This window comes from Gammaproteobacteria bacterium (genome assembly GCA_009845905.1).
Lineage (GTDB): Bacteria > Pseudomonadota > Gammaproteobacteria > Steroidobacterales > Foliamicaceae > Foliamicus.
Genome location: VXYS01000009.1, coordinates 286643 through 344313 on the forward strand (window position 1 = coordinate 286643; position 57671 = coordinate 344313).

The 57671-nt window shown below is 66.2% G+C and carries 46 protein-coding genes and 1 pseudogene (2 of these 47 running past the window's edge); 19 read left to right on the forward strand and 28 right to left on the reverse strand.

Annotated elements, in window-relative coordinates:
* Both F4036_08830 and pyrE read left to right on the forward strand, forming a co-directional pair.
* Positions 1–714, forward strand: the 3' portion of a protein-coding gene (locus F4036_08830; protein MYK37841.1) for an enoyl-CoA hydratase family protein. The gene continues 87 nt to the left of window position 1, outside the view; only the last 714 of its 801 coding nucleotides appear in the window; the start codon falls outside the window, past its left edge; the stop codon is at positions 712–714.
* Between the two features lie 36 nt (positions 715–750).
* A complete protein-coding gene (pyrE, locus tag F4036_08835) occupies positions 751–1374 on the forward strand; it encodes an orotate phosphoribosyltransferase (GenBank protein MYK37842.1) in 624 nt (207 codons plus the stop codon).
* Between the two features lie 6 nt (positions 1375–1380).
* Here the strand turns inward: pyrE and F4036_08840 are convergent, their stop codons facing one another.
* Together F4036_08840 and coaBC are read right to left on the reverse strand one after the other, a co-directional pair.
* Complete coding sequence (locus F4036_08840) at positions 1381–1857, reverse strand: dUTP diphosphatase (protein ID MYK37843.1); 477 nt, start codon at positions 1855–1857, stop codon at positions 1381–1383.
* A complete protein-coding gene (gene coaBC / locus F4036_08845; protein ID MYK37844.1) occupies positions 1854–3089 on the reverse strand; it encodes a bifunctional phosphopantothenoylcysteine decarboxylase/phosphopantothenate--cysteine ligase CoaBC in 1236 nt (411 codons plus the stop codon). The genes F4036_08840 and coaBC overlap by 4 nt, the downstream gene beginning before the upstream one ends.
* Positions 3090–3195: 106 nt before the next feature.
* On the opposite strand from coaBC, the gene F4036_08850 reads away from it, so the two are divergent.
* Positions 3196–3879, forward strand: a complete 684-nt coding sequence (locus tag F4036_08850) for a JAB domain-containing protein (GenBank protein ID MYK37845.1) — start codon at positions 3196–3198, stop codon at positions 3877–3879.
* 4 nt (positions 3880–3883) lie between these two features.
* Here the strand turns inward: F4036_08850 and F4036_08855 are convergent, their stop codons facing one another.
* The 5 genes from F4036_08855 to F4036_08875 form a co-directional block, all read right to left on the reverse strand.
* Complete coding sequence (locus F4036_08855; protein MYK37846.1) at positions 3884–4219, reverse strand: STAS domain-containing protein; 336 nt, start codon at positions 4217–4219, stop codon at positions 3884–3886.
* Between the two features lie 97 nt (positions 4220–4316).
* Positions 4317–4472: a 50S ribosomal protein L33 gene (gene rpmG / locus F4036_08860; protein ID MYK37847.1), complete on the reverse strand. Its 156-nt coding sequence runs from the start codon at positions 4470–4472 to the stop codon at positions 4317–4319.
* A 23-nt stretch (positions 4473–4495) separates the two neighbouring features.
* Positions 4496–4732 carry a 50S ribosomal protein L28 gene (gene rpmB / locus F4036_08865; GenBank protein MYK37848.1) on the reverse strand — a complete coding sequence of 79 codons (237 nt, stop codon included), beginning with the start codon at positions 4730–4732 and terminating at the stop codon, positions 4496–4498.
* A gap of 206 nt (positions 4733–4938) precedes the next feature.
* Positions 4939–6336 (reverse strand): sodium/proline symporter, encoded by a 1398-nt coding sequence (locus tag F4036_08870; GenBank protein MYK37849.1) that lies wholly within the window; start codon positions 6334–6336, stop codon positions 4939–4941.
* Positions 6329–7777: a sodium/proline symporter gene (locus F4036_08875; protein ID MYK37850.1), complete on the reverse strand. Its 1449-nt coding sequence runs from the start codon at positions 7775–7777 to the stop codon at positions 6329–6331. The genes F4036_08870 and F4036_08875 overlap by 8 nt, the downstream gene beginning before the upstream one ends.
* On the opposite strand from F4036_08875, the gene F4036_08880 reads away from it, so the two are divergent.
* The 11 genes and pseudogenes from F4036_08880 to F4036_08930 all read left to right on the forward strand — a co-directional run bounded on the left by F4036_08880 (position 7776) and on the right by F4036_08930 (position 23241).
* Entirely contained in the window at positions 7776–11420 is a 3645-nt protein-coding gene (locus tag F4036_08880) for a 5-oxoprolinase (protein MYK37851.1), read from the forward strand. The genes F4036_08875 and F4036_08880 overlap by 2 nt on opposite strands.
* Positions 11413–13767: an SLC13 family permease gene (locus F4036_08885; protein ID MYK37852.1), complete on the forward strand. Its 2355-nt coding sequence runs from the start codon at positions 11413–11415 to the stop codon at positions 13765–13767. Before F4036_08880 ends, F4036_08885 begins: the two co-directional genes overlap by 8 nt.
* On the forward strand, positions 13767–14987 hold the full coding sequence (locus tag F4036_08890; GenBank protein ID MYK37853.1) for a pyridine nucleotide-disulfide oxidoreductase: 1221 nt from the start codon (positions 13767–13769) through the stop codon (positions 14985–14987). Before F4036_08885 ends, F4036_08890 begins: the two co-directional genes overlap by 1 nt.
* Positions 14988–15076: 89 nt before the next feature.
* A complete protein-coding gene (locus F4036_08895) occupies positions 15077–16405 on the forward strand; it encodes a hypothetical protein (GenBank protein ID MYK37854.1) in 1329 nt (442 codons plus the stop codon).
* A gap of 67 nt (positions 16406–16472) precedes the next feature.
* Positions 16473–18278, forward strand: a complete 1806-nt coding sequence (locus tag F4036_08900; GenBank protein MYK37855.1) for an SLC13 family permease — start codon at positions 16473–16475, stop codon at positions 18276–18278.
* Positions 18279–18298: 20 nt separating this feature from the next.
* A complete protein-coding gene (gene trpD, locus F4036_08905; protein MYK37856.1) occupies positions 18299–19333 on the forward strand; it encodes an anthranilate phosphoribosyltransferase in 1035 nt (344 codons plus the stop codon).
* On the forward strand, positions 19330–20157 hold the full coding sequence (locus F4036_08910) for an indole-3-glycerol-phosphate synthase (protein ID MYK37857.1): 828 nt from the start codon (positions 19330–19332) through the stop codon (positions 20155–20157). Before trpD ends, F4036_08910 begins: the two co-directional genes overlap by 4 nt.
* A complete protein-coding gene (locus tag F4036_08915; protein ID MYK37858.1) occupies positions 19917–20759 on the forward strand; it encodes a phosphoribosylanthranilate isomerase in 843 nt (280 codons plus the stop codon). The genes F4036_08910 and F4036_08915 overlap by 241 nt, the downstream gene beginning before the upstream one ends.
* On the forward strand, positions 20759–21991 hold the full coding sequence (gene trpB / locus F4036_08920; protein MYK37859.1) for a tryptophan synthase subunit beta: 1233 nt from the start codon (positions 20759–20761) through the stop codon (positions 21989–21991). Before F4036_08915 ends, trpB begins: the two co-directional genes overlap by 1 nt.
* A 47-nt stretch (positions 21992–22038) precedes the next feature.
* Positions 22039–22215 (forward strand): annotated as a pseudogene (locus F4036_08925) (beta-Ig-H3/fasciclin).
* A 60-nt stretch (positions 22216–22275) separates the two neighbouring features.
* A complete protein-coding gene (locus F4036_08930; GenBank protein MYK37860.1) occupies positions 22276–23241 on the forward strand; it encodes a tryptophan synthase subunit alpha in 966 nt (321 codons plus the stop codon).
* A 295-nt stretch (positions 23242–23536) separates the two neighbouring features.
* Here the strand turns inward: F4036_08930 and ubiB are convergent, their stop codons facing one another.
* Genes ubiB through dapF form a run of 9 tightly spaced genes read right to left on the reverse strand, consistent with a single transcriptional unit; the run spans position 23537 to position 31204 of the window.
* Positions 23537–25129: a 2-polyprenylphenol 6-hydroxylase gene (gene ubiB / locus F4036_08935; protein MYK37861.1), complete on the reverse strand. Its 1593-nt coding sequence runs from the start codon at positions 25127–25129 to the stop codon at positions 23537–23539.
* A gap of 29 nt (positions 25130–25158) precedes the next feature.
* Positions 25159–25752: a hypothetical protein gene (locus F4036_08940; GenBank protein ID MYK37862.1), complete on the reverse strand. Its 594-nt coding sequence runs from the start codon at positions 25750–25752 to the stop codon at positions 25159–25161.
* An 11-nt stretch (positions 25753–25763) separates the two neighbouring features.
* A complete protein-coding gene (ubiE, locus tag F4036_08945) occupies positions 25764–26519 on the reverse strand; it encodes a bifunctional demethylmenaquinone methyltransferase/2-methoxy-6-polyprenyl-1,4-benzoquinol methylase UbiE (GenBank protein ID MYK37863.1) in 756 nt (251 codons plus the stop codon).
* Entirely contained in the window at positions 26506–26865 is a 360-nt protein-coding gene (locus tag F4036_08950; protein MYK37864.1) for a DUF971 domain-containing protein, read from the reverse strand. The genes ubiE and F4036_08950 overlap by 14 nt, the downstream gene beginning before the upstream one ends.
* A 2-nt stretch (positions 26866–26867) precedes the next feature.
* Positions 26868–28193 carry an ATP-dependent protease ATPase subunit HslU gene (gene hslU, locus F4036_08955; GenBank protein ID MYK37865.1) on the reverse strand — a complete coding sequence of 442 codons (1326 nt, stop codon included), beginning with the start codon at positions 28191–28193 and terminating at the stop codon, positions 26868–26870.
* A complete protein-coding gene (gene hslV, locus F4036_08960; protein ID MYK37866.1) occupies positions 28190–28768 on the reverse strand; it encodes an ATP-dependent protease subunit HslV in 579 nt (192 codons plus the stop codon). The genes hslU and hslV overlap by 4 nt, the downstream gene beginning before the upstream one ends.
* On the reverse strand, positions 28765–29679 hold the full coding sequence (gene xerC, locus F4036_08965; GenBank protein ID MYK37867.1) for a tyrosine recombinase XerC: 915 nt from the start codon (positions 29677–29679) through the stop codon (positions 28765–28767). The genes hslV and xerC overlap by 4 nt, the downstream gene beginning before the upstream one ends.
* Positions 29679–30383 carry a DUF484 family protein gene (locus F4036_08970; GenBank protein MYK37868.1) on the reverse strand — a complete coding sequence of 235 codons (705 nt, stop codon included), beginning with the start codon at positions 30381–30383 and terminating at the stop codon, positions 29679–29681. Before F4036_08970 ends, xerC begins: the two co-directional genes overlap by 1 nt.
* Entirely contained in the window at positions 30380–31204 is an 825-nt protein-coding gene (dapF, locus tag F4036_08975) for a diaminopimelate epimerase (protein ID MYK37869.1), read from the reverse strand. Before dapF ends, F4036_08970 begins: the two co-directional genes overlap by 4 nt.
* Positions 31205–31351: 147 nt before the next feature.
* On the opposite strand from dapF, the gene F4036_08980 reads away from it, so the two are divergent.
* Positions 31352–31813, forward strand: coding sequence for a RidA family protein (locus tag F4036_08980; protein MYK37870.1), 462 nt, complete (start codon positions 31352–31354; stop codon positions 31811–31813).
* Here F4036_08980 and F4036_08985 read toward each other — a convergent pair.
* The gene (locus F4036_08985) at positions 31803–33776 is read right to left on the reverse strand and encodes a S9 family peptidase (protein ID MYK37871.1); all 1974 of its coding nucleotides are present in this window, start codon (positions 33774–33776) and stop codon (positions 31803–31805) included. The genes F4036_08980 and F4036_08985 overlap by 11 nt on opposite strands.
* A gap of 10 nt (positions 33777–33786) precedes the next feature.
* Positions 33787–36942 carry a TonB-dependent receptor gene (locus F4036_08990; GenBank protein MYK37872.1) on the reverse strand — a complete coding sequence of 1052 codons (3156 nt, stop codon included), beginning with the start codon at positions 36940–36942 and terminating at the stop codon, positions 33787–33789.
* A gap of 463 nt (positions 36943–37405) precedes the next feature.
* Between F4036_08990 and F4036_08995 the strand changes: the two genes are divergently transcribed.
* The 4 genes from F4036_08995 (at position 37406) to F4036_09010 (ending at position 45432) form a co-directional block, all read left to right on the forward strand.
* Positions 37406–40171, forward strand: coding sequence for a TonB-dependent receptor (locus F4036_08995; protein ID MYK37873.1), 2766 nt, complete (start codon positions 37406–37408; stop codon positions 40169–40171).
* Positions 40172–40405: 234 nt separating this feature from the next.
* The gene (locus tag F4036_09000; protein ID MYK37874.1) at positions 40406–42412 is read left to right on the forward strand and encodes a S9 family peptidase; all 2007 of its coding nucleotides are present in this window, start codon (positions 40406–40408) and stop codon (positions 42410–42412) included.
* Between the two features lie 63 nt (positions 42413–42475).
* Positions 42476–43504, forward strand: coding sequence for an agmatinase (gene speB, locus F4036_09005; protein ID MYK37875.1), 1029 nt, complete (start codon positions 42476–42478; stop codon positions 43502–43504).
* Positions 43504–45432, forward strand: a complete 1929-nt coding sequence (locus F4036_09010; GenBank protein MYK37876.1) for a thiamine pyrophosphate-binding protein — start codon at positions 43504–43506, stop codon at positions 45430–45432. The genes speB and F4036_09010 overlap by 1 nt, the downstream gene beginning before the upstream one ends.
* Before the next feature lie 133 nt (positions 45433–45565).
* On the opposite strand, the gene F4036_09015 is transcribed toward F4036_09010, so the two are convergent.
* The 10 genes from F4036_09015 to yidC all read right to left on the reverse strand — a co-directional run.
* A complete protein-coding gene (locus F4036_09015) occupies positions 45566–46423 on the reverse strand; it encodes a ParB/RepB/Spo0J family partition protein (GenBank protein MYK37877.1) in 858 nt (285 codons plus the stop codon).
* Positions 46423–47196, reverse strand: coding sequence for a ParA family protein (locus F4036_09020; GenBank protein MYK37878.1), 774 nt, complete (start codon positions 47194–47196; stop codon positions 46423–46425). The genes F4036_09015 and F4036_09020 overlap by 1 nt, the downstream gene beginning before the upstream one ends.
* Positions 47193–47876, reverse strand: coding sequence for a 16S rRNA (guanine(527)-N(7))-methyltransferase RsmG (rsmG, locus tag F4036_09025; GenBank protein ID MYK37879.1), 684 nt, complete (start codon positions 47874–47876; stop codon positions 47193–47195). The genes F4036_09020 and rsmG overlap by 4 nt, the downstream gene beginning before the upstream one ends.
* Positions 47877–47882: 6 nt before the next feature.
* The gene (locus tag F4036_09030) at positions 47883–49691 is read right to left on the reverse strand and encodes an ABC transporter ATP-binding protein (GenBank protein ID MYK37880.1); all 1809 of its coding nucleotides are present in this window, start codon (positions 49689–49691) and stop codon (positions 47883–47885) included.
* A 1-nt stretch (position 49692) separates the two neighbouring features.
* Positions 49693–50490 carry an ABC transporter permease subunit gene (locus F4036_09035; protein ID MYK37881.1) on the reverse strand — a complete coding sequence of 266 codons (798 nt, stop codon included), beginning with the start codon at positions 50488–50490 and terminating at the stop codon, positions 49693–49695.
* A 125-nt stretch (positions 50491–50615) separates the two neighbouring features.
* The gene (gene oppB / locus F4036_09040; protein MYK37882.1) at positions 50616–51554 is read right to left on the reverse strand and encodes an oligopeptide ABC transporter permease OppB; all 939 of its coding nucleotides are present in this window, start codon (positions 51552–51554) and stop codon (positions 50616–50618) included.
* A gap of 36 nt (positions 51555–51590) precedes the next feature.
* A complete protein-coding gene (locus F4036_09045; protein ID MYK37883.1) occupies positions 51591–53210 on the reverse strand; it encodes a peptide ABC transporter substrate-binding protein in 1620 nt (539 codons plus the stop codon).
* 8 nt (positions 53211–53218) lie between these two features.
* Positions 53219–55090 (reverse strand): tRNA uridine-5-carboxymethylaminomethyl(34) synthesis enzyme MnmG, encoded by a 1872-nt coding sequence (gene mnmG, locus F4036_09050; protein MYK37884.1) that lies wholly within the window; start codon positions 55088–55090, stop codon positions 53219–53221.
* Positions 55091–55159: 69 nt separating this feature from the next.
* On the reverse strand, positions 55160–56503 hold the full coding sequence (gene mnmE, locus F4036_09055; protein MYK37885.1) for a tRNA uridine-5-carboxymethylaminomethyl(34) synthesis GTPase MnmE: 1344 nt from the start codon (positions 56501–56503) through the stop codon (positions 55160–55162).
* Positions 56449–57671 carry the 3' portion of a membrane protein insertase YidC gene (gene yidC, locus F4036_09060; GenBank protein ID MYK37886.1) on the reverse strand. The gene runs 457 nt beyond the window's last position, so 1223 of the gene's 1680 nt are visible here — the last part of the coding sequence; its start codon lies beyond the right edge, outside the window — the gene reads right to left on this strand; its stop codon occupies positions 56449–56451. The genes mnmE and yidC overlap by 55 nt, the downstream gene beginning before the upstream one ends.

The window sequence follows — 57671 nt, forward strand, 5'->3', positions numbered from 1 at the left end:
CTGACGTTCGACTCCTATGCGGAACTAAGGGACACCTTCAGGGCGCTGGACCGCAAGGCGGAGCCTCGCGCAGTCGTGATTCATGGCGCGGGCGGCAATTTCTGCTCCGGCGGAGACGTGCACGAAATCATCGGCCCGCTGCTGGAGATGGACGGGACGGATCTGCTGAACTTCACCCGCATGACCGGGGACTTGGTGAAAGCCATGCGTTCCTGTCCACTTCCCGTCATCGCCGCCATCGACGGCATTTGCGCGGGGGCCGGGGCGGCGATCGCAATGGCCGCCGACCTCAGGGTCGGTACGGCCCGCAGCCGGACGGCTTTCCTTTTCACCCGCGTTGGACTGGCGGGCTGCGACATGGGGGCCTGCGCGCTGCTGCCCCGCATCATCGGGCAGGGGCGGGCAACGGAATTGTTGCTGACCGGACGTTCGATGAGCGGCGACGAGGCGCGGGAAACCGGTTTTTTCAATCGCCTCGCGGAACCGGAACGGCTTCTGGACGAAAGCCTCGAGTGGGCCGGTCAACTGGCGTCAGGTCCCAACTTCGCGCATGCCATGACCAAGAACCAGCTCAACCTGGAGTGGGACATGCCGCTGGATCTGGCGATCGAGTCGGAGGCGCAGGCGCAGGCCATCTGCATGCAGACCAATGATTTCCGGCGCGCCTACGAGGCATTCGTGAAGCGCGAGCGACCGGATTTCAGGGGAGACTGACCGGAAGTGAGCGTGCTGCGTCCCAGCCAGGCCGATCTGCTGCGCCTTGCGCTCGACACCGGCGCCTTGCTGTTCGGCGAATTCACGACCAAGGGCGGGCGGGCAAGCCCTTACTTCTTCAACTCCTCGAAGCTGTGCACCGGGCGCGGCTCGCTGGTGGCCGGACAGGCCCTGGCGGAGGCGGCCATCGCGTCGGGGCTGCGTTTCGACATGCTGTTCGGCGCAGCCTACAAGGGCATACCCCTGGCCGCCATTACGTCGCTGGCCCTGGTCCAGGGCTACGGCCTGGACATCCCGTATGCGTACAACCGAAAGGAGCGCAAGGACCACGGCGAAGGCGGAGCCGTGGTGGGGGCGGAACTGGCCGGCCGCGTACTGATCGTCGATGACGTCCTGACCGCCGGCACCTCCGCCCGCGAGGCGATCGGCATGGTGCAGGAAGCCGGCGCCGAGCCCGTGGGCCTGCTGTTGCTGCTGGACCGGCAGGAACGCGGTTCCGGCAAGCTCAGCGCGGCCGGGGAACTGGCTGACGTATTCGGTATCGGCGTCTGCTCCGTATTCGGACTGGACAGCCTGCTCGGTGCGATGCGCGCGACCGGATTGGACCCCGAAGCCCAGGAGCGGATCGCGGCCTACCGAAAGAAATACGGCGCGCCCTGATCCTCCTCAGGTGCGGCCGGTGTGGCCGAAGCCGCCCTCGCCCCGCTCGGACGCCGTGAATTCCTCGACCACGTCGAAGCCCGCCCGCGCTACCGGCAACAGCACCAGCTGCGCCACCCGCATTCCGTCTTCCAGCACGAAAGGTTTGTCGCCGCGGTTCCAGCACGACATCATGATCTCGCCCTGGTAATCGGAGTCGATCAGTCCCACCAGGTTGCCGAGCACTATACCGTGCTTGTGGCCAAGTCCGGAGCGCGGAAGAATGACCGCGGCCAGTTCGGGATCGGCGATATGCAGGGCGATGCCGGTGTGCACCAGGCGAGTCTCGCCCGGCTTGAGCGTCAGCGGCTCATCCAGGCAGGCGCGAAGGTCCATGCCGGCCGATCCCCGCGTTTCGTAACGGGGCAGCCGGGCCTTCCTGTTGAGAATCCGTAGCTGAATCGCGCAACCCGGCTGATTCGCGGGCCGCGCCGGTGGGCTCACTGCGCCGAACTCCGGGTCCGCAGCAGCGTGACTTTCTCCAGGCCGCAGCGTTCGGCGATCAGGCCGATTAACTGCCGCGCCATCTCCGGCTTGGCGCACTTCCCGATCCGCCGACCGCCGCCTTCCCACACGACCCTCGCCGACGTCTCCACGTCACCGAACCCGCGATCCTTGCCGACACGGTTGCCGACCACCATGTCCACGCCTTTGGACTCAAGCTTGGCGCGGGCGTTCTCTTCCACCTGCTGTGTCTCGGCGGCAAAGCCGACCAGGAAAGGCCGTTCCGGCAGTCGGGCCACACCGGCCAGAATGTCGGGCGACGGTTTCAGTTCGAGCGCCTCCGCGGAATCCCGGCGTTTCAGCTTCTTCTGGCTGTAGTGCGCCGGAGCGTAGTCCGACACGGCAGCGCAGGCGATGAAAATGTGGCAGCCGTTCGCCCGCTCCATCACCGCATTGAGCATTTCCTCGGCAGTAACCACATCCAGGCGCTCGACTCCCGGCGGCGTCGCCCGCGCCGTGGGTCCGGTCACCAACTGAACGTCGGCGCCGGCCCGCGCCGCCGCTTCGGCGAGTTCGAATCCCATCGTCCCGGTGCTCCGGTTGGACAGGAAGCGCACCGGATCGATCGGTTCCCGCGTGGGTCCGGCCGTAATCAGCACCCGCTGTCCGGCCAGTTGGTCCGACAGGCCGACGCTCCGCTCCACCGCCTCGATGATGTCCGGAACCGCGCTCATGCGGCCCTCGCCGACATCGCCGCAGGCCTGCTGTCCGTGATCGGGGCCCACCAGCACGCATCCGCGTTCGCGCAGCGCAGCGCAGTTTTCCTGCGTGGCCCGGTTGCTCCACATATTGCGATTCATGGCGGGCGCAACCAGCACCGGGGCATTGCTCGCCAGGCATAGCGTGCCGAGCAGGTCGGAGGCTTCGCCGCGGGCCAGGCGCGCGATCGTGTTGGCTGTAGCGGGGGCGATGACGATGCAGTCCGCCCACCTCGCCAGTTCGATATGGCTCATCGCCGCCTCCGCGGCCTCGTCCCAGAGCGAGCAGCGGGCCGGTGCGCCCGTAACGGCCTGCATCAGAAGCGGGGAAATCAGCTTCGCGCCGCCTTCGGTCAGGACCGCGCGAACCTCGGCGCCATGCTCGGCCAGCCGGCGGGCCAGTTCCGGGGCACGGTACGCGGCGACGCTGCCGCTCACGCCCAGCAGGATCTTCTTGTTCGTGAGAATGTGCATGGTTACCGCCCATTATCCCAGCAAACGCCGGTGTCGCGTCATTTCTTTGTAAACGCGCCGCCATTCGCCCTTTGCGGAACGCCTTCCAGTCTGCAGACTGCACGGCATGGCCGGTTCAAGGATTAGCCAGTGGCCGAGTTCCACCCGACCCCGGGAACGGTTCCTGAACGAGGGAGTCGATCGCGTGTCGGACGCCGAACTGCTGTGCCTTCTTCTGGGATCGGGCGCCGCCGGCATGTCGGCGCTGGAACTTGCGCAGGAGTTGCTGGTGCGCTTCGGCGGCATGCGCGGGGTATTCGCGGCCACGCCCCGCGAACTCTCCGGAGTGCGCGGAATCGGCGCGGCCAAGGCCACCGTGATCGCGGCGGCCCGCGAGAGCTACGCCCGGTCGCTGAAGGAAAAGATCACGACAGGCCGCCGGCTGAGCAATTCGGCCGACAGCGAGCGCTTTCTGCTGGCCCGGCTGCGGGACCGCCGCTACGAGACCTTTTGCTGCATGTTTCTCGATTGCCGGAACCGGGTGCTGGCCTTTGAAGAGATCTTTCACGGCACCCTCGACAGCGCCATGGTCTATCCGCGGGAAATCGTGCGGCGCGCGATGGAACGCAATGCGGCGGCGGTCATCCTTGCCCACAACCACCCGTCCGGCGTGGCCGAACCCAGTCAGGCGGACCACCTGATTACAGAGCGCATCCGCAAGGCGCTGGAACTGATCGACGTGCGGGTGCTGGACCACTTCATCGTCGGACACGACGGATGCGCCTCGCTCGCGCGCCTGGGGGCGCTATAGAAAGTCAGTCGCGGAGCGAGTCCAGCGCCCCTTCGCGGGTCGCATGTACCGGGATGATCTTGTCGAACCCGGTCATCTCGAAAACGATCCTGACGCGCGGCGCCATGGAGCAAAGCGCGAATTTCACGCCATTCTCCTCCAATTCCCTGGCGATCATGAGGAAAGCGCTCAGTCCCGCACTGCTGACTTCAGTCACTTCATGGCAATCGACGACGACCGTGTTTTCGTCGCCCAGTACTGCCTGCATGGAACGCTTGAAGCGTACAGCGCTCGTTCCGTCGATACGGCCCGCCGCGTAGGCGATCAGCGTTCCGTCTAGAGTCTCGGTGCGAATCTGCATCGGACCAGTGGCTCCCCCCGCCCCCTACAAAAGCCAACGCTACTCGCATTCTAGCACCCGCGGCCACCCGCGGCGGGGTGCGCGATGCGCGCTGAAACTACTTGATCTTGGCTTCCTTGTAGGTAACGTGCTTGCGCGCGCGCGGGTCGTATTTCTTGACTTCCATCTTCTCCGGGTGCGTCCTGCGGTTCTTGGTAGTCGTATAGAAGTGACCGGTCCCGGCCGTGGAAACCAACCTGATTTTTTCCCGCATCGCGATAACTCCCGGTCTGCGCCTTAAACGCGCTCGCCTGCCGCGCGCAGATTCGCCAGCACCGTCTCGATGCCGTCGCGGTCGATGATCTTCATTCCCTTGCGCGAAACACGCAGCTTTACATAGCGCTTTTCGCTTTCCACCCAGAAGCGGTGCGTGTGGAGGTTGGGCAGGAAACGGCGCCGACGCTTGTTATGCGCGTGCGAAACGGTGTTCCCCGACATGGGCCGTTTCCCCGTGACCTGGCATACGCGTGACATGGTATTTCCCCGGCGAGCGCCGACTGAGGGCGGCATTGTATAGCAATCACGCGGCTGCAGTCTTTCTCCGCCCCTCTTCTTCCGGGGTGGATTCATGCAATCCACCATGAATCCATGCATGGAGCTTGGTTCCGCTGTTCGCGCCGGGGCATCGGCGCTCACTGGCTCACACACTCCCGGAAGAAGAGGGGCGGAGAAAGACTGAATCAGCGGCGAGATCCGAAGTATGCGATGGCCATGGTCAGGATCAGCGGAAGCAGGCGTTCGGCCCAGTCGCCCGGCGTGTTTTCCTGCCAGTTCAGCAGCACCGTGAACACGAAGCCGCAGCAAAGCACGGCCAGCGCATAGGCGGGCCGCACGGGGCGGCGCAGCACCGTCATCACCACCAGCGGGGCGAACGACGCGCCCAGGGCGTGCCAGGCGAACAGCACCCGGGTGAAGATCGCCTCGGGCGCGAACAGCGCAATCATCGTGGCGCCGGCCGTAATCAGGGTCACCACGACGTACGTGGACCTGAGGCCCTTGCGCTCGCGCACGCGCTCCAGCCGCCAATCGCGCGAGGCGGCGGCAGCGCCGGCCAAAAGCTGGCTGTCGGCGGTGGACATGATGGCGCTCAAGACCGCCGCGATCACCAGGCCCGACAATACCGGGGGCAAGAGCGTCGCGGCGGTCTCGAACAGAACCGTCTCCGGGTTTCCGAGGTCGGTGAACAGCACTCTTCCGGCCAGGCCCAGCGCGGTCATGCCGGAGAGGACCAGCACCACCCATGAAAGGGCGATGATCCGGCCCTGGCGAATGGCCTTGTCGTCCCGCGCCGCCATGTAGCGATTGACCACATGCGGTTGTCCGGGCTGGGCAAGACCCACGGAAAGACAGCCGATCACGAATCCCAGGGCGGCAATACCCGCGTTGGCGGGCGTCAGCCGCAGCGCCCCATCGTCGGCAAGCGCAGCCTGCACCGGCCCGTGCAGGTCCGCGAGGGCGAACAGGGCCACTGCCGGCAGGGCGACTGCCACGAAAACCATCAGCAGGCCCTGCAGCGTGTCGGTCACGCTCACGGCCAGAAACCCGCCGAGCAGAGTGTAGGCCAGGATGATGGCCGCTCCCAGCATGATGCTGGTGTTGCCGGGCAGACCCAGCGCCTGGCTGAAGGCGTCGCCGGCGGCCTGAAACTGAGCGGCGACGTAGAACACGAACGATACCAGGATGATCAGCGAGGCGACCTTGCGCGAGGCGCGCCGGACCGCGTCGTCGCCGTCGCCCAGGAGCAGCTCGGTAAGCGTGAGAGCGCCGGTCCGGCTCGCAATGACGCGCAGCCGCGGCCCGACCCAGAACCAGTTGATGATGTATCCCAGGATCACGCCGCCGCAAAGCCATACGGCAGGCAGGCCCTGCGTCAGCGCAAAGCCGCTCACGCCGAGCAGGGTCCAGGCCGACGCCGCGCTGGCCGACGAACTGATGGACGTGACCCAGGCGCCGATGCTGCGGCCGCCCAGGAAGAACTCGCTCTGGTTCTGCGAACGGCGCCAGGCCCAGAGGCCGATGCCGAGCAGGACCAGCTTGTAGCAGATCAGCGTCGTGATGACGGTCGCGTTGCTACTCATTTTTTGCGGCAATACGGCGCGAACCGGCTATCGCGATGCACATCGTGACGATGAACGGAACCAGGCGCTCCAGCCAGTCGCCCGGCGTATCCGGCTGCTGGTGCAGCACAACGGTGAAGGTAAACCCGCAGATCAGCACCGCCAGCGCATAGCCGGAACGGACCTGTCTTCCCAGCACGGCCATGTAGACCAGCGGCGCCAGCGAAGCGCCCAGCGCATGCCAGGCGAAAAGGACCCGCAGGAATATCGATTGAGGCGCGAACAGGGCCAGAAGCGTGGCCCCGATGGTTATCGCGGTGACGGCGGCATAGGTGAACTTCAGCCCGACCGCCCGGCGCGCCCGCTTGAGGTTCCAGTCGCGTGAAATGGCGGCCGCCCCGGTCAGGAGCTGGCTGTCGGCGGTGGACATGATGGCGCTCAGGACCGCCGCGATCACGATGCCGGCCAGGATCGGGGGCAGCAAGCGCTGGGTCACGACGAAGAACATGTCCTCGGGATTGCCGATGTCCGAGTAGAGCACCCGTCCCGCGAGGCCGAGTACGGTCATGCCTGTAAACACGAACGCCACCCACACCAGCGCGATGATCCGTCCGCGGCGCACCGCCTGGTAGTCGCGCGCAGCCATGAAGCGGTTCACGACATGCGGCTGACCGGGCTGGCCCAGGGCCGGGCTCAGCGAACCGATGACGAAGCCGAGCGCCGCGAGGCCGGCCTGCGGAGGCGCAATGCTGAAGGCCTCTCCGCGGACGCTGAATATGTAATCGCTGCCCCCGAGCGCGACCACGAAGAACACCGTGACCACCGGCAACAGTATCGAGACCAGCAGCATCAGCGCGCCCTGCACGCTGTCGGTGAGGCTTACCGCCAGGAAGCCGCCCAGCAGCGTGTAGGCCAGTATCACCGCCGCGCCCACGACGATGCCGGATTCGACCGATAGACCGAGGGATTCGTTGAAGGCGTTGGCGGCCGCCTGGAACTGGGCCGCCACGTAGAACATGAAGCACACCAGGATGATCACCGACGCGACCCGGCGGGCCAGGCGCGCGCAGGCATCGTCGCCGCCCAGCAGCAGTTCTGTCAGGGTCAGCGCGCCGGTTTGCCCGGCCGCCCGGTTGATGCGCGGCGCCACCCAGCACCAGTTGATCACGAACCCGCCGACGATGCCCAGCGTCAACCAGATGGCCGGCGGCCCGACGGCAAAGGCGAACCCGCTCACGCCCAGCAGAGTCCAGGCCGACGTGGTGCTGGCGCAGGCGCTGAGCGACGTCACCCAGGCGCCGATGCGCCTTCCCCCCAGCAGGAACTCGCCCTGATCCTGGTTGCGCCGATGGGCCCACAAGCCGATCGAAAGCAGGACCAGCTTGTACAGGACGAGGGTGACGATTACCGTGGCGGTGCTGTTCATCCGGGCAACTATAGCGGCGACATACAATTTCCGCATGTCCGATTGGCGGTTCTGGATTGATCGCGGCGGCACGTTCACGGACGTAGTGGCACGCACCCCCGATGGGAGGCTGAAAGTCCACAAGCTGCTGTCGGAGGATCCTTCCCGCTACACCGACGCCGCGGTGCACGCCATCGGCGTCCTGATGGCCGAGGCCGACGCCCCCGGCGCCGTCCGGGACCTGAAAATGGGCACCACGGTGGCCACCAACGCGCTACTGGAACGGCGTGGAGAGCCCACGCTTTTGTTGGTGAACCGCGGCTACGCGGACGCGTTGCTGATCGGCTACCAGAACCGGCCGGATCTCTTCGCTTTGGAGATTCAGCGCCCTCCCGCCCTGTACGCGGACGTGCTCGAGGCGGAAGGGCGCATCGACGCGGACGGGCGGGAACTGGCTCCGCTCGACGCCGGCGCGCTTCTTGAAGGGCTCAAGGCGGCCCAAGGGCGGGGGCTGAAGTCGGTGGCGGTCTGCTTCATGCATGCCTGGCGCAACCCGGAACACGAACGGCAGGCCGGCCGGCTGGCGGAGCAGGCCGGTTTCGAACAGGTGTCGCTTTCGCATGAGGTGTCGCCCCTGATCAAGCTGGTAAGCCGCGGCGACACCACCCTGGTCGATGCCTATCTCTCGCCGGTACTGCGACGCTATATCGCGGGATTGAGCGCCGGGCTGAAGAACAAGGGGATCGCGCCGCGCAACCTGGCCTTCATGCAAAGCAACGGCGGGCTGGTCGAAGCGGGCCGGTTCCGGGGCAAGGACGCGATCCTGTCCGGGCCGGCGGCCGGCGTGGTGGGCGCCGTGCGAACCGCGCGGCCGGCGGGCCATGAAAAGCTGATCTGCTTCGACATGGGCGGAACCTCCACCGACGTCGCGCTGTACGCCGGCGGCTACGAGTACGTGACCCACAACGAAATCGCGGGCGTGCGCTTGCGCGCGCCGATGCTCAAGGTCCACACCGTGGCCGCGGGTGGCGGTTCCGTCCTGCGCTATAAGTCCGGCAGGTTCCTTTCCGGTCCCCTGTCCGCGGGCGCCAATCCCGGGCCGGCCTGCTATCGCAACGGCGGTCCGCTGACCGTGACCGATGCGAACCTGGTGCTGGGGCGCATTCAGCCGCGCATGTTTCCCAGTGTGTTCGGCAAGGATGGAAGGCAGCCGCTGGATGAGGAGGCGTCGCGGGAGGGATTCGCGAAGCTGGCCGGGGAGGTGTTCGAAGACAGCGGCAGGCGGATGAGCGTCGAAGAAGCAGCCGAAGGCTTCCTCCGGGTCACCATCAACCAGATGGCCTCCGCGATCGAGAAGATATCCGTGCAGAGGGGCGAGAACCCGGCCGAGTTCGCGCTGTGTTCTTTCGGCGGGGCGGGCGGGCAGCACGCCTGCGCCATCGCCGAGGAACTGGGCATGGACACCGTGCTGCTTCACCCCCTGGCGGGTGTGCTGTCGGCCCTGGGTCTGGGACTGGCGCCATTGCGCGCGTACCGGCAGGAGGCGCTGGAAGCGTCACTGGATGCGGAAACGGTCGAGCTGATGAAGGCCGCGTTTACCCGGCTTGCAGACGAGTGCCGGCGGGAACTGGTGGAAGCGGACATTGAGCCGGGGAACCTGTCGTTCGAATACGTGGTCGAAATCCGCGTGAGGGATTCGGACAACACGCTTCCCATTTCCGTTGAGCCCGACACGTTCTCCTCACCGATCGGACTTGAGGATCTGCGACGGCGGTTTTCCGAAGCGCACCGGGCCCGCTTCGGAATCGAGCCGCCCGGGGCGGCGCTGGTCGTCGAAGCGATTCGCGTGCAGGCCAGCGGCGATACCGGCGAGGAATACCGGTGGGAGCCCGGCAACGATCCCGATCCGACTCAACAGCCAAGGCCCGCATTTACGGCGAATACAGTGTTCGGGGGCTCCGGGCATGACACACCCGCGTACCGGCGGCGGGACCTGGGTCCCGGACATTCCATCACGGGCCCGGCCATCATTTCCGAGGACCACGCCACCACGGTCGTTCCGCCTGGCTGGCGGGCATCGGCGCGGCCCGGGGGTCACCTGGTCCTTGCCCGCCTCGCGCGCCGGGACCGGATCGAGACCACCGGCGACGTTCCCGATCCGGTGCTGCTGGAAGTGTTCAACAACCGCTTCATGCACATTGCCGAACAGATGGGGGCAGTGCTGGAAAACACCGCGCACTCGGTCAACATCAAGGAACGGCTGGACTTTTCCTGCGCGCTGTTCGATTCGAACGCCGAACTGGTGGCCAACGCGCCCCACATGCCGGTGCATCTCGGCTCGATGGACGCCAGCGTCAAGGCGGTCCTGAAGGCCCGCAGGTCCGGACCGCGGCCCGGCGAAGCCTACCTGGTCAACGCGCCCTATAACGGCGGCACGCACCTGCCCGATCTCACGGTGGTTTCGCCGGTGTTCCTCCAGGACGCGGAGGCGCCGGACTTTTTCGTGGCGTCCCGGGCGCATCACGCCGACATCGGCGGGATCACGCCCGGCTCCATGCCTCCCGACAGCCGGCACATCGATGAAGAGGGCGTGCTGTTCGACAACTTCCTGCTGGTGTCGGGCGGGCGCCTGGAGGAAGCGCGCCTCAATGCGGCGCTCACGGGCGGTCCCTGGCCGGCGCGCAACCCCGCCCGCAACCTGGCCGACATCAAGGCGCAGCTCGCGGCCAACTCCAAGGGCGCGCGGGAACTGAAGGCGCTGGTTGCGCATTACGGCGCATCGACGGTGCGCGCCTACATGACGCATGTTCGCGATAACGCCGAGGAGTCGGTGCGGCGCGTGATCGACCGGCTGGAGGACGGGCGGTTTGCATGCACGATGGATGGCGATGAACGGATCGTCGTGGATATCCGCATCGACCGGCGCCGGCGGGAAGCCGTCATCGACTTCAGCGGGTCCAGCGAACAATCCGAGGGCAACTTCAATGCGCCCTCGCCGATCTGCCGGGCCTGCGTGCTCTACGTGTTCCGCTCGCTGGTGGGCGCGGACATTCCGATGAACTCCGGGTGCATGAAGCCGCTACGCATTATCCTTCCCGAAGGCACGCTGCTGAATCCCCGCTGGCCGGCCGCGGTGGTTGCCGGCAACGTGGAGACCTCGCAGTGCGTGGTGGACACACTGTACGGCGCGCTGGGGGTGATGGCGGCGGCCCAGGGAACGATGAACAACGTCACTTTCGGAAACGACCGGTACCAGTACTACGAGACCGTGTGCGGAGGCAGCGGGGCGGGGCCGGAATTCGACGGGGCCTCGGCCGTGCATACGCACATGACCAATTCGCGCCTTACCGACCCCGAGGTGCTGGAGTTGCGGTTCCCGGTGCTGCTGCGCGAATTCGGCCTCCGCGACGGCAGCGGCGGGAGAGGGCGCCGCAGCGGCGGAAACGGCGCACTGCGCCGAATCGAATTCCGCGAGCCGATGGAGCTGGCCATCCTGTCGAATCGGCGCCGGACCACACCGTTCGGACTGGCCGGCGGCGGCGACGGCGCCCCCGGCCGTGGCCGGGTGCTGCGCTCCGACGGCTCCGTCACCGAGCTGACCGCGCGCGACAGGACCCATGTGGAGCCGGGAGACCTGTTCATGATCGAAACGCCGGGAGGCGGCGGTTACGGCGCCCCGGAGAATACGCCCGATGTTTGACATCGCACTGGTCACCACGATCCTCGTGATCGCGCTGGTGCTGTTCGTCACCGAGGCCCTGCGCATGGACATCGTGGCGCTGCTCGTGGTGGGCGCGCTCACCGTCACCGGCCTGGTCACGCCGGCGGAAGCCGTGGCCGGATTCAGCAACGAGGCCGTCATCACGCTGTGGGCCATGTTCATCATCAGCGAGGGATTGTTGCGCACCGGGGTAGGCGATCTGATCGGGCGCTACTTGATGCGCCTGGCCGGCCGCAATGAATCGGCGCTGGTGGCGGTAATCATGCTCGCGTCCGGCGGGCTTTCGGCTTTCATGAACAACATCGGCGTGGCGGTGCTGATGCTGCCGGTCGTCATGGGGCTGGCGCGGCGCGCCCGCGTGCCGCCCTCGCGGATGCTGATGCCGCTGGCATTCGGGTGCCTGCTCGGCGGCCTCACCACCCAGATCGGAACCCCGCCGAACCTCCTGGTCAGCGCGGCGCTCGCGGAACAGGGCGACTTCCGGTTCCAACTGTTCGACTTCCTGCCGGTGGGCGGGGCCGCCCTGGTCGGGGGCGTGCTGTTCTTCGTGCTCTTCGGCCGCCGGCTGCTGCCGACCCGCGAGGCGGGCGAGTTCACCCGGACGCGCAGCCAGCGCAACCTGAGATCGCTCTACGGACTGCGGGAATTCATGTTCACGGTTTCCCTGAGCGGCGATTCCAGGCTCGCCGAACGCACGCTGGCGGAGAGCCGTATAGCGGCGCTGGGACTGATCGTCATCGCCATTGAACGGGGCCGGCGCATCCTCCGGCTGCCCGCGCGCCAGACGGCGCTCAAGGCGGGCGACCGGCTTCTGGTGCAGGGCAAGCGCGAGTACATCGAAGAATTGCGCGCATGGCAGAGCGTCATCGGCAGGGGCGAGACGGTGCCCGCCAACCTGCCCCTGACCGAAAACCTCCGGATGGTGCAGGCGCGCGTCGCCGAGGGCTCGCCCCTCATCCAGAACCCCGTAAACCGGCAGGACCTGCAACTGAAGACACGCGGACTGGCCATCGCGCTTCGGCGCGGGAACGACGTGCGCCGCTCGGGACTGAGCCGGCAGCCGCTGCGCGCCGGCGACTTTGTCCTTCTTCAGGGTCGGGTGGACACGGCGGACCTGGCCCGGAGAACGGAGGAGTTCGACGAGGTGACCGAGCTCGACCAGGAGACGCTGGAGCGGCTTTACCGGCCCAATGAACGGCTGATCAGCGTTCGCGTTCCGGCGGGCTCACCGCTGGTCGGCCTTGCCTACGGCGAATCCCGCCTGGCGGAGGCGCTGGAGTTCCGGCTGCTGGCCATCAACCGCGAGGATGAAGTCAATTTCATTCCGGATCCGGATGAAGTGCTGCGCGAGGACGACCGACTGCTTCTTCAGACTCGCAACGAAGACCTGGAAACGCTGCGCGCGGTCCAGGAGCTCGAGATCGAAGAGGAAATGACGCCGGCCCTGAACCTCTACGCCACCGACCGGCTGGCCACCGAGGAAGTCACGCTGGCGCCGCTGTCGCGCCTTGGCGGGCGCACTGCGGGGGAAATGGGATTCAACGAGAAGTATGGCCTGGAACTGGTGGCGATCCGGCGCGCCGGGCAGACCCTGCACACCGACCTGCAGACGGAACGGCTGAACTTCGGCGATGCGCTGCTGCTGGTGGGGCCGCGCAACAATCTCCGCCGGCTGGCCAGGGACCCCTCGTTCATCGAGGTTACCCCCTTCGTGCCCCGGCGCCCCAGAAAGCGCTATGCCGGACTGATCATGATCGGCGTGATCGGCGCCGTGCTGACCGGCTGGCTGCCGATTTCTATCGCCGCCCTGATCGGCGCAACCCTCATGGTGCTGATCCGCTGCCTGAGCATGGAGGACGCCTACCGGGCGATCGACTGGCGCGCGGTTTTCCTCATCGCGGGCATGCTGCCTCTGGGCACGGCGCTGGCCAACACCGGCGCCGCCCGGCTGCTGGCCGGCACCGCGGTCGATCTGCTGGGGACGCTGGGACCGTGGTACGTGATAGGCGGGCTTTACCTGGTTACGGCGCTGGCCACGATGATCGTCCCCACCGCCGCGCTGGTGGTGTTGATGTCGCCCGTGGTGCTGTCGGCCAGCGCTTCGCTGGGGATCGCGCCCACGACCGCGATGATGGCCATGGCCATGGCGGCGTCGGCCAGCTTCACCAGCCCGATTTCGCATCCGGCCAATATCCTCATCATGGGTCCCGGCAACTACCGGTTCAAGGACTACATCCGGGCCGGCATTCCGCTTACGCTGCTCGTGTTCGTCATCGTGATGCTGCTGCTGCCGATCTTCTGGCCGCTGCAGCCGGCGGTTTCGTAGTGTCGGGCGAATCGGTGCTGATCGTCGGCGGCGGCCAGGCCGCGGCCCAACTGGTCGTCTCGCTTCGGCTCGGCGGGCACGGCGGGCCGATAACGCTGGTCAGCGACGAGAACGCGCCTCCCTATCAGCGCCCGCCGCTTTCCAAGCAATACCTGGCCGGCGAACTCGAGCGCGAGCGGCTGCTCCTTCGCCGGGCGGAGTACTACGAGTCCAGGGACGTGGAGCTGCGCCTGGGCCGTCGGGTGCTGACCGTGGACCGCGGCCACAGGCGCGCGTTGCTGGACGATGGCGATGAGCTCGGCTACGACCGCCTGGTGCTGGCCACGGGTAGCGTTTTGCGCAAGCTCGCTGCTCCAGGCTCGGACCTGCCCGGCATCCACTATCTGAGGTCGCTGGACGACGCCGACGCGCTGCACGAAGAGCTCGCTCCGGGCCGGCGGATCGTCATTGTGGGCGGGGGGTACATCGGGCTGGAGGTAGCGGCCACGGCGGTAAAGGCGGGCGCCGAAGTCACCGTCCTGGAGGCCGAGGAGCGGGTGATGAGCCGAGTGGCCAGCGTCTCCGTTGCCGATTGGCTCACCGACCTGCACCGGCAATCCGGGGTGCGCGTTCGGGTCGGGGAGCAGGTCCGGGGCTTCGCGGGGCAGGGCCGCGTCGAGGCGGTCGAAACGGCCAATGGCGCGCATGCCGCCGATGCCGTGGTGGTGGGCATCGGCGTGCTCCCGTCGGTGGACCTTGCACGCGAGTGCGGTCTTGGCGAAGACGACGGCATCCTGGTTGACGAGCACTGCCGGACCGAAGACGAATCGGTGCTGGCCACAGGCGACTGCGCGCGCGCGATCAATACTGCCCTGGGGTTCGCCGTGCGCCTCGAATCGGTGCAAAACGCGGTGGACCACGGCCAGGTGGCCGCCTCGGTAATCCTGGGCGATCCGAAACCCTATTCCGGCATACCCTGGTTCTGGTCGGACCAGTTTCACGTGAAGCTGCAGATTGCGGGACTCGCCCGGCCCGGCGACGAGACCGTCCTGCGCGGAGATCCGGCGTCCGGCAGTTTCGCGGCGTTCCGCCTGCGCGACGGCAGTCTGACCGCGGTGGAGGCCGTTTCCAGTCCGCGGGAATTCATGGCGGGGAAGAAACTGATCGCCGCGGGCGCCGCCCCCGATGCCGGTTTGTTGACCGACGAATCCGTTGCCCTCAAGGACCTGATCCAAGCGTGATGCAACACTAGACCCGCCGCACCCATAACGGGGCGAACGCAGCCGATTTCCCGATTGCGGGACGGGCAGTCACCCGGCACATTCGAGGAATGATTCCGCGGGCGATCGGCAATGGCGGGCGACTGGAGCATGCGCGCGCTCTGGCGGCGATAGCCGTACGCGACGAAGCGGAGCCGCAGCGCTGGCGCGGCTACTTCGAGCGGCTGCTCAGCGGCGAAACCATCGGCCCGCTGCCGTTCGATGCCGGGGGTGCGCTTACCACAAGCCATTCCGTCTCCGGACAATATGCCTTTCGTTTTCTGGTCGGTCCGGACGAATCGCCCGGTTCCGGCGGCCCCGCGTTGCGGACATTTCGCGACTGCCTGGAGCAACCCGGAGAACGGGACGTCGCGATCGGGGTCGACCTGTCCGGGATTGTCCCGGATCAATTCGGCGCCTGGCTCGACGCACTGATCCGCGAGATCCGGAGGCAGGCCGAAGTCCGGGCCGCGGTTCCTCCTGTGGTTTTTTCGCTGCGCGCCGAACATCCGGCGCGCCCCACCCTGCTGAAGGCCTTACGGGATTCGGGCGGGGCAGGCACGCGCGCGGCCTTGCGAGTGGACGGCAAAACCTTCCGCGAGGCAGCGCTGTGGGAAGAACTGGTTCGCGCCAGTCACGCCGATCCGCGAATCGAACTGGTCCTTTCTGGCCGGAAGCAGCCGCTGACGGACCTGATGGGAAGCGAGAAGCCGGACACGATCATGCCGCTGAGCCTGTTCGAGGCACCCGCCGATACCGCCTGGCTGGGCATGCAGTTCGACTTGAGCGCGATCCCTGCGGAGCAGATCGAGCGTGGCACGGGACACCTGAAAAAGCTGGTTCGGGTTGGAGTGCGGCTGGCCGACAACCTGATCGATGCCGTGACATGGCCTTCGGAGCAACTGCGCCGCGACGCCCTGGCCAATCGCCGGCTTGCCGCGCACGTCACCGGGATCGGAGACCTGGTGTTGCGTCACGGGCTGGACCCGGCGTCTTTCTCCACACTGCGGCTGCTGCAACGCTGGCTGACGCTGTTCAAGCGCCAGTTGCTGCGCGAATCCCTGCGCCTGGCCGAGGAGCGCGGACCGTACCCGGCGCTCAACGCGGATCAACTGGTGCGCACGCTTGCCCCGCGTTACGGGGATGTCCGCGCGCGCCGGATCATCTCCCGGCGGAGCCCGCGTCACCGCCAGCTCCTGGCGCTGTCGCCGTACTGCGTACTGCCGCGCCGGGCAAACGCCATTCCGGCCCGCAAGTGGCTGAATCTGCTGCCGCTCGTCCGTGTTGCCGACAATCTCACGATGCACGGCAGCCAGGTCCGCTCGCTTCTCGATCGGGCCGATTACGAGCGCCTGCTCCGCTCGACCTGGGCCTTGCTGCGCGCCGGTCAGGGCCCCTGAAGCCAACACCGCAGGCGAAACCGGGGCTGCTACCATAGCGCCCTCCATTCTGCTGGAGGGTCAGGCCTTGCCGGAGTTCCCGGGCGCACACGCGCTGATGGTGATGCTGCTCACCGTGTTCGCGCTGTACCTGTTTACCCGTGACCGGATTCCTCTGGAAACCGCCGGCATGGGCGTGTTGCTGTTGCTGCTGCTGGCGTTCCAGTTCTGGCCGCTGGAACAGGACGGCGAACAGGTCATCCGTCCGACGGACTTCTTGCTCAACCTGGGCCATGAAGCGCTCGTTACGATTACGGCGCTGCTGGTGGCAGGCAAGGGTCTCGAGACCACCGGCGCGCTGCGTCCGGTGGCCTTGTTCTTCACCCGGCTCTGGACCCGCCAGCCGCTGCTCGCCGCGCTGCTGACGCTGGTCGGGTCGGCCGTTTTCAGCGCTTTCGTCAACAACACGCCCGTGGTGGTGATGTTGCTTCCCGTGCTTACGGCGGCCGCGCTGCACGCCAAACAGGCTCCGTCCGCGATTCTGCTGCCGATGGGGTTCGCCACGCTGATCGGCGGCATGTCCACGGTGATCGGCACGTCCACCAATCTGCTGGTCGTGAAGCTGGCCGAGCAGGACCTGGGTCTTCCCACTTTCGGAATGTTCTCCTTCAGCCTGCCGGTGCTGCTGGTGGGAAGCGTTGCCATGGTGTTCCTGTGGCTCGTTGCGCCCCGCCTGGTGCCGGAGCGCACGCTGCCGCTGGCCAAGGCCAATCTTCTCTTTACCTCCACGCTGATCATCGAACCCGGCGGATTCGCGGACGGCAAGACGGTCGCGGAGATTCGGGCCCGCACCAACAACGAAATGCTGATTACCCGGATCGTGCGCGGCAACAACGTGTTCCTGCACGGGCTTGACGCGCTGCAGATCAGGGCGGGCGACCGCCTGTTCGTACGGGACACGATGGAGCGCTTGAGCGAATACGAAGAGACGCTCGGCGCCTCTCTGCCGCATGGCGAAGACCGGTTCCGCGACGAACCCCAGCAGATCGCGGAACTCGTGGTGACGCGCGGGTCGCCGCTGGACAAGCGCAGCGTGCGCGCGGCGCACCTTGACGAGATCTACGGGCTGGTGCCGCTGGCCATCCATCGCGCCGGCGCCCGCGAGGCGCCCACGCACGACCTGCTGAACGCGCGGCTGAGCACGGGAGACGTGTTGCTGGTGCAGGCATCCCGGGCCGAAATTCGCCGCCTCGCCACGGAGTCCGCAATGCTGGTGCTGGGCCGGGTCGTGGAGCTGCCCCGCGCCGGCAGGGCCAAGGCCGCCGTGGGGATCATGGCCGCCATCATCGTTCCGGCGGCGCTGGGCTGGGTACCGATCGTGCTCACCGCCGTCACCGGAGCCGGTCTGATGATCGCGGCCAAGTGCCTGAGCTGGAGAAACGTGCGCGACGCCTTCAATGTGCCTCTGACCATCATCATCGTGGCCAGCCTGAGCCTCGGCCAGGCCCTGATCAAGACCGGCGCGGCCGACTGGCTGGCGCAGGTGTTCGTGGTGCTTTCGGGCGACCTGCCGATTCCGCTGATACTCAGCGGCCTGATGCTTCTGATGGCGATACTGACCAACATCGTGTCCAACAACGCCGCGGCCATCATCGGGACGCCGATCGCGTACTCATTCGCCACCGGCCTCGGCGCACCGGTGGAGCCCTTCATCCTGGCGGTGATATTCGGCGCCAACATGAGCTTCCTCACGCCGATCGGTTACCAGACCAACCTGTTGATCATGAGCGCGGGAGGCTACCGGCGCCTGGACTTCCTGCGCATCGGCGTGCCGCTCACGCTGATCATGTGGCTGGGCTTCTCGCTGCTGCTGCCCATGATGTACACGCTCTAGGCGCCTCCTCGAAGTACGCAGTGAACGACCAGACCGAAACGCTCCGTTCCATGCTGGAACGGCTGATGGCCGGCCAGGACCTTTCCGAGGGCCAGGCCGGGACCGCAATGCGCGAACTTGCCGGAGGCGAAGCCGAACCGGCGCTGGCCGGCGCGCTGCTCGCGACGCTGCGCCTGAAAGGGGAGAGCGCCGCGGAGTTGCGCGGTTTCGCGCGGGCGATGCGCGAGCTTGCGATCCGCCCGGAGCTGCCGGAGGGCGGGCCCGTTGCCGATGTGGTGGGCACGGGCGGAGACGGTTCCGGCAGCATCAATCTCTCCACCGGCGCCGGTCTGCTGGCGGCCTCCTGCGGGGTGCGCATCGCAAAGCACGGCAACCGGGCGGTGTCCAGCAAGACCGGCAGCGCCGACGTGCTGCAGGCGTTGGGCGTGGCCTGGCCGAGTACGGCCGAAGAGGTTACGCGGTCGCTCGAAGCCCACGGCTTCGCGTTCATGTTCGCGCCCTATTTCCACCCGGCGATGAAGTCGATCGCGCCGATCCGTGCGGCTCTGGGCGTGCGCACGGTATTCAACCTGCTCGGTCCCCTGGCCAATCCGGCGCGGCCTCCCTTCATGCTGGTCGGCGTTTTCAGCCCCGAGGCGGCAGCCCTTATGGCGGATACGCTGAGCGGCCTCGACATCGACCGCTGCTTCGTGGTCCACGGCGAACCCGGATGGGACGAGCCGACCCCGGCAGGCAAATTCCTGCTGATCGACGTGCGGCCCGGCGAGGTGCGCGGGCGCACCGTGGATCCCGCCGACTTCGGCATACCCCGCTGCAAGCCATCCGACCTGGCGGGCGGCGAGCGCGATTACAACGCCGCCACACTTGAGGGCGCCCTGCGCGGCGACGGGGCCGAGGCGCTGAACGACGCCCTGGTCCTGCAGGCCGGCCTGGTGCTGGAACTCGTTGGTGCGGCCGGCAGCCTGCCCGAAGGCCTGAGCGCGGCGCGTGAAGCACTGCAGTCGGGCGCGGCGGCAAGACTGCTGGAGGGCATGCGGGGCGACGCGGCGCCATGAGCGGTGGATTTCTCGAGCGCATGGCGGATTCCAGCCGCCGGCGCTCCGCCAAAGCGAAGGAGCGCATGACCGAGGACGAGCTGCGCCGCCGCATCGAACGGCTGCCGCCTCCGCCGGCAATTAGCTTCTCCCCCCACGGTTTTGACCTGATCGCCGAGATCAAGCCGAGCTCGCCCAGCGAGGGGCGGTTGGCGGGCGCCGATTTTTCGCCGGCCGCGCTGGCCCGTCAGTATGCCGCCGCGGGCGCGGCGGCCTTGTCGGTGCTGACGGAACCCAGCCGCTTTGGCGGGTCACTTGAATTATTGGCGGACATCGCTGAAGCAGCCGGGGACACACCCGTCATGCGCAAGGATTTTCTGGTCGATCCCTACCAGGTGCTGGAGGCGAGATTGCATGGCGCGTCGGGCGTGCTGCTGATTGTCGGCATGACCGATGACGCCAACACCGAAGCGATGCTCGAGACCGCCCTGGCCTGCGGCATGTTTTCGCTGCTGGAGAGTTTCGGGAACGCGGAGCTTGAACGCGCGCGGGAATTGGCTGGTCGCCTTGATGCGCCGCGGGACAAGGTGCTGCTGGGACTGAATTGCCGCGACCTGCGGACGCTGAAGGTGGACCCGGCGCGGTTCGGGTGCGTGGACCCCCGGAACGCAGGCGGCTACCGGATGATTGCCGAGAGCGGAATCGAGGATGCGGGGCAGGCGGGCGAGCTGGCCGGCGGCGGCTGGGACGGCCTGCTGATCGGGACGGCCCTGATGCGCGCGAAAGACCCACGGAAGCTGGCCGCCGGCATGCTGGCCGAGGGCCGCCGGAGAAGGCAGCCGTGAGCCTGTTCGTGAAAATCTGCGGGGCTACCCGTCCCGACGCGGTGGAGGCGGCCGTAGAGGCGGGCGCCGATGCGATCGGCTTCAACTTCCACCCGCCCTCACCGCGATTCCTTTCCCCGCGGCGGGCGACGGCGCTGGCCGGACCGGTTCCTGCGCATGTGCAGCGCGTTGCGGTTATGCTGCGCCCGCAACAATCGGAGTGGGACGAGGTGTTCGAGGGTTTCAGACCGGATTGCCTGCAGGCGGATGCCGACTGCCTGGCGACACTGCGCCTGCCCGACGAAGTCGGGAGGCTGCCTGTGTACAGGGACCATGAGCAATTCGATACCGACAGTTTTTCGATTGAAATCCCCTGCCTTTTCGAGAGCGCCGTCAGCGGCCAGGGACAACCGCCGAGCTGGGAGCGGGCGGCGCTCCTGGCCCACCGCGCCAGCATTATGCTGGCCGGCGGCCTTGATCCCGAGAACGTCGGCGAGGCGGTTCGCCGCGTGCGTCCATGGGGCGTTGACGTGAGCTCCGGCGTGGAATCGAGCTCGGGCGTGAAGGACCCCCGGCGGGTTCGCGCCTTCATTCACGCTGCCCGAAAAGCGGATCTGGCCTGATGAAGATCGAGACATCGGAAGGCCCCGTCCTGCTCGCCGCCCTGCTCAGCGGCGAATTGCCTGACGCCGAAGGCCGCTTCGGTCCGTTCGGCGGCCGCTTCGCGCCGGAAACGCTGATGCCCGCGCTCTCCCGGCTGGAAAAGGCGGCCCGAGAGTTCTTCGCCGACGCCAGCGCTTGCGAAGCCCTGGACGGAGAGCGGCGGCAGTGGATCGGGCGACCCACACCGCTGACCCGGGCCCGCGGCCTCGAAGAGGCCTGGGGCGCGCAGGTCTGGCTCAAGCGCGAGGACCTCGCCCACACCGGCGCGCACAAGATCAACAACGCCCTGGGCCAGGCGCACCTGGCGCTCAAGCTGGGTGCGCGGCGCGTGGTGGCGGAAACCGGCGCGGGGCAGCATGGCGTGGCGGCGGCGGCCGCCTGCGCTCGGGTGGGGCTGCCCTGCAGCGTCTACATGGGCGTGCTCGATATGGAGCGGCAGGCACCCAACGTCCAGCGCATGCACCAGCTCGGCGCGGAGGTCGTGGCCGTGGACAAGGGGGACCGGACTCTGCGGGCCGCGACCGACGAGGCCTTTCGCACCTGGGTGGCCGATCCCGAGGGCGTTTACTACCTGCTGGGTTCGGCAGTGGGTCCGCATCCCTATCCCTGGCTGGTGCGCGAGTTGCAGAGAATCATCGGCGACGAGGCGCGCTCGCAGTTCGCCGAACAGGCCGGGGGGCTGCCCGACGCGATATTCGCCTGCGTCGGCGGCGGTTCCAACGCGATCGGCCTTTTCCACGCCTTCCTCGGCGACGAAGAGGTTCGCATCTACGGCGTGGAAGCGGGCGGAAAGAGCCTGGATCCCGGAGAAAACGCCGCTTCGCTGTCGGCCGGGCGACCCGGCGTCCTGCACGGCAGCTATTCCATGCTGCTCTACGACGACGACGGCCAGGTACTGGAAACCTCGTCGATTTCCGCCGGCCTGGACTATCCGGGCGTCGGCCCGGAGCATTCCTTGTTACAGGCGCTCGGCCGGGTCCGTTACGTGACGGCGGACGACTCCGAGGCGCTGGAGAGCCTGGCCGAGTGCTGCAGGCTGGAAGGCATACTACCGGCGCTGGAGCCGGCCCACGCCTTCTTCGCCGCACGTCGCTGGGCGGCGGAAAATCCCGGCAAACGCATGCTGATCGGTCTTTCCGGCCGCGGCGACAAGGACATGCCCACGCTCACCGCGGCGGCGCCGGTCAGTTGAGGACGCGATAACCCCGACCGCGCAGGCACTCGCGCAGCACCTGGCGATGCTCGCCGACGGCGGAAACGCCGGCCACGGTTCCACCGTACACGGCGCCGACACCGGCAGCCTGCCCGATGCCCGTCTTGTTGCCGCCGGAAACCGCGCCGCCGACAGCGCCAACGGCGGCGCCGCCGACCGCACCGGTAGCTACGTGCTTGCCGACCGGCACCTCATCCGCGTAGCGTTGGCAATCGGCAAGATCGGCCTCATACCGATTACGGTCAACGCCCTGCAGATCGACGATGGCGCCGCTGGGATCCTTCATTGCCGTACACGCGGCAACAAGCAGAAAGCACGGTAGCAAGGCAAGGCGTTTCATGAGCAACTCCCTTCGTGACGGGCCTGTACAGGAAAAAGATGCCGCTGCCCTCCCGGGGGTCGCATCGGCGCCCGCGCCGGATTGCGGGCGGGCACGCCGTACCCGACAATGTACGCCTGTGAATACTCCTGCTACCGGCGCGGAGCGCCTCCGAAGTGCGATCGTTGACGCGCCCTCCCCGGCGCTTTTGCCGTTCTTTACCGCCGGCCACCCGAGCAGGGACCACTTTCATTCAACGCTGAGCAAGCTGGCCGATGCGGGCGACGCGGTCGAGATCGGCGTTCCGTTCTCCGACCCGATGGCGGACGGCGTGACGATCCAGCGGGCCAGCGAAACAGCGCTGGCCAACGGCGTTTCGCTCGACTGGATCCTGCGGGAACTGAAGGCGCATGGCGATCCGGGCGCGCCGCTGGTGCTGATGAGCTACTACAACCCGCTGCTTGCCTACGGCCTGGAGAACCTCGCCCAACGCTGCGGCGAGTGCCATGTGGGCGGCCTGATCGTGCCCGACCTGCCCTGGGAGGAGTGCGACCGCGTGCGGACGCTGTTTCGGGACCACGGCGTCGGTCTGGTACAGATGGTCACGCCGGCCACGCCCGCCGAGCGGATGCAAACCTTGTGCCGTGGCAGCGGCGGGTTCGTCTATGCCGTGACGGTCACCGGCGTGACTGGCGGCGAGCGCCGGGTGTCGGAGGAAATGGCGGCCTACATGCAGAGAGTCGGCGAGTTCTCGTCGCTGCCCGTTTGCGCCGGCTTCGGCGTGCGCAGCGCCAAGCAGGTGCGCACGCTGGCAGGCGTGGCGGACGGCGTTATCGTGGGCTCGGCGGTCGTGGACTGCCTCGAGCGCGGCGAGGATGCCGGCGACTTCCTCCGTTCCCTGCGCGCCTGACTCCCGCTCCGACCTCAGCCGCTTCGATTCCGCCTCTTTGTGTGCATTCCTCTCGTGGGAGTCGCCATCCTGGCTCGATTCTCGCTGTCCTTGCTCCAACGCTCCCTCGAAAGGAATGCACACAAAGAGGCTACGGTGGAAGCATTCCCGGGAAAGAGGCCGCTCCGTAAGCCTTCTCTTCAACTCTCTTCTTCCGGGAATTTGTGAGCCATGGATGGCGGAACAAAGCCCCATGGATGAGTTTATGCGTGTCCCGGAAGAAGAGAGTTGAAGAGAAGGCGGATCGAAGGGCTGGTCAGGCTCGGGGGCGGGCGCTGAGCACCAGGATCAGGCCGGCGGCGCCGGCCAGCCATGACAGGAACGCCGGCTGGGCCTGAAGACCCAGCAGCAGGGCCCCCACGAGCAGCAGCGTGCAGCCGGTCAGCTGCCGCCACAGCCTTCGCCTCCCTCCCGGGCGGCTTTCGCGTCGCCGGCTCGGCGCCCCTTCCGCCCTGTCCAGCAGGCGGTGCAGTGCCCGTGGCAGGCGCTGGACCGCGTAGCGCAACTCCGGCAGGTCGCGCCGAAGCTCCTTCATCACACGGCCGGGTTCGGCCCGGCGCGCCATCCACTTCTTCAGCAGCGGATAGCCAGTTTCCCACAGGTCGAGCTCCGGATAGAGCTCCCGGCCCAGCCCCTCAATGTTGAGCAGCGTCTTGTGCAGCAGCAGCATCTGCGGCTGCAGGTGCATGTCGAATTCCTGGGCGGTGGCGAAGATCCGGCCCAGGACCCTTCCGAAGCTGCATTCGCTCAGCGGCCTGGCGAAGATCGGCTCCCCGATGACACGGAATGCCGCCTCCAGGTCCTCGGCGCGCGCATCGGGCGCGACCCATCCCCAGTACAGGTGCAACCGGGCCAGGCGCGCGTAGTCCTGCTCGAAGAAGGCCAGCAGCGTCTGGCCCAGGTAGTGATGGTCGCGCTCATCGAGTATTCCCACAATGCCGAAATCCACGGCGGCGTAGCGCGGGTTCTTCGGATCGCTGATGTCCACGAACACGTTGCCGGGATGCATGTCGGCATGGAAGAAGCTGTCGCGGAACACCTGGGTGAAAAAGATCTGCACGCCCCGGGCGGCCAGCTCCGGGATGTCCACGCCGGCGTCCTTGAGCGCCTGCACGTCGCGTATGGGGACGCCGTGTATGCGCTCCAGGACGAGCACGTCCGGGCGGCAGTAGTCCCAGTACACCGCCGGCACGTGGATGATGTCGGATCCGGCAAAGCTGCGCTTCAGGCGCGCGGCGTTGGCGCCCTCGCGGGTCAGGTCCAGTTCGTAGTCGAGCGTGCGCTCGTATTCCTCGACGACCTCGACCAGGCGCAGGCGGTAGGTGGACGGCCACCATGCGCTGGCCAGGCGCGCCACGCCGTAGAGCAGCTCCACGTCGCGCCCGATCCGCGCCCGGATACCCGGGCGCAGGAGTTTGACCACGACTTCCTCCCCGTCCGGCAGGCGCGCGGCATGAACCTGCGCGATCGAGGCGGCCGCCAGTGCTTCCGGCTCGAATTCGGCGAATACTTCTTCCACCGGACGTCCGTAGAAGCCGCTCAGGAGCTCGCGCGCCTTGTCCGCCGGGAAGGGCGGCACGTCATCCTGCAGCCGTGTCAGCTCCCCGGCTATGTCGTGCGGGAGCAGGTCGGGCCTGGTGGAAATGTTCTGCCCGAACTTGACGAAGATCGGGCCGAGGTCCTGCAGCGCCTCGCGCAAGCGCCGGCCGCGCGATTCTCCCTTCAGCCTGCGCCGCGCCAGCAGCAACCATGCGGGCACGCGCAGAGGCCGCGCGACGCCGGCATCCCGCAACAGGCCGTAGCGCGCCAGCAGGCGCACGATCCCAATGATTCGGAACAACAAGCGCATGCCTGAACCGGATTCCGCGGCCCCGTCGGCTATCGGGTCCGGCCCTTGCCCAGGGCCTCGATCCGTGCGCCGATACGCGCGACGCTGTCGCGAAGCCGCTCCACTTCGCCCGAGAAAGCGTCGAACTCCACCCGCGTCGGCGAAAAGCGCGCCTCTTCCTGGACGAAATCGCGCAGATTGCGCCGCAGGGAACCAGCCGCATCCCCGGCCCACCCGGCAGCGGCCCTGGCGGCATCGCCCACCTCATGGGCAATGGAATCGCCGGTGAAACGGGCCAGTTCCTCTTCCGGGCTGGGCCGGCAGTGTTTTAGGAGCCGCGCGAACCCTTCGGCCACGGCGGGGTCACCGCGCAAGTCGAGTCCCGGCCCCGTGTGATCGCCGCCGAGCAGTTCCAGCAACCGGCGCCAGCCACCGGACAGCGTGACTCCGGAGGGCTTTTCGTCGGGCTCCGTGAACCGCAGGCGGCCGTCTTTCATGCTGATTCGCAGCATGGGCTGCGATGCCGAGACGCCCATATCCATGCACAGCCCCTCCAGTTCGGCCGCCGCGCGGCGCGCGGTCAGCGAAGCGTGTAGATTGCGGTTCAGCACGCCTTCCAGCGAGGTGGCCAGTTTCGCGAACAAGCGCAAACCTCCTAGTAACGAAAACCGATGTGCAGCGCGACGACGCCGCCCGACAGGTTGTGCCAGCGCACGTTCTCGAATCCGGCCTCGCGCATCATTTCGGCAAGCGTTTCCTGGTCGGGATGCACCCGTATCGATTCCACCAGGTAACGATAACTGTCGGCGTCGCCCGCGACCATGCGCCCGAGGGCGGGAATGACGGCGAACGAATACCAGTCGTAGGCGGGACGAATGAACTTGAGCGCCGGGCGCGAGAATTCCAGCACCAGCAGGCGGCCGCCCGGCTTGACGACCCGCGCCATGCTCTTGAGCGCGGCCGGCTTTCCGGTGACGTTGCGCAGCCCGAACCCTATGGTCACGCAGTCGAACAGTCCGTCGCCAAAGGGCAGGGCGGTCGCATCGGCGCGAAGCGCCCTGGTGTTGCCCCAGGCGCCGGCGTCAAGCAGCCGGCCGCGGCCGACCCCCAGCATCGCGGGATTGATGTCGGTCAGCAGAACACGTCCCTGCGGTCCGACCTGCCGGCCCATGCCGATGGCCAGATCGCCCGTACCGCCCGCGACGTCCAGCGCAATACCACCGGGGCGCAGGCCGGTACGGGCCAGCGCGAACCTCTTCCACAAGCGGTGCGCGCCAAGCGACATCAGGTCGTTCATCAGATCGTAGCGGTCCGCCACGGAGTCGAATACGCCACGCACCCGACGGGTCTTCTCTTCCGGGCTTACCCGGCTGAAGCCGAAGTCTCGCTCTCCGGGGTCAGTTGCCGGCATGAGCCTTGTGCGCCGCCACTTCCCTGAGGTAGTCCGCCCAGTATTCATCGCGGAGCTCGCCCAGTTCCCGCAGGTATTTCCAGGAGTAGATGCCGGAATCGTGGCCGTCGTCGAACACCAGGCGAACCGCATATTGCCCGACGGGCTCAACCGCCGTAACCCGGACTTCGGACTTGCCGACGGGCAAAGATCCGCCGCCGCGCCCGTGCCCCCGCACCTCCGCCGACGGAGACTTCACGCGCAGGTATTCGGCGTTGAGATCGAAGGCGGCGCCGTCGGCAAAACTCACGCGCAGGATCCGGCGCTTGCCGCGCAAGCGCAACTCGAGAGGCGGCTCCGTGTGCACCTTCAGAGTATGTAGCGGCGGAAGTCCTCGTCCTCCGCCAGCTTTCCGAGATGCTCGTCGACGTATGCCGCATCCACCTTCAGCGTTTGCCCGCCCCGGTCGGCCGCGTCGAAGGAAATCGATTCCAGCAGCCGCTCCAGGACGGTCTGCAGGCGGCGCGCCCCGATATTCTCCGTGCTGTCGTTGACCGAGCAGGCGATCTCGGCAATTCGGTGCACCGCGTCCGCCTCGAAACTCAGGGAAACCTGCTCGGTGCCGAGCAGCGCCGTGTATTGCTCGGTAAGCGAGGCGTCCGGCTCGGTGAGGATGCGCTCGAACTCCTCGATCCCGAGTGCGCCCAATTCCACACGTATCGGAAACCGGCCCTGCAGTTCCGGGATCAGGTCCGAAGGCTTGACCGCCTGGAATGCGCCCGACGCGATGAACAGGATATGGTCGGTGCGGACCACGCCGTACTTGGTGGTGACGGCGCAGCCTTCCACCAGGGGCAAGAGGTCCCGCTGCACGCCCTCCCGCGACACGTCCGCGCCCAGGGCCTCCGCCCGGCGGCATACCTTGTCCATTTCGTCGATGAACACAATGCCGTTCTGCTCCACCGCTTCCAGCGCCTGCGACTTCAGTTCCTCCTGGTCCACCATCGAAGCCGCGGCTTCCTCGGTAAGCAGGCGCATCGCGTCCTTTACCTTCAGCTTGCGGGTTCGGGAGCGCTGGTTCCCGAGCGACTGAAACATGTTCTGCAACTGGCTGGTCATCTCCTCCATGCCGGGCGGCGCCATGATTTCCACACCCACCGGCGCGAGCTGCAGTTCCATCTCCACCTCCTCGCCGTCGAGGTCGCCGCGCCTGAGCGCCGCCTTCAGTTCCCGCTCGTCGCCGCTGATCGGCATCCTGGAGGCCGGGCCCGCGCTCGCCGCGAGCCGCATCAGGGCGTCGAGGACCCGCCGCTCGGCGCTTTCGCGGGCGCGATGGCGGACCCGGTCCATTTCCGCCTCGCGCACCATCTTGACGGCCGTGTCGGTGAGGTCGCGCACGATGCTGTCCACTTCGCGCCCCACGTAACCCACCTCGGTGAACTTGGTGGCCTCGACCTTGATGAAGGGGGCGCGCGCGAGGTGTGACAGGCGGCGGGCGATCTCGGTCTTGCCGACGCCGGTGGGGCCCATCATCAGGATGTTCTTCGGCGTGATCTCCCGGCGCAGCTCGTCGTCGAGCTGCATTCGCCGCCACCGGTTTCTGAGCGCGATGGCCACGGCCCGCTTGGCCTCGTGCTGGCCGATCACGTGCTTGTCGAGTTCCTCGACAATTTCCCTGGGCGTCATCTGGGTCATGCTTCGCTCTTGAGCGTGTCGATGACGATTTCCGAATTCGTGTAGACGCAGATTTCCGCCGCGATCTCGAGCGAGCGGCGGACCACTTCCTCGGCGCCCAGTTCGGTTTCCGCCAGCAGCGCCCGCGCCGCGGCACGCGCGTATCCGCCGCCGGAACCGAGCGCCAGCAGCCCGTCCTCGGGTTCCACCACGTCGCCCGAGCCCGACACCAGCAGCGTTTGCTGCCGGTCAGCCACGCACAGCATGGCCTCAAGCCGGCGCAGACGGCGGTCGGTGCGCCAGTCCTTGGCCAGTTCGACGGTAGCCCGGGTGAGGTTTCCGTATTGCGTGAGCTTGCCTTCGAACAGCTCGAACAGGGTGAAGGCATCGGCCGTGCCGCCGGCGAATCCCGCCAGCACCGAGTCGTCGGCCAGCCGGCGAATCTTCCGTGCATTGCCCTTGAGGACGGTATCGCCGAGGCTTACCTGTCCGTCTCCGCCCATGGCGACCGTATCGTTCCTGCGAACGCAGAGTATGGTCGTGGAGCGGACCCTTTTGTCCGCCGCGGGGCTTTTCGTGTGGTCCGGAGAGTTCATGACTTTGTCGACGCCTTGCGCCGGGCTCGGGGGTGGGCGCGATCGTACACCCTCGACAGGTGCTGGAAGTCCAGGTGGGTGTACACCTGCGTCGTCGATATATCGGCATGACCCAACAATTCCTGCACCGCGCGCAGGTCGCCGGACGACTCCAGCATGTGCGTGGCGAAACTGTGGCGAAGCATATGCGGGTACACACGCCCGGGCAGGCCCGCGTGCCGGGCCCAGTAATCGAGTCGCGCCTGGACGCTGCTGGAGCTGATTCGCCGGCCGCGAACGCCCACGAACAGTGCATTCTCCCCGGCCGCCGCCAGCTCGCCGCGGCGGGGCAGCCAAGCCTTCAGCGCATCGATCGCCTTGCGGCCCACCGGCAGGATGCGGGTCTTGCGGCCCTTGCCGGTGACGCGGATCAGGCCCTCGCGCACGTCCACGCCCCCCAGGTCCAGGCCGGCCAATTCGGCCAGCCGCAATCCGGAGGAGTAAATCAGTTCCAGCATCGCGCGATCGCGGCAGGCAACCGTGTCGCGGTCCGGGATGTCGAGAAGCCGCGTGACCTGGTCGAGGTCCAGGGTTTGCGGAAGACTGCGCGGCGGCCTTGGGGCCTTGACCCCGCGCGCCGGATTGCGGCTTATCGCGCCTTCGCTCTCCAGGTAGTTGAAGAAGCTCCGTGCTCCGGCCAGGCGGCGCTGCACGGTGCGCGGCGCAAGCCCGCGGCGATGGGCGCCCGCGGCGAAACGGCGCAGATCGCCTGTGGACAGCCCGGACCAGTCTGCGAGATTGCGCTCGGCGCAATACTCGCCAAGCGCCGCGAGGTCTCGGCGATAGGCGCTGACCGTGTGTTCCGACAGTCGCCGTTCGAATCGGATGTGGTGCAGGAACGCGTCAACCTGCCGTTGCGCCCCGACCCGCATCAGGCGCTTTCCGGCGATACCGCCGCCGCCACGATGGCGCTGACGCGGCCCAGGAACTCGGTACTCATGGCGCGGTGATAGTGATCGGGGTCGCGGCTGCCGAGGGCCAGCAGGCCCAGCTTGCCGCGATGCCCCAACGGGGCGAGCGCCACCGACGCCACTTCGCCGGCGTCCGCACCGAACAGGAATTCGCGCTGCTCCGAACTGTAGCGGCCGCAGCGCGGCGCGTTGGCCTTCAGGACCGCGCTCAGGCCCTCGGTCATCAGGTTTTCGCGCGGCGTCGCCGAAAGGCCCGGCACTTCGGCATAGTCGCCGGGCGCCGTGTCGAACAGCAACAGGCGAACGAAATCCAGCGAAAAAATCTCCCGCAGATTCCCTGGCAATGCGCGCAATCTCTCGCCTGGGTCGGGGCAGGCCAGCAGCTTGGTTACGAGCCGGTTCAGCTTGCCGGCAAGTTCATCGCTGGCGCGGCCGTTGGCTACGTACTCTTCGAGCGTTCGGCGCATTTCCTCGTTGCGCCGCCGCAGCAACTCGATCTGGCGTTCGACCAGCGACACGGCCCCGGCGCCGCCGTCGTGCGGCACGCTCAGTTCCAGCAGCAAGTCGGCATGACGCTCGAAAAAGTCCGGATTGTCCCTGAGATAAGCGGCCACGCTCTTCGGGCTGAGGCCGGTGCCGCGATTCGCCTTGCGGGGCGGGCTCATAACTCCACCCGGCCCTCGAAAACGCAATCGATCTGCCCGGTAAGCCAGACCGGTTCGCTGCCTCCGGCCCAATCGACCTGCAAATCGCCGCCGGGCATTGCCACTTTGACGGGAGAACGCACCCGGCCCCGAAAAATGCCTGCTACCGCCGCCGCACACGCGCCCGTGCCGCAGGCGGGAGTTTCGCCCACGCCTCGCTCGTACACGCGCAGCTTCAGTTCCTGCTCGCCAAGCGTCTCGGCAAAGCCCACATTGCAGCCGCGCGGAAATCGCTCATGCACAGACAGGCCGGCACCCAGGCGCGCAACAGGAGCAGCGGCGGCATCGGCTACGGCAATGACCGCGTGCGGGTTGCCCAGGGAAAGCACCTCGACCTGCCAGTTCTCTCCATCGACCGCAATCCCATATGACGACTCCTGCCCGCCGGCGGCAAAAGGGACGCGCTCCGGGTTCCATTCGGGACTGCCAAGCGAGCAACTGACCGAATCCTCCCCCACGAACCTTGCGCGTACCTCACCGCCTCGGGACTTCAGGAAGATTTCTCCGCCGGCCGGCCGGCGATCGGCCACCAGGGCGGCGATGCACAAGGCTCCGTTGCCGCATTGGCCGGCCTCCCCGCCATCGGCATTGAATACCCGGTACCCGACCGCGTCGACGCCGTTTCCGGGCTCGTCCACCCACAGAAGCTGGTCGAAACCCACACCCCGGCGACGGTCCGCCAGCGCACGTATCCGTTGCCGTGACGGCGCCGGTAGCGACCGCCCGATCACGACCATAAAGTCGTTGCCGGCGGCTTGCATCTTCGTAAAGGCCTGGAGCATTGCGGAAAGACCTGGGGCTTTCCGAAAATTATAGTCCTGCGCCGACTTCAGGCCGTAGCCGCAGTCCGGCGGACAATTGACCGAAAATAGGCACGGTCCGGCGGTTCAAGTCGGCGCCTTTCGACCCGACAATCAGGAGAACAAAGCATGACCTACAACAGCAGAACACTCCCGCTCGCCGGCCTGGTATTCGCCCTGCCGGTAGCGGCGGCCACCGAGATCGAGCGCTTCAATCCGGAAGGGCTTTCGCAGCCCGACGGCTACTCGCAGGTGGTGATAGCCAAGAACCCGGGGCGCTTCATCTACCTGGGGGGCAAGGCCGGAATCTACCCCGACGACAGCTTTCCCGAGAGCCTGGCCGAGCAGTCGCGCCTGACCTGGGCCAATATCGACCGCGCGCTGAAGGCGGCAGGCGCCACGCGCGAGGACGTGGTCGAAATCCAGATTTACATCGTGGACCTGGAAAACGTGGACCCCAACCCCGTGTACCAGGACGTGCGCGACTTCTTCCCCGCCGGGCACAAACCGGCATCGATGGTCATCGGGGTCTCGGCGCTTGCGTATCCCGGGCTGCTGGTCGAAATCAACGTACGGGCGGTTACCGACTAGCCGGCATTGCCTTGAGGTCGCAGGTGTTGTCCAGCCAGTCGATCATGGCCGGATACATTTCCATGTAGTGGCGGTAATAGATCGTGCCGAAGAAGTGGTTGGCGCCCTCGAGTTCGATGTACTTGTGGCGCTTGCCGTATTCCCTGAGCCCGGCAACAAACTTTCGGCTCTCGGCCACCGGCACGCGTTCGTCGATGTCGCCGTGGATCACCAGGATGGGGACATCGACGCTGTCCACGTGCTCAAGCGGGTTCAGGCCGTCCACCGTGGGGCGATAGGCTTTTTCCGCCAGGGTCCCCGAATCGGCCAGCCAGGCCCGAAAATACGGAAGGTCGGCGACGCCCGCACCGGCGATCGCACAATGAAACGGGTTCGGATCCCTGAACGAGCCCACGAAAGCCGCGTAGCCTCCGTAGCTCCAGCCGAAAATGGCGGCGCGGTCGGCGTCGCCCAGCCCCCGATCGGCCAGGTAGTCGATTGCGTCCTCGAGATCATCCTGCATCTCGTGACCCCAGCGCGCATAGCCGGCCTCCATGTGCTTGCGCCCGAACCCCTCCGAGATCCGGAATTGCGGCTGGATCACCAGATAACCGTGGTAGGCCAGCAACTGCGCCCACACGTCGAAGCCCCAGTAATCCCTCGCCACCGGCCCGCCGTGCGGCAGAACGACCAGCGGAAAAGGCCCGTCGCCGCGAGGTACGGTCACCAGCGCCGGAATCTCCAGCCCGTCGCGCGCCTCGTAGCGCGTCCATTCGACTTCGGCCAGCATGTCCTCGGTCAGAAACGGCATCGAGCGGCCCAGCAGGTCCAGCCGGCCGTCCCTGAGCAAGTACCAGGACGGCGGCGTTTTGGGGCCTTCGGCGCGAATGACCATCGTTTTGCCATCGTGTGAGCGCGACACGATACGGTTGTGCGTGTCCGGAAGGATCGCGCCGAGCGCGTCGTAGAGCGCCTTCTCGTCCGGATCCACGAGATAGACATCGCCGGCCCTGCCCGTGTAGGTGAAACCGATGATCACGTCGTTCCTGTCTTCGTCGAGGCGGGTGCGTACGCCGGTCGCGTCGTATTGCGGGTGCATGAACTGCATTTCGCCGAACTCGCGCGTTTCAAGGTCGAAGGTGTAGATCGCCACGGTATCCGTCTCGTGATTGGAGCGGACGTAGAACTCGTTGCTCGACGGCGGGCCCGCGAGGCGGAAGGCCTCGAAGATGCTGCTCACGCTGTCCACGTTCGCCTGGGTCCGGCCGATCTCGATCCAGTCCGTCTCGCCCTTCAGGCGCGCCAGCTCGATTATGGCCTCCTCGCCCTCGTCGAAACGGTTGGCCAGCCTGGGGTCGCCGTCATCGTCCATGTACGTGATCGAGATCCGGTTGCTGTTTCTGCCCACGCGCTGCGCCGAACCCGTTTCGACATTGACGCGAAAGATGTCCGCCACCCGGTTCTGATCGTCGTCGTAGGTGATCAGGATGTGATCGTCGTCCCTGGGCAACAGGTCGAAGATCGCCGCGCCTGCGAATTCCTGCATGGTCCTCGCCGTTTCGCGCCGCCGGTCGGCCCGCCTGCGCGGGATTTCCAGCCATCGCCTGCCCTGCCTGTCCACCGTGGCCAGCTTGCTCACCTGGCGCGTATCCGCGCCGAGACGCTGCAGCGTTTCCACGTCCTGGCGGAAACGTACGATCAGCCGCTCGTCGTTGGCCCAGGCGGCGGAAACGATGTCCATCCTGTCGGAACCCAGCGTAACGGGCCTCTTCGCCATGTCGGCCAGTTCGTAGACCAGCAGGAACTGCTTCCCGTCCTTCGCGAAGCGCTGCAGCGTGGCCAGGTGCCCGCCGTCGGGAGAAACCGCCGCGGAGCTCATGGCGGGTTCCTGGGCGAACGCCTCGAACCCGCTCAGGCCCTGCTGCTCCTGCGCCGCGCTCCAAAGAGGCAGCGCAACGCACACGAGCGGAAGAAACCGGTTCATCCGGGCCCGGCTAGAACCGCCTGGCCAGCGACAGGAAGGCGCGCCTGCCCAGCAGGTCGTAACCCGCCCCCAGCGGAATGTTGTTCAACTGGACTTCCGGCGCACCGGGGTCCATAAGGGGAGGCTCCTTGTCGAAAAGGTTGACCACTCCGAGCGTGATCGACCAGTCGCGCGGCTCCCACGTAACCGACGCGGTGTGCGTCCAATAGGAGTCGGTCCTCGCGATGGGCCGGCACAGGACGGCCAGCGTGTCGCAGGGCGCGCCTTCGAAAAACTCGCCGGGATCGTCGTGCTCTCCATGGATGTAGTTGGCCCGCCAGTTCAGGCGGAAATCCCCGTAGCTCGCGAACAGCAGAGCCGTGCCTTCCCACTCCGGCGCCACCGGAGTGCCGGCGTCGTCTTCCTCATCGTCCCGGAAAATGAATTTGTTCTCCAGCAGACGCGTGACCCGCAGGTCCAGTTCCACGTTCAGGTTCCGGTCGAAGACCACGAAGTCGCGCTGGAAATACAGGTTGTAGTCGATACCCCTGGAGGTAATGGCGTTGATGTTGATGAAGCTGGCGTCCACCTCGTCGATCAGGCCGTTGGCGCCCCGCCTGATGAAACGGCAGAAGGCGCTCGTGTTATCGGGGCTCTCGACATAGCAGTCGTTGACGATGAAACCGGTGCCCAGCAGGCTGATCGTATCTTCCACGTGCACGTCGTAATAGGTCACGCCGGCGCGCAGGATGAAGGACTCCGAAAACGGCTGATCCAGGACCACGCCGTAGGTATGGGAGGTGGAAGTTTCCGGGTCGATGTCAAGCTGAACCTGCTGGCCGCCCCGGCGAATACGCTCCACGGAATAAGTGGTGTTGAATCCGTCCAGCCCGAGCATGGTCGGGTCGACGCCCTGAGCCCGGCAGTTGTCGAGCGTGTCCTGCTCGCGCCGGTCGTCCTCGGGATTGTAGGTGGCCGGTTCATTGGGGTTCAGCGACTCGGTCCGGGCCGCGATCGGCACCACGCAGGGGTCGAAAATGGTGGCGAAGCCGGACGTGCCGGCCAGGAACTGCTCGTGCGTGTTCGGCGCGCGGAACGACGTGCCGTAGGTCCCGCGGAAGCTTATGCCGGTTACCGGCGTATATATGGTCTTGGCGCTGTATGTGGTGTCGCTCCCGTAGGTGCTCTCTTCCGTCCAGCGCAGCGCCAGGTTCAGCGAAAGTTCCTCGGCAAGGCTCGCGCCTTCGAGCAGCTGAAGTTCGGTTTCCAGGAACAGCTCGGTGATGTCACGCTTGCCCACCGCTCCGCCATCCTTGAAGAAGGCGATCAGGAGTCCTTCGCGGGCCACATCGTTGGGAACGGAATTGATTTCGTCCTCCCGGTACTCGAGGCCCAACACCAGGGGGACCGGCGTGTTGTTCCACGGTAACAACGCCAGGTCGCCCTGCAGTATGCCGCTGAATATCGACTGGTAGATCTTGGTATCGAAGGTGCGAACGCCGAACACGAAGTCGCGCTCCGCCGGCGTGGCGAAGTCGCCCCCACCGGGTTGATACAGCGAACCGGCGAACATGTTCACGGGCACGCAGGGCTGCCCGTTGCCGCAGGTGATATCGCCGGTGACGGGGTCCATGACCGAAGTTTCCAGCGAGAAGGTCAGTTCAGGCTCCAGGATACCGGTCTGGAAATCGGTGCCTTCCGACGCCGAGTGGCTGAAATAGAAGTCGTAGCCCCAGTTGCCGAACCCCGAGTCGTTGCGCCAGCCCGGCAGATCGCCGCGCAGCCCTGCCACGGCGCGGATCTGCGAGATTTCCACGTCGTTGTTGTCCCGGTCCCCGCGCACGGCAAGGATCGGCGTTACCTCGAAATTCCCGAAGTTGAAGCCGAAAAAGCCCAGGCAGTTCGCCCCGTTGGGCTGGAACTGGTTGCAGGGGTTGAAAGGATTGTCGGGCGGCACGTCGGGGAAGATCTGCGCGCCGGGCGAGAAAACCACCGTCTTCCGGTTGGCGTACAGCACCTCGAAATACGCCTGCGAATTGCTGGCATTGCCCAGATCATGCTCGCCGTAGGCGTAGAAATTGATGCGTTCGGAGCCCGGAATGAGGTCGCCGGCGCGGTCGCGTTCCGAACCGTTGTAGTTCCAGGCGTCCGTCTGCAGGTCGATCTCCGACATTCCGTTGCGGTCCGGATCGACGAGGCCGGTGTCGGGAACGTCGTCGCCGTCCTGGTCGATCGGCACGATGGCCGCCGGATTGAACCTTGCGAAGCCAACCGGAACCTCGGTTTCGGAGAAGTTGGGAATACCGATGTTCGTTTCGCCCGGCGTGTACCAGATGTTGCCGAAGCCGACCGGCACGAACACCCGGTTGATGGTCCCCAACCGGCAGGGGCTCAATGTCGTCCCGGGCACCAGGCCCAGCAGGTTGCTCAGCGGATTGCCGTTCTCGTCCTCGTAGAAGTAGCGGTCGCAGCGCTCGGTATAGGCCCGGTCGCGCAAGCGGACCCGCTGGCGTCTGTAGTATTCGCCGGCGACTCCAAAGGTCCAGTTGTCGGCGGTCCTGCCCCAGGCAATCCCCAGGGTCTGTTCCGAGCCTCCCGTGGCGTCGGTCTCTACCAGTTCCGCCTCGAATTCCAGACCCTCGAAGTCCTTTCTCATGATCACGTTGGCCACGCCCGACACGGCATCCGATCCGTAGATGGACGACGCGCCGTCCAGCAGAAACTCGATCCGGTCGATCATCACGTTGGGTATCGTCGAGAGGTCCGGTGAAGTCGGCGCGCCGCCGACCCCGCCCGGTGCCAGCCGCCGGCTGTTGAGCAGGAGCAGCACGCGCTCCGCGCCCAGGCCGCGAAGATTGACCTGGGCGGCGCCCGGACCGTTGTCCAGGACGAAGGCGGTAAAGGTGCTGTCGATCTGCGTGCCGGTCGCCTGGGTGGCGCTCTGCAGCAGCGACGCCGTGTCGATCAGGCCCAGTTCCCGGGAAACCTGCCCGTCGATGATCTGGACCGGCGCGGCCGTCGAGAACTCGTCGCGCCGGATTCGCGAACCGGTCACGACGATTTCATCCATCGCCTCCTCCTCGATGTAGGCCTCGCCGGTTTCGTCGTCCGCCTCGTCCTGCTGCGCCTGCAGGCCTTGAGTCAGCGCCAAGGCCGCGATCAGCGGCATCCAGCGAAATGACCTCATGATGTCCCCCCTCTTGTTGCTCTCACCGCCCGGGTTCCCGCAAGCGTCTACGGTTCCGGCGTCGACACGCTCATGGTAAGGCACTTTGCCGGTTGGTCACAGCGGCTATTTTCGGCCCCTAGCGCCCGCCCGGACAAGATCATGAAAGTCGCGCGGCGACGCCATTCTGCATAGGCAATGAAATAAATATCTAATTTGAAAGCTTACGAATACTGATTAAACGACATGTTTCAACGAATATGAGATTTCGTTATTGTTCTTTTAGGTGTCTGATGACCCGTCTCCATTGTTTGCCTCAAAACGGCCGTTCCGCCGTCATTCCTGCGTTCGGCGGCCTTGCTTGTGATAAAGTGCCACACCATACGGATACGGTTAAACGGCTAGGTTTACCCGTTTCCATCAATGCGACCGTGCGGTGTGGGTACCACACCCGCCCGCGCAATCACCAGTGAGGGGACAAGAGATGAAACCTGAGAGTAATGCTCTGGAGAGAGCAGTGCGTTCGGTACTTTTCACCGGCGCAATCACGGCCTTCGCCGTCTCGCCCATGGCCATGGCCCAGGAGGAGGGCGACGAAGACGAGGATCAACTGGAACTCGGACGGCAGGTAGTCACGGGATCGCGCATCAAGCGCATAGACCTGGAGGAAGCCCGCCCCGTCGTCGTCATCACACGCGAAGAGATTGAGTTGAGCGGTCAGGAATCGGTGGCGGACGTGCTCCGCAACAGTCCGATCAACACCTTCGGCTCGTCGCGCGAGGTGTCCGGCAATTCGTTTGTGGGACAAGCCACCATCGACCTGCACGGCATCGGCTCCACCCGCAGCCTTGTGCTGCTGGATGGGCGCCGTGCGCCACGTTCGCCGGTCACTGCCAACCAGGCCAACGATCTCAACATCATTCCGCTTTCCGCGGTGGACCGCATCGAGATCCTGACGGACAGCGCTTCGGCGATTTACGGTTCGGACGCGATCGGCGGCGTGATCAACGTGATTCTCCGCAAGGACTATGACGGCCTGGAAGTGGGCACGTCGCTGCAGCGTCCGACGCGCGAGGGAGCGGACTCGGACGCCGGCGTGATCACGATCGGCGGCAGCACCAACCGCGGCCGCTTCCTGTTCACCGCAGACTTCCGCAACAAGGGCCACATCGCGGCGGCGGACCGTTTCTATACGAAGGGTGATAGCGGCTATGACGCGGGAACCATTTCTTTCCCATATTCCATAGGAAACAGGGTATTTGAGGAGCCGCCTTTTGAGGCCACCTGGTATGCCTGGGAGAACACGAACAACGTGAGCGGTTGGGGCAACACGGTTTGGAGCCCCCGCGTGGCGGCGCCCAATTGCGAACAGGTGGTGGATCAGGACGGCGAACGCCTGCTGCTGGGTCCCTACCTGGCGGCCAATGGCCAGACCTACTGCGGTTTCGATTACACCGCGTTTTCCTGGGAAACGGCGGATCTCAAGCGCACCAGTGCATTTCTGCACGCGGACTATGAGTTGAACCCGGACCATGCCGTGCGCCTGCAATCCATGTTCAGCACCGTGAACAACCACGGGCGCTACGCCCCCGCCGTGGGCTTTTTCCTCGTTCCACCCGCCGCGGCCGAGGGATTGAAACAGGCGTTTGATTTTGACGTTCCATATCCCGAAGCTCTGCCCTACGGTCTGGTTCATCGCTTCGTAGGCCTGGGTAATCGCGACTTCATGTCCACCAACACCCTGTTCGAGAATGCGGTCCTGGCGTACGGGACGGTGGGCATGTTCGATTACGAGTTCGAAGCGCGCCACACCCGTTACGATGGCCGCGAGGACAGTTGCTGTTATGCGAAGAGGTTTACCACGTCCCAATACGTTTCCCAGGGGCTGTACAACCCGTTTGATCCTTTAAGCGCCGACAATGCCAGCGCCTACGATGCCATTACCGCAAATGCGAACCGTGATATACGCGCGGACTTCCGCACCTACAGCGGAAACGTCAGCTTCGACTTCCTTAACGCCCCGGGCGGTCCGATCGGCTGGGCCGTCGGCTTCGATTACATCGACGAGCAGTTCTACGACATCTACGATCCGTTGAGCGCCGGCGGCGACCTGATCGGCAGCGCCGGCAACAGCGGTGAGGGCGAACGGGTCGTGAAGGCGGGCTTCGCGGAAGTTCTTGTCCCGCTTTGGAACAGCCTGGAGGTCAGTGCGGCGGGTCGCTACGACTCCTACGACGATTCGGCCGGCAACGAAACCAGCCTCTATCTCTCGGCGCGCTACCAGCCCACCGACTGGCTGCTGTTCCGCGCTTCATGGGGTGAAGGCTTCAGGGCGGCCAACATGAACAACCTGTATGGCGCCCGATCGGTCAGCTTCGAGGGCGGTACCGACCTGGTGGAATGCCAGCGCGCGGGCATTGCCCCGGAGTTTTGCGTCGAGCAGCAGTATCCGACATTTACCGGGGGCAACCCGCTGCTGGCGCCGGAACTGTCGGACAGCTACAACATCGGCGCCGTGGTGGACTGGGAACCGTTTTCCGCCAGAGTGGATTTCTGGAACCTGAATCTCGAAGACGGCATCGGCCTGGGCAGCCTGCAGAACCTGATCGAAACGGAACTGCTGGGGGGGTGTCGGGCCACGGGAGAAATCGTTAACACGATCAACACTGGAACGCGTGCGGAAATTATCGAGTGCTCACCGGGCAATGTGCTGAAGCGCGATCCGGACACCGGCCTCTTGCTGGAAGCCGAAGCCGGCTGGGGTAACACCTTCAAACAGGAAATCGGCGGACTGGACGTGCAGTTGCGCTACGATCTCGAAACGGCGACGGCCGGCGATTTCACGTTCGGCATTTTCGGAGCCCGGTTGCTACGCTACCGCTCCCTGACACGCACGGCCACGGAGTGGAATAACACCTTGGGCGAGGGCTTGGGCGACGGCGCCAGGCCCAAGTACCAGGCCCAGGTGCTGGTGCGCTGGAACTACACCGACCATACGGTTTCCGCGTATGCGCGCCACATCGCGGGCTACATACGCCCCGACGCCGGATTCGAGGCGCCCTCGCACACGGAGTACGACCTGATCTACCGGTGGACCACGCCGTGGGACGGCCGCGTCACCATCGGCGTTCTGAACGTCACCGACGAGGATCCGGAGCTCGACAGCTTCGCGTCTCCGCGTCCTGCCGTATACGACCTGTACAGTCTGGACGGGCGCGTTCCGTACGTGAGTTACCGCCACTTCTTCTGATCGCAATACGGATCGGTTACCGCTTCCAAACCGGTAACCGATCCGTTACAATTCAACGGGCCGCCGGCACCCCCCGCGCCGGCGGCCTTTCTTTTTCTGCCGAAGGAATTCTTCAGACCATGCCCGGCGCGAAGGGGCAGCGCCCATTGAGCGGGCAGAGGCGTTAGAATCACGAAAACAAACGAAAGGCGCCGGAACGCGCGCCGACGATAAGACTACATACGGGAGCGGTTCATGAAGGCAACAATCAGAAGCGGCCTGTTCCTTGCGATTTTTCTGCTCGGAAGCGGCGCCCAGGCGCAACAGGCAAAACAGTATCCAGTCAGCGACTTCTTCAGGAATTCGGAGTTCGCCTCGTTGCGGCTGTCGCCGAACGGCGAATGGCTGGCGGCGCTGGGGCCGTACGAAGGCCGTCGCAACCTTTTCACCATGCGCTTGTCCGACAAGGCCGCCGCGCGCCTGACGAGCTTCGAGAGCAAGGCCAGGGACCGAGCCAACCAGGACGTCGCGTTTTTCTTCTGGGCCAACGACGAACGGCTGATTTTCGGCCTGGACTCGGCCGGCAACGAGTCGTTTTCGTGGTTCGCCGTGAACCGCGACGGCACCAACCCGCAGACACTTGTCGAAGGCTCTACCGGCATCGTGCTCTTCCCCACCAACACCCGATTGCTCAGCCGGCTGGATCACGATCCCGAGCACGTGCTGGTGACGAACAACGAGCGCAACAAGTTCTATCCCGATGTGTTCCGGCTGAACGTGTACACGGGAAGAATGTCGCGGATCGAGACCAATCCCGGGCATTTCCAGGGTTACGGAGTGGACTGGGACGGCAACGTGCGCATCGCCGTGGGGCATCCCGACGCCACCGGCCGGGCGCTGAGGGAAGGGGAACTGCTGAAGCAGAACCTGTACTACCGGGCAACGCCGGACAGCGACTGGAAGATCGTACACTCCACGCACTATTTCGACGGGCCGGTCTTCGCGCCGCTGGCTTTCGCGGCGGACAACAGGACCCTCTACGTATCGACCAACGAGGGCCGCGACACCTCGGCAATCTACACTTTCGATCCCGAGACCGGCCAGTTGGGCGAGCTGATCCTCGCCGATGACCGATCGGACCTGACCGGCCTGCGACTCTCTCCCAAGGACCATCGGCCGCTGTGGGTTTCCTGGCAATACGAGCTGCCGGAAAAGGTCATGCTGGACGAGGAATTCGCGGCGCTTCAAGCCACCATCGACGGCGCCTTCCCCGGCAAGGCGAACAGCATCGGCAGCATGAGCGACGACGAGAACCGGGCGATCATCTACTCGGGAAGCGACCGCGACCCAGGAACTTTCTATCTGTACGACAAGTCGGCGGGCACGCTCGAATTCTTCGCGCGGCCCCGTCCGTGGATCGAGCCGGACGACATGAGCGAAATGACGCCGGTGCGCTACGAGGCCCGCGACGGGGAGACGATCCACGCGTATTTGACCGTCCCGGCCGGCAGCGAGGCGCGGGATCTTCCGCTGATCATCAATCCGCACGGCGGTCCCTACGGCATCCGGGATTTCTGGGGGCACAACAGTGAGACGCAGTTCCTGGCCAACCGCGGTTATGCCGTGATGCAGATCAACTACCGCGGCTCCGGAGGTTACGGTCAGCGGTTCCTGGATATCGCCTGGCAGAAGTGGGGCCTGGAGATGCAGGACGACATCACCGACGGCGTGCTGTGGGCGATCGAGCAGGGCATCGCCGACCCGGACCGGGTCTGCATCTACGGCGGCAGCTACGGCGGTTACGCCACGATGGCCGGAATAACCAAGACGCCGGACCTTTATCAGTGTGCCGTCAACTATGTCGGCGTCGTCGACCTCATAGCGCTGCTGGACTACCACCACCGGTTCCGCAACGGCAACTTCATTCAGGCCTGGGGCAAGCGCGCCATCGGCGACCGCAGGGCGGACCGCGAACGGCTGTTGGCGACCTCGCCCATCAATCATCTCGACAAGATCAAGGTGCCGCTTTACGTGGTGCACGGGAAGCGCGATCCGAGAGTGCCGCACGATACGCAGTACGTGCCGCTGGTGCGCAAGCTGAGGGGAACGGAAATCGACTACAAGACGATGCTCAAGAACAGGGAAGGACACGGTTTCCGCAAGGAGGAGAACCGCATCGAACTCTACAGCGAGCTCGAGAAGTTCTTCGCCCGGCACATCGGCGGACGCAGTTCCCAGGTGGCCAGCGCCGGGGCCCGATAAGCGTAGGCGGGTCCGGCCGGCGGCCAGACCTTACAATGCAGCGTTTTCCTGGGTGCCGGGCAAGTGGACGCAAAGAAACTTGAACGGCTGCGCGAAAGGTACGGGCGGCCGGACGGAGACCTGGAGGCGGATGTGCCCTTCAGGGAGGCGCTGAAGCAGGCCGTCGACAGCGACCTGCACCAGAAGAAGCCGTACGGCGATCCGCCGACGCTGCTGGATTTCCCCCACATCGAGGACTGGGCCGGACTGGACGTCGCCCTGGTGGGCGTGCCCATGGACCTGGGCGTCACGAACCGGCCGGGGGCGCGTTTCGGCCCGCGGGCGCTGCGCGCGATCGAACGGGTCGGACCCTACCATCCCACCTACAACCTCGTTCCCGCCAACGTGCTGCGTTGCGCCGACGTGGGCGACGTGCCGTTCCGCTCGCGCTTCAGCCTCGAGAAGAGCATCGAGGACATAGAGGCCTTCTACCGGAAGATCGCTGCCGCCGGCCTCATGCCGATCTCCGCCGGGGGCGATCACTCGATCACCTACCCCATCATGAAAGCGCTGGGCGCCGGAGCGCCGCTGGGCATGGTGCATATCGATGCGCACTGCGACACCGCCGGCCCATACGACGATGAGAAATTTCACCACGGCGGCCCTTTCCGCCTGGCGGTGCTGGACGGCGTGCTGGATCCCGACCGCTGCATTCAGATCGGCATACGCGGCAGCGCCGAGCTGGCCTGGGCCTTCAGCTACGATTCCGGAATGACCGTGATCCACATGGACGATTTCCATGACATGGGGCTGCCGGCCGTGATATCGATGTGCCGCGAGAAGGTCGCGGGCGGGCCGGTTTACGTGAGCGTGGACGTCGATGGAATCGATCCGGCCTACACGCCCGGAACGGGCACGCCCGAGATCGGGGGGCTGACGCCGCTGGAGGCTCAACGCCTGCTGCGCGGACTTGCGGGATTGCCCATCGTGGGCGGCGATCTGGTGGAGGTGGCGCCCCAGTACGACCCCTCGGCAAACACCGCGCATGTGGGCGCCAGCATGATGTTCGAGATCCTCGGCCTGATGGCCGACCTCAAGGCGAAAAGCGGCTGATGGCCGGCTCCCGGTCCACGCAAGGCAACTACAAGAGTCTGCTCGACGGCGCGATCTCGCGGCGGCAGTTCGGCAAGGCGCTGGCGGCGATCGGCTTTTCCGCCGCGGCGGCGGAGTCGCTGACGCGGATGATTTCCGAGGCCGACGCCCAGACGCTGCCGCCGGAACGGGGCAGCAGCGTTGAGGGAACAGGCGCCGAAGTCCTCGTGGAAGCCTTGTTGGCGGCGGGCGTCGAGTACCTGTTCGCGACCACGGCCACGGGCATGACCGCGATCTTCGACGCGCTGGCGTCGCGGCCGGAACTCAAGTTCCTGCTGACCCTGCAGGAAGGCCAGGCAACGGCGATGGCGCACGGCTACGAACTGGCCAGCGGCCGCACCGCGGTCCTGCTGGTGCCCGGCGTCGCGGTTCCGTCGGCGATGAACAACCTCTACAACGCCTGGAAGGACCGTTCCGCGATCGTGGCCATTTCCGACTCGGCCCAGACCACCTTCGGGGGCCGCAACCAGTTCCAGCAAATGGACGACTGGCTGGAGCCGCTGCAGCAGTTCACCAAGTGGCGCTGGCAGATCAATCGGCCGGAGCGGATCAGCGAGTTCACCCGGCGCGCCATCAAGATGGCGGGAACGCCGCCGGGCGGCCCCGTGCACCTGCGCATTCCGATCAATGTCCTGGGCGAGCCGAAGCTGAAGCAGACCGTCTATCCCCAGCAATTGTTCCGGGTTGACGTCAATCTGCCGCCTAAACCCGAGCTGCTGGAATCGGCGGCGCGGGCCCTGCTGGAGTCGAATGCGCCCTTTATCAACGTCGGACACGAAGTGACGCGCAGCGGCGCGGTGGACGACGTGGTGCGCCTTGCCGAAACGCTGGGCGCCCGGGTCAGCCAGGGCTATTCCGTGTACGGCGACTTTCCTTTCAAACACCCGTTGTGGGCCGGGTTCTACGGCCTGGGCGCCCCGAAACACCTGGGTCAGAGCGATGTCTTTCTCAACCTGGGAACGGAAATGCCCGGTCCCGGAATCCTGGCCCCTTCGCCGCCGGGCAAGGCGACCGTCATTCACGCGCGCATGGAATACGAGGACATCGGCAACTTCCAGCCGACCGATATTGCGCTGGCCGGAGGCATCCGGGAAATCACCACCGCGCTGATCGACGCCATCGAGGGGATGGCTACCCGTGAAAGGCTTGCAAAGCTCCGCGAACCCCGGATGGATGCGGCCCGAGAGGAATTCGCGAAACGCCTGGAGGACCAGCGCAGGACGTCCGAAGAAGACTGGAACGCGGCGCCCATCAGCTGGGCGCGCATGGCCTGGGAACTCGACCGGCACCTGGCCGAGGACGCGATTATCGTTTCGGAACTCGACAACCGGCTTCCCTACCACTGGATGGACTTCGCGCCCGGCAGGAAACGGCTGATCGGTCAGACCACCGGGTTCGCGCTGGGCTGGGGCGTGGGCGCGGCGCTGGGCGTCAAGGTGGCCCAGCCGGACCGGCAGGTCGTCTGCCTGGTGGGCGACGGGGCCTTCCTGTTCGGTCAGACGGAAGCGCTATGGGCGGCCGCGCGCCACGACATTCCGATCACGATCGTGGTGTTCAACAACGAGTCCTACGACGGCGAGCGGGAGCGCATCTACTGGTTCTCGCCGCTGGCCCGCAATCGCGAGACCCGCGACCTGTGGAAGGACATCAGCTGCTACCTGGGCGACCCGCTGGTGGACTTTGCCGCCGTCTCGCGGGCGTTTGGAGTGGAAGCGGAGACCGTGCTGGAACCGGCCGGAATGGAAGCCGCGCTGGAGCGCGCGCAACTCGTCAACCGGGACGGTGGCGCCTACCTGATCGACGCGCGGATCATGCAGCAGGGGCACGGCGCCAATTCCACCTGGCACCCCGACATCTCCATCGCCCGCAAACGCAAACGCCTGATCTGACTTCCGTATTGCCGTAGCCCCTTTGTGTGCCTCCCTCGTGCGGGAGCGTTGGAGCAAGGACAGCGAGAATCGAGCCAGGATGGCGCCTCCAGCACGAGGGAGGCACACAAAGGGGCGGAAACGAAGCGGAAAACTACGGGAGTCGGGAGAGCAGAGACTGGAGCTCGTCCAGGTTCTTGTAGCGCACTTCCAGGCGCCCGCCGCGCTTGCCGTGGCGGATGCGCACGGGCGCTCCCCACCGCTCGCTCAGGTCGCGCTCCAGGCTGACCACATTGGGGTCCCGCGGCGCCGGTGTCTTCTCGGGCCGGCCCTCCGCTTGCGCCAGGCGCTCCGCGTCGCGAACGGTCAGCCCCTTCTCGGCGATCAGCCGCGCCAGCGCAGCCTGCCGGGCCGGGTTCGTTACGGCCAGCAAGGCGCGCCCGTGACCCATTTCCAGCTTGCGCTCCCCCAGCAGCTCTTTGGCCGCATCCCCAAGCTCGAGCAGCCTGAGGTGGTTGCTGACCGCGGCGCGCGACATGCCGATCGACCTGCCCACCTCCTTGTGGGTGCCGCCGGAAATTTCCAGAATCGCACGCAGCGCGCGGGCCAGCTCCATGGCGCTCAGGTCCTCCCGCTGAACGTTCTCGACCAGAGCCGCGAGCGCGGACTCTGCGTCGGACAACGGCCGCACGACGGCGGGCACGGTCTCCAGGCCGGCATGCTGGGCGGCACGCCAGCGGCGTTCGCCGGCGACAATCTCGTACCGGGCCTGCGAATCGCCTTCTCCATCGACAGGGCGCACCAGGATAGGCTGCACGACGCCCTGGGCCCCAATCGATTCGGCCAACTCCGCAATGCGCTCGGGCGCCATGGCCTGGCGCGGCTGGAATTGCCCGGGCCGCAGCAGGTCCAGAGGCAGTTCGCGAAGTTCGCGATCCGCAGCTTGCGGCTCCCGCCGAGGCCCCAGCAAAGCCTCGAGCCCGCGCCCCAGTCCCCGGTTGGGAGCGGCCATTATTCGGCAAGCCCCCGACGAATCATTTCGCCGGCGAGGGCGGCGTAGGCCAGCGCGCCGCTGGAGAGCCGGTCGTGCTGCAGGACGGACAAACCGAAGCCGGGCGCCTCGGCCAGGCGCACGTTGCGCGGAATAATCGTACGGAACAGTTCGTTGGGAAAATGCTTCTGCAATTGCTCGGAAACGTCCCGGGCCAACCGCGTTCGGCCATCGTACATGGTGCGGATTATGCCGCTTATCTCCAGGTCGGGGTTCGAGCGGGCGCACAGCCCCTCGATCACGCCCACCAGCGACGACAAGCCCTCCAGCGCAAAGTACTCGCACTGGATCGGCACCAGCACGCCCTCGGCGGCCACCAGGGCGTTCAGCGTGAGGATGTTGAGGCTCGGCGGACAGTCGAGCAGGATCGTCTGATAGTTCGACGCCACTTCCAGCAAGGCCCCGCGCATCTGGAGCTCCCGGCCTTGCTCCACTTCCAGCAACTCGACTTCGGCGGCCGTGAGACCCGCGGTTGCCGGCAGCAGGTCGAATCCGGCCGATTCGATCCTGATCACGCTGTCCGACGCCCGCGCCCGGCCCATCAGGAGTCCGTAAACGGATTCTCCGATGTCGTCGCGGCCCACGCCGCAGCCGGTGGTCGCGTTTGCTTGCGGATCGAGATCGACCAGCAACACCTTGCGGTCCATTTGCGCAAGGCAGGCGGCCAGGTTGATGGCCGTCGTGGTCTTGCCCACGCCGCCTTTGCGGTTGGCGATTGCGAAAGTGCGTTTCAGTTGCCCACCCCCCGCGCAGGCGCTCCTGTCGCGCATGCAAAGACGGCGACATGACGTTGCGCATCCAGGCCCGGCACACGAACCGGATCGCATGATCGGCATTCGACCGTCGGCAGGCTACGCAACTGCCGCCCGGACGGACGGCGGCCGAGCATGGCCACCAGCAGCGACCCCCGACGCACAAGGTGATCGGCCAGCCGAACGAGATTCGGCAGCGGCGCCAGGGCCCGTGCCACGATTGCGCCCGGCGGTACGGCGGGCCGATAGCCTTCAAGGCGCTCGCGCACGACGCGCACGTTGACGAGACCAAGCTCCGAGCAGGCATGGCGAAGAAAAGCCACCTTCCTGGCGGCCGAGTCCAGCAGCACCCAGGGGCTCTCGGGCCGCAGGAGCGCGAGGACCAGGCCCGGCAGCCCCGCTCCGCTGCCCGCATCCAGCTTCGGTCCGGAAGGCAGGAAGGGAAGCGCCGCCGCGCTGTCCAGCACGTGGCGAACCACGAGTTCTTCGCGGGTCGCCCGGGCCGTCAGTCGGTACGTGCGGTTCCAGCGGGTCAACATGTCCAGGTATGCGTTCAGCCGTTCAAGGTCGCCGGCGCCCGCGGGCAGGCCCAGCTCCGCCAGGCCTGTCGCCAACCGCTCGGACGGCGCGGCGGGGGTGGGATTCGCGGCGCCCGCGGGCATTGTCCTTCATGCCCGGCCGGCCGCGATCGCTTCCGCGCGGTGGCAGGCCACCATGCCGTGTGAAAGTCTGCGCAGTTCCGGCGTTTCCTGGCGGCAGCGATCCACCGCGAAAGTGCAGCGCGCCGAGAACGCGCATCCCGGCGGCGGGTTCAGCGGCGACGGCGGTTCTCCCTGAAGCAGCTCGCGCTTGCGGGCGCGCTCCACCTGCGGGTCGGGTATCGGCGCGGCCTCGATGAGCGCCCTGGTGTAGGGATGCATGGGCCGGGCATACAGCTGTCCGCTGTCGGCGATTTCCATCGCCCGGCCCAGGTACATCACCACCACCCGGTGACTGATCTGGCGAACGACCGCCAGGTCGTGGGCGATGAATATGAGCGCCAGCCCGAGTTCGTCCTGCAGTTCCATCAGCAGGTCCACGATCTGCGCCCGGATGGACACGTCCAGAGCGCTGACCGCCTCGTCGCAGATCACGACCGCCGGCCCCGGCGCCAGGGCCCGGGCGATGCCGATCCGCTGGCACTGGCCGCCCGAGAACTCGTGCGGATACCGGTCCAGTTGCCCGTCCTTCAGGCCGACGCGGTTGAGTATCCTGACCACTCGCTCATTACGCTCGGGCCTGGAAAGATCGGGCCGGCAGGCGCCCAGCGGTTCGGCGACGATCTGCCGGGCGGTCATGCGCGGATTCAGCGAAGCCAGCGGGTCCTGGAAAACCATTTGCATATTGCGCCGGGCAGCCATCCAGGTCTTCTTGTCGGCGTCCTGCAGGTCGCCTCCCAGCAATGTCACGCGCCCGGCGCTTGGGGGAACCAGCCCGATGACCGCCCGCGCCAGGGACGACTTGCCGCAGCCCGACTCACCCACAACGCCCAGCGTTTCACCGGGCGAGATCGTGAAGGTCCCGGTCGTGACCGCCTTGAGCTTCGGCCGGGGAGCGAACAGACGGGGGCGATTCAGTGAATAGACGACGTCCAGGCCCTCGACATCCAGAACGGGCCCGGCGCCGCTCGCGCCCTTGCCGCGCGGACGGGCGTCGCGGTCCAGCCGGGGGACGGCGGCCAGCAGTCGTTGCGTATACGGATGCTTCGGGGCGGCGTAGACCCGGTCCACGCTGCCGCGCTCCTTGCACTCGCCGTCCTGCATGACCAGCACATCATCGCAAAAGCCCGCCACTATGCCGAGATCGTGGGTAATGAAGACGATGGCGGCGTTGAAATCGCTGCGCAGTTCCTGCATCAGGTTAAGAATCTGCGCCTGCACCGTGACGTCCAGCGCCGTGGTGGGCTCGTCCGCGATCAGCAGTGCGGGGGTGCACAGCAGCGCCGTGGCGATCGTCACTCGCTGGCGCATGCCGCCGGACAACTCGTGCGGCCACGACTGGAGCCGTTTGCCCGCGTCCGGTATACGCACGGCCTCCAGCAGCTCCCCGCATCGCCTCAGCGCCTGCCTGCGACCCATGCCCTCGTGCAGTTCCAGAACCTGCGCCATCTGCACCCCGATCTTCAGGTACGGGTTCAGCGAAGTCATGGGGTCCTGAAAGATCATCGCGATCCGATTGCCTCGGATACCGCGCAGGTCGCGATCGGCCATGCCGATCAGTTCGCGGCCCTCGAACCGGGCGCTTCCCGAGCTGCGGCCGTTGTCGGCCAGAAGGCCCATGAGGCTCAGCACCGTCTGGCTCTTGCCCGAGCCGGACTCGCCCACGATGCCCAGGGTCTTCCCCGCCTCCAGGTCGAAGTCGATGCCGCGCACCGCATGCACGACACCGTCCGGCGTGCTGAAATCGACCTTGAGATCGCGAACCGAAATCAGCGACATGTCAGGCGCTCCTGTCGCGCGGGTCCAGCGCGTCGCGCAGCCCGTCGCCGATGAAATTGCAGCAGAACAGGGTGGCGGCCAGGAACCCGGCGGGGAAGATCAGCGTCCAGGGGGCGTTTTCAAGCTCCTTGGCGCCCTCGTTCACCAGCGCGCCCCAGGAGGTCATGGGTTCCTGTACCCCCAGCCCCAGAAAGCTCAGGAAGGACTCCACCAGGATCACCTGCGGGATCGTGAGCGTGACGTACACCACCACCACGCCGAAGAGATTGGGGACGATGTGCCGCCGGATGATCCGGGGCGTGGACACGCCGGCTGCCTGGGCGGCCTCGACGAATTCGCGGCGCTTGATGCTCAGCGTCTGGCCGCGCACGATGCGCGCCATGTCCAGCCAGTTGATGGCGCCGATGGCCACGAAGATCAGCGCGATGTTGCGTCCGAAAAGGACCATCAGCAGGATGACCAGGAACATGAAGGGCATCGCATACAGAATATCGACGATGCGCATCATCACCTGGTCCGTCCGTCCGCCAAGGTAACCTGCCACGGCTCCGTAGCTGATGCCGATCAGCAGGCTTACCGCGGTCGCGACCAGCCCCACCATCAGCGAGATACGGCCTCCGACCAGCGTGCGCACGAACAGATCCCTGCCGAGATCGTCGGTGCCGAAGAAATGCCAGCCTTCCAGCGAGGGCGGAACCGAAACGTAGTCCCAGTCGAGATAATCGAATTCGACCGGCGTCAGGGCCGGACCGAAAACGCACAGGATGGCCACGACGGCCAGAATCGCGGCGGCGGTCATCGCGGCCCGGTTGCGGCGCAGGGCCCTCCAGGCGTCGCTCCACAAGCCGCGCCCGCCGCCCGCCGCCTGCCGGATCGCCGCGCGGTTCTTACTGGTCTTCCTCACGGCTGCGCGCTCGATTCCTGTCAGTCTCGCTGACGGACCCGTGGGTCCAGCAGGCCGTAGCAGACATCCACGAGGAAGTTGAACAGGATGATCAGCACTCCGTAGAAAACGACCACGCCCATCACCAGCGTGTAGTCCCGGTTCAGCGCGCCCTGCACAAAATGGCGCCCCAGGCCGGGCACGCCGAAGATCTGCTCGATGACCACCGAGCCCGTGATGACGGCCGCCGTTGCGGGCCCCAGATACGAGAGCACCGGGAGCAGACCGGGTTTGAGCGCATGCCGCAGCAGGATGGTGGACTGCGCCAGGCCCTGCGCGCGCGCCATGCGTATGAAATTGCTGCGCAGCACCTCGATCATGCTGCCGCGGGTAAGCCGGGCGATATAGGCGATCTGCGGCAACGCCAGGGCGATGACCGGCATCACCATGTTGGGCAATCGGGCGAAGAAGCCCTCCGTGGGCCAGCCGCCAGCCGGCAGCCAATCGAGGTGCACCGCGAATACCAGGATCAGCAACGGTCCGACCACGAAGTTGGGGATCGAGATTCCCGTCATGCTGGCCGCCATTACCGCATGGTCGGACGCGCGGTTCTGCCGCAACGCCGCCCAGCCGCCGGCCGTCACGCCCACCAGCAGGGCCAGCAGCATGGCGCAGGCCCCAAGCTGCAGCGACACGGGAAACCCCTCGCGGATCAGTTCGGTCACGCTGCGGTCGATGTACTGAAAGGAGGGGCCGAAGTCGCCTTGCGTCAGCCCCTGAAGGTAGCGAACGAACTGCTGATACAGCGGCTCGTCGAGGTGATAGGCGGCGCGAATCTTGGCCTCGATTTCCGGATGAAGCGTTTTCTCGCTGTCAAAGGGGCCGCCCGGGGCGGCGCGAATCATGAAGAACGCCAGCGCGATCAGGATAAGCAGCGTGGGGATCGCCGCAAAGACCCGCCTTATCGCGTAACGGAACATCCGCGCATCATACCGGCGGGAATATGGCGCCGTCTGCTAGTGCTTCAGGATACGGAGGTGCCGGGTGTAGATGTGGTCCATGATGTTGCCTTCGTACCCTTCGACCCATGGTTTGACCATCCGCTTGGTGACGTAGAAATACAACGGCATGAGGGGCTGGTCGGCGAGCAGGACACGCTCGGCCTCCTGCAGGTACTGCGCCCGCAGCGCCACGTCCGGTTCGGCCGACGCGGCCGCCAGCAGGGCGTCGTAGCGCGGGCTGTCGTAACCGAAATCGTTCTGCTCGTTGGTGGACTCGAGAAGCTGCGCGAAGGTGTAGGCGTCCTCGTAGTCGCCGATCCACCCGGCGCGGTAGATCTGGGTCTCTTCCTTGCGCTTGCGGGTTTCCAGGAAAACCTTCCACTCCTGGTTGGCCAGCGAGGCTTCCACGCCCAGCACCTGCTTCCACATGAAGGCCAGCGCGATCGCGATGCGCTTGTGATTGTCGGAGGTGTTGTACAGGACCTCCACCTGCAGGGGATTCTCCTCCGAATAGCCCGCCTCGGCATACAGGCGCCTGGCTTCCGCCTCGCGTTGCGCCTGGGTCCATGCGGCCTCCTCAGGCACCTGCTGCTCGTAGCCGCGCACCGGAGGGACCCAGCTGTAGGCAGGCAATTCGCCGGCTCCGCTCACGACGTTCGCAATGATGTCGCGATCCACCGCCAGCGACAACGCGCGCCTCAGGCCCGGCCGGCCGACGAACGGAGACCGGGTGGTATTGAAGCCGAAATAGTAGGTGCCCAGGTAGGGCGTGACGCGGAATTCGTCGGCCAGGTTCTGCCGTATCCACTTGAGCTGCTTTTGCGGGATGATGCTGGTGATGTCCAGCTCGTCGGCGCGATAGCGCTTCAGTTCGGCGTCCTGATTCTCGATGGCGTAGTAGCGCACCTCGTCGATCGTCGTGTTGGCGTCGTCCCAGTAGTGCGGATTGCGGGCGAGGTGAATGTGCGATTGCACGACCCATTCCTCAAGGCGATAGGCGCCGTTGCCGACGTGCGTTTCCACCCGCGCCCAGTTCGTCCCGCTTGTTTCCACGACGCCTCGATGCACCGCGTAGCAGGTCGAATGGGTAAGCAGGCCCAACAGGTAGGGCGTGGGCGTTTCAAGCCGAATCACGAAAGTGCGCTCGTCGACCGCCTCGACGCCCAGCGCCTCCGGCGGCAGCTCGCCGGCAATCACGGCCCGCGCGTTGCGGATAGGCGCCAGCACGCTGGAATAGCGCGACAGCGTATTCGGGTCGGCGCTGCGGCGCAGGCCATACTCGAAATCGCGCGCCGTAACCGGATCGCCGTTGCTCCAACGTCCGTCCGGACGCATGGTAAAGGTATAGGTCAGGCCGTCTTCGGATATCTCCCAGGACTCGGCGGCCCCGGGGATCAACTCGCCGTCGGGCGCCTCGGCCACCAGTCCCTCGAACAGGTCGCGCAGGATGTTTGACGAGGGGACCCCTTCGGCGCGGTGCGGATCCAGCGACTGCGGCTCGGTTCCGTTGCCCCGGCGCAATATCTGCGCTTCCGCCAGCTCCGCGCCCGATTCGCCGCCGATCGGACCGTAGCTCACCGGCGCCTGGTCCTGGCCGCCGCCACAGCCTGCGAGCGCGAGCGCGGTCGCCGCCATCAGGATTCTCAGGCGCATTGCAACTCCCGCTTCTTCAGATGGACCAGCAACTGGGAAACCGCCGCCGGCGTCATCCCCGGGATGCGTTCGGCCTGGCCGATGGTGTCCGGGCGGGCCAGCGCAAGCTTCTCGCGAACTTCATTCGACAGGCCCCGCACCATCGCGTAGTCCAGTTCGGCGGGCAGCAGCTTGCCCCTCATCCGGCGATTGCGCCTGATTTCCGCCCCCTGGCGCTTGAGATAGCCGGCGTAGCGGACCTCGATCTCGACCGCTTCTTCGATCTGCCGGGCCAGTTCCGGCCACTCGCTCTTCGCCTCGGGCCGTGCGCCCACATCGGGCAAGTCCGTCACGCGACTGTAGCCCCAGTCCGGGCGGCGAAGCAGGCTGAGTGCGCTGCAGGCGCCGCTCGCAGCAGTCCCGGGGTCCGGCGTCCTGCACTGCTCAAGCCGCGACCGTTCGTTTTCAATCTCTTCCTGCTTCAGGCAGAAGGCCTTCCACCGTTCCTCCCCGATCAGCCCGAGCTGCCTCCCTTCGGGCGTCAGCCGGGCGTCGGCATTGTCTTCGCGCAGACGCAGGCGATACTCGGCGCGGCTGGTGAACATCCGATACGGTTCGGTGACGCCGCGGGTCACGAGATCGTCCACCAGCACGCCCATGTAGGCCTCCTCGCGTCCGGGCGCGAAGGCCGGCTCGCCGCGCCCGGCCAGCACCGCGTTGACTCCGGCCAGCAGGCCCTGCGCGGCGGCCTCTTCGTAACCGGTTGTGCCATTGATCTGGCCGGCGAAGTAGAGTCCCGCCACGGCCTGCGTCTGCAAGTCGGCGCCCAGCTCCCGCGGATCGAAGTAGTCGTACTCGATCGCGTAGCCGGGGCGGGTCATGCGAGCCTGCTCGAATCCCGGAATCGTGGCAAGAAACTCAAGCTGGACGTGCTCCGGAAGGCTGGTGGATATGCCGTTGGGATAGACCTCGGCGGTGGTCAGCCCCTCCGGTTCAACGAAAATCTGGTGCGACTCGCGGTCCGCGAAGCGCACGACCTTGTCCTCCAGCGACGGACAATAGCGGGGCCCGACGCCCTCGATGGCGCCGCTGTACATCGGAGACTGATCCAGCCTGGCCCGAACGATCTCGTGGGTGGCTTCGGTGGTGCGGGTAATGTGGCATTCCACCTGGCGAGGGTGGTCGTCAGTACGCCCCATGAACGAGAACACCGGCCGCGGCCGGTCCCCCGGCTGCCTGCGCATGACCGAAAAATCGACGGTTCTTCCGTCCAGCCGGGGCGGCGTTCCGGTCTTGAGCCTCCCCACCGGCAGGTTCAGTGACCGCAAACGCGCGGCAAGACGGTTGGCCGGCGGATCTCCGGCCCGGCCGGCGGCATGACGCTCGCGGCCGACGTGGATCTGTCCGCCGAGGAAGGTCCCGACCGTCAACACCACGGCGCCGGCGCGAAACTCAAGTCCCGAGCGGGTTTTTACGCCGCGAATGCGATCCCCTTCGAGCGCCAGGTCGTCGACGCTGTCCTGGAACAATGTCAGGCCGCGGGCCGATTCCAGGTCCTTCCGTATGGCCGCCTTGTACAGCAAGCGGTCGGCCTGCGCACGGGTGGCGCGCACCGCCGGGCCCTTGCTGGCGTTGAGCCGGCGGAAATGGATGCCGGCGCGATCGGCCGCCGTAGCCATGGCCCCGCCGAGCGCGTCGATCTCGCGCGCCAGGTGGCCCTTGCCGACGCCGCCGATTGCCGGATTGCAGCTCATCTGCCCGAGCGTGTCCAGGCTGTGCGTAATCAGCAGAACGCGCGCGCCCATGCGTGAGCCCGCGAGCGCCGCCTCGGTGCCGGCGTGACCGCCACCCACAACGATTACATCAAATTCCGCCTGGCGCATGAAACTGACTGTCCTTTCCGGCAGAGCGAGCTTTTGCTCAAGACCCACCCTGCTTCAGCCGACAGGATTTTACTTCCCGATGCAGAACTGCGAGAAGATCTCGCCCAGCAGATCGTCGCTGCCCACCGCCCCGGTGATCTCGCCCAGATGCTCCTGGGCGAGCCGCAGTTCCTCGGCCACCAACTCGGCGGAATGTCCTTTGCCGAACAGGGACCCCGCGGCCAGAAATCGCCGGTTCGCCTCCTTGAGGCTGTTGATCTGCCTGGACCGGGCCGAGAATACTCCTTCGGCGGTCCCGCCGGCCGCCCCCGCCAGGATACGCCTGAGCGAATCCAGCCCGGCGCCGGTCCTGGCGCTGAGGCTAACGGTCCCGTCTCCCGCCCCTCCGGGGGCCTCGCCGGTCAGATCGATCTTGTTGCGCACGACGATGGTCCGGCCTGCCGGGCGCGGCTGCGGTCCCCCCGCCGCGGCGTCCCAGACGTCAAGCACCAGGTCCGCCTCGTCGCGCGCCGCGCGAGCCCTGCGGACGCCTTCCCGTTCCACGCCGCCCTCGGCCGAACGCAAGCCGGCAGTGTCGATCAGTTCCACGGGAATGCCGTCGATGCTGATCTCCGCCCGCACCAGGTCGCGTGTGGTGCCCGGTTCGTCGGCGACGATGGCGGCCGGTTCACCCGCCAGGGCATTCAAGAGCGAAGACTTGCCGGCATTGGGACGCCCCGATATCACGACGTTCAGACCGTCGCGAAGGATCCTGCCCCGTTCGGCGGCCTCCGACACCCGTCCGAAACGTCTTCCAAGCTCTTCGAAGCCCTCCTTGAGCGCGCTGTCCTCCAGCGGATTAACCTCCTCGTCGGGGAAGTCCAGCGTCGCTTCCAGGTGGGCCCGCAGGCCGGTCAGGCGCGAGACCAGGGCCTCCACGGCCTCCGAAAAGGCGCCGCGCAGGCTGCGCGCGGCCGCCCGTGCGGCGGCGGCGCTTGAGGCGTCGATAAGGTCGGCCACCGCTTCAGCCTGCGCCAGGTCCATGCGGTCATTGAGAAACGCCCGCCGCGAGAACTCGCCCGGGCCGGCGGGCCGCGCGCCAAGCTCGCAGATCCGGGCGGTGAGCAGGTCGCAGACCATCGGGCTGCCGTGGACCTGCAGTTCCAGAACGTCCTCGCCGGTAAAGGAGTTGGGGGCCGGAAAGAACAGCGCCAGGCCCCGGTCGATCAATTCCCCCGAGGAATCCGTGATCGACACCAGGCAGGCGCTGCGCGCCGGCGGCACTTCGCCGAGTATTTCCGCAGCCATCGCGCGCACGGCGTCGCCCGATACGCGAAGCACCGCCACGCCACCGCGTCCCGGCGGCGTGGCGCAGGCGACTATCGTGCCGCCCGCTTCCCGGGCGCCTTGTCGGTCCGGCGATTGATCCGCCATTGCTGCAGGGTGGAGAAGATCGAGTTGGTCAGCCAGTACAAGACCAGGCCGGAAGGGAAGAACATGAAGAACACGGTGAACATCACCGGCATCGCCGTCATGATCCTGGCCTGCATGGGGTCGGGCGGCTTGGGGTTCAGTTTCTGCTGCCAGAACATCGCCGCCCCCATGAGCGCGGGCAGCACGAAGATCGGGTCGCGCGAGGACAGGTCGTTGATCCAGAGCAGGAAAGGCGCCTGGCGGATTTCCACGCTCTCCACCAGCACCCAGTAGAACGCGATGAAGAACGGCAATTGAATGAATATGGGCAGGCAGCCGGCGGCCGGGTTGACCTTCTCCGTCTTGTACAGATCCATCATCGCGCGGTTGCGCCCCTGCGGATCGTCCTTGAACCGTTCCTGAATCGACTTGAGCCGCGGTTGCAGCTTGCGCATGCGGGCCATGGACTTGCCGCTGGCCTCCGTCAGCGGGAACAGCACCGCCTTGATGATCAGCGTGGCGAGGACGATGGCCCAGCCCCAGTTGCCGACGCCCGCGAACAAGGTCTTCAGAAGCCAGAAAAGAGGCTGGGCGAACACCGTGAAAATCCCGTAGTCCACGGTCAATTCCAGCCCCGGGGCGGTCTCGCTGAGCTGCGATTGCAGCTTCGGTCCCACGAACAAGCTGGCGAAAAAGCGCTCTTCGCCGCCCGGCGGCACCGTCTGCACCGGACCGATCGCGCTCAATCGGTAGGTACGCCCGGAAACCGTGCCGTCGTACCGATAGGGCTGTTCCCCGTCGGGCACGGCCGCGGCGACAAAGTGGTGCTGTATTGAACCCACCCAGCCGGCCGTGGCGGTCTCGCTGAGCGGCTCGTCCTCGATATCGTCCACGTCCATCCGGTCATAGCTGTCGCCGTCGTAGTAGACAGGCCCGGTAATGGAGTAGGTGTCGACGTTGAACATCGAGCGCTTTTCCGGAAGGTGGACGCGGCGCAGCAGAACATAGGGCGCCGCGCCGTACGCTTCGCTGCCCCCGTTGCGCACCACCTGCTCCACCTCGACCGCGTAGCTTCCGCGGCGAAACGTGTAGAGCTTGGTCACGCTGAGGCCGCCCTCGCTCCAGGTCAGCGGCACGACCAGATCGTCCTCGCCCTCAAGCAGCCGGTACTCGCCGAGTTCGCTCACAA

Bases quoted from the DNA above. Each gene is read 5' to 3' on its own strand.
- coaBC (MYK37844.1), bottom strand. From the start codon at position 3,089: ATGCACATTCTCACGAACAAGAAGATCCTGCTGGGCGTGAGCGGCAGC.
- F4036_08850 (MYK37845.1), top strand. From the start codon at position 3,196: ATGGCCGGTTCAAGGATTAGCCAGTGGCCGAGTTCCACCCGACCCCGG.
- F4036_08855 (MYK37846.1), bottom strand. From the start codon at position 4,219: ATGCAGATTCGCACCGAGACTCTAGACGGAACGCTGATCGCCTACGCG.
- rpmG (MYK37847.1), bottom strand. From the start codon at position 4,472: ATGCGGGAAAAAATCAGGTTGGTTTCCACGGCCGGGACCGGTCACTTC.
- rpmB (MYK37848.1), bottom strand. From the start codon at position 4,732: ATGTCACGCGTATGCCAGGTCACGGGGAAACGGCCCATGTCGGGGAAC.
- F4036_08870 (MYK37849.1), bottom strand. From the start codon at position 6,336: ATGAGTAGCAACGCGACCGTCATCACGACGCTGATCTGCTACAAGCTG.
- F4036_08880 (MYK37851.1), top strand. From the start codon at position 7,776: ATGTCCGATTGGCGGTTCTGGATTGATCGCGGCGGCACGTTCACGGAC.
- F4036_08875 (MYK37850.1), bottom strand. From the start codon at position 7,777: ATGCGGAAATTGTATGTCGCCGCTATAGTTGCCCGGATGAACAGCACC.
- F4036_08885 (MYK37852.1), top strand. From the start codon at position 11,413: ATGTTTGACATCGCACTGGTCACCACGATCCTCGTGATCGCGCTGGTG.
- F4036_08895 (MYK37854.1), top strand. From the start codon at position 15,077: ATGATTCCGCGGGCGATCGGCAATGGCGGGCGACTGGAGCATGCGCGC.
- F4036_08910 (MYK37857.1), top strand. From the start codon at position 19,330: ATGAGCGGTGGATTTCTCGAGCGCATGGCGGATTCCAGCCGCCGGCGC.
- trpB (MYK37859.1), top strand. From the start codon at position 20,759: ATGAAGATCGAGACATCGGAAGGCCCCGTCCTGCTCGCCGCCCTGCTC.
- F4036_08930 (MYK37860.1), top strand. From the start codon at position 22,276: ATGGCGCCGCTGGGATCCTTCATTGCCGTACACGCGGCAACAAGCAGA.
- ubiB (MYK37861.1), bottom strand. From the start codon at position 25,129: ATGCGCTTGTTGTTCCGAATCATTGGGATCGTGCGCCTGCTGGCGCGC.
- ubiE (MYK37863.1), bottom strand. From the start codon at position 26,519: ATGCCGGCAACTGACCCCGGAGAGCGAGACTTCGGCTTCAGCCGGGTA.
- hslU (MYK37865.1), bottom strand. From the start codon at position 28,193: ATGACCCAGATGACGCCCAGGGAAATTGTCGAGGAACTCGACAAGCAC.
- hslV (MYK37866.1), bottom strand. From the start codon at position 28,768: ATGAACTCTCCGGACCACACGAAAAGCCCCGCGGCGGACAAAAGGGTC.
- xerC (MYK37867.1), bottom strand. From the start codon at position 29,679: ATGCGGGTCGGGGCGCAACGGCAGGTTGACGCGTTCCTGCACCACATC.
- F4036_08970 (MYK37868.1), bottom strand. From the start codon at position 30,383: ATGAGCCCGCCCCGCAAGGCGAATCGCGGCACCGGCCTCAGCCCGAAG.
- dapF (MYK37869.1), bottom strand. From the start codon at position 31,204: ATGCTCCAGGCCTTTACGAAGATGCAAGCCGCCGGCAACGACTTTATG.
- F4036_08980 (MYK37870.1), top strand. From the start codon at position 31,352: ATGACCTACAACAGCAGAACACTCCCGCTCGCCGGCCTGGTATTCGCC.
- F4036_08985 (MYK37871.1), bottom strand. From the start codon at position 33,776: ATGAACCGGTTTCTTCCGCTCGTGTGCGTTGCGCTGCCTCTTTGGAGC.
- F4036_08990 (MYK37872.1), bottom strand. From the start codon at position 36,942: ATGAGGTCATTTCGCTGGATGCCGCTGATCGCGGCCTTGGCGCTGACT.
- F4036_08995 (MYK37873.1), top strand. From the start codon at position 37,406: ATGAAACCTGAGAGTAATGCTCTGGAGAGAGCAGTGCGTTCGGTACTT.
- F4036_09000 (MYK37874.1), top strand. From the start codon at position 40,406: ATGAAGGCAACAATCAGAAGCGGCCTGTTCCTTGCGATTTTTCTGCTC.
- F4036_09010 (MYK37876.1), top strand. From the start codon at position 43,504: ATGGCCGGCTCCCGGTCCACGCAAGGCAACTACAAGAGTCTGCTCGAC.
- F4036_09015 (MYK37877.1), bottom strand. From the start codon at position 46,423: ATGGCCGCTCCCAACCGGGGACTGGGGCGCGGGCTCGAGGCTTTGCTG.
- rsmG (MYK37879.1), bottom strand. From the start codon at position 47,876: ATGCCCGCGGGCGCCGCGAATCCCACCCCCGCCGCGCCGTCCGAGCGG.
- F4036_09030 (MYK37880.1), bottom strand. From the start codon at position 49,691: ATGTCGCTGATTTCGGTTCGCGATCTCAAGGTCGATTTCAGCACGCCG.
- F4036_09035 (MYK37881.1), bottom strand. From the start codon at position 50,490: ATGACCGCCGCCGCGATTCTGGCCGTCGTGGCCATCCTGTGCGTTTTC.
- oppB (MYK37882.1), bottom strand. From the start codon at position 51,554: ATGTTCCGTTACGCGATAAGGCGGGTCTTTGCGGCGATCCCCACGCTG.
- F4036_09045 (MYK37883.1), bottom strand. From the start codon at position 53,210: ATGGCGGCGACCGCGCTCGCGCTCGCAGGCTGTGGCGGCGGCCAGGAC.
- mnmG (MYK37884.1), bottom strand. From the start codon at position 55,090: ATGCGCCAGGCGGAATTTGATGTAATCGTTGTGGGTGGCGGTCACGCC.
- mnmE (MYK37885.1), bottom strand. From the start codon at position 56,503: ATGGCGGATCAATCGCCGGACCGACAAGGCGCCCGGGAAGCGGGCGGC.